General features: G+C 71.8%; 53 protein-coding genes (1 of these 53 cut by a window edge). 37 read left to right on the top strand and 16 right to left on the bottom strand.

The window, feature by feature from the left end; genetic code table 11:
- Nucleotides 1-301: 301 nt before the first annotated feature.
- Nucleotides 302-1,069 carry a precorrin-6A synthase (deacetylating) gene (gene cobF / locus AB0F52_RS42545; protein WP_360183546.1) on the bottom strand — a complete coding sequence of 256 codons (768 nt, stop codon included), beginning with the start codon at nt 1,067-1,069 and terminating at the stop codon, nt 302-304.
- Nucleotides 1,070-1,146: 77 nt separating this feature from the next.
- On the opposite strand from cobF, the gene AB0F52_RS42550 reads away from it, so the two are divergent.
- From AB0F52_RS42550 to AB0F52_RS42560, 3 genes are read left to right on the top strand one after another with little or no spacing between them, the layout of a single operon-like run.
- Nucleotides 1,147-1,353 carry a heavy-metal-associated domain-containing protein gene (locus AB0F52_RS42550; protein ID WP_360183548.1) on the top strand — a complete coding sequence of 69 codons (207 nt, stop codon included), beginning with the start codon at nt 1,147-1,149 and terminating at the stop codon, nt 1,351-1,353.
- The gene (locus AB0F52_RS42555) at nt 1,350-3,449 is read left to right on the top strand and encodes a heavy metal translocating P-type ATPase (protein ID WP_360183550.1); all 2,100 of its coding nucleotides are present in this window, start codon (nt 1,350-1,352) and stop codon (nt 3,447-3,449) included. Before AB0F52_RS42550 ends, AB0F52_RS42555 begins: the two co-directional genes overlap by 4 nt.
- Nucleotides 3,450-3,504: 55 nt before the next feature.
- Nucleotides 3,505-3,786, top strand: a complete 282-nt coding sequence (locus AB0F52_RS42560; RefSeq protein ID WP_013228661.1) for a metal-sensitive transcriptional regulator — start codon at nt 3,505-3,507, stop codon at nt 3,784-3,786.
- A 21-nt stretch (nt 3,787-3,807) separates the two neighbouring features.
- Here the strand turns inward: AB0F52_RS42560 and AB0F52_RS42565 are convergent, their stop codons facing one another.
- The 3 genes from AB0F52_RS42565 to AB0F52_RS42575 form a co-directional block, all read right to left on the bottom strand.
- A complete protein-coding gene (locus AB0F52_RS42565) occupies nt 3,808-4,515 on the bottom strand; it encodes a CPBP family intramembrane glutamic endopeptidase (RefSeq protein WP_360183552.1) in 708 nt (235 codons plus the stop codon).
- Nucleotides 4,516-4,707: 192 nt separating this feature from the next.
- On the bottom strand, nt 4,708-5,643 hold the full coding sequence (locus AB0F52_RS42570; RefSeq protein ID WP_360183554.1) for a M protein: 936 nt from the start codon (nt 5,641-5,643) through the stop codon (nt 4,708-4,710).
- A gap of 120 nt (nt 5,644-5,763) precedes the next feature.
- On the bottom strand, nt 5,764-6,483 hold the full coding sequence (locus tag AB0F52_RS42575) for an MgtC/SapB family protein (protein WP_360183556.1): 720 nt from the start codon (nt 6,481-6,483) through the stop codon (nt 5,764-5,766).
- A gap of 110 nt (nt 6,484-6,593) precedes the next feature.
- Between AB0F52_RS42575 and AB0F52_RS42580 the strand changes: the two genes are divergently transcribed.
- The gene (locus AB0F52_RS42580) at nt 6,594-7,250 is read left to right on the top strand and encodes a maleylpyruvate isomerase family mycothiol-dependent enzyme (RefSeq protein ID WP_360183558.1); all 657 of its coding nucleotides are present in this window, start codon (nt 6,594-6,596) and stop codon (nt 7,248-7,250) included.
- Between the two features lie 407 nt (nt 7,251-7,657).
- Here AB0F52_RS42580 and AB0F52_RS42585 read toward each other — a convergent pair whose 3' ends face one another.
- The 3 genes from AB0F52_RS42585 to AB0F52_RS42595 form a co-directional block, all read right to left on the bottom strand.
- Complete coding sequence (locus AB0F52_RS42585) at nt 7,658-8,986, bottom strand: CopD family protein (protein WP_360183560.1); 1,329 nt, start codon at nt 8,984-8,986, stop codon at nt 7,658-7,660.
- Nucleotides 8,983-9,555, bottom strand: a complete 573-nt coding sequence (locus AB0F52_RS42590; protein WP_360183563.1) for a hypothetical protein — start codon at nt 9,553-9,555, stop codon at nt 8,983-8,985. The genes AB0F52_RS42585 and AB0F52_RS42590 overlap by 4 nt, the downstream gene beginning before the upstream one ends.
- Nucleotides 9,556-9,647: 92 nt before the next feature.
- Nucleotides 9,648-10,337, bottom strand: a complete 690-nt coding sequence (locus tag AB0F52_RS42595) for a winged helix-turn-helix transcriptional regulator (RefSeq protein ID WP_360183565.1) — start codon at nt 10,335-10,337, stop codon at nt 9,648-9,650.
- Nucleotides 10,338-10,573: 236 nt separating this feature from the next.
- Here AB0F52_RS42595 and AB0F52_RS42600 point away from each other — a divergent pair, with 236 nt between their 5' ends.
- The 3 genes from AB0F52_RS42600 to AB0F52_RS42610 all read left to right on the top strand — a co-directional run bounded on the left by AB0F52_RS42600 (nt 10,574) and on the right by AB0F52_RS42610 (nt 15,762).
- On the top strand, nt 10,574-12,871 hold the full coding sequence (locus AB0F52_RS42600) for a TOMM precursor leader peptide-binding protein (protein WP_360183567.1): 2,298 nt from the start codon (nt 10,574-10,576) through the stop codon (nt 12,869-12,871).
- 50 nt (nt 12,872-12,921) lie between these two features.
- Nucleotides 12,922-14,382: a SagB/ThcOx family dehydrogenase gene (locus AB0F52_RS42605; protein WP_360183569.1), complete on the top strand. Its 1,461-nt coding sequence runs from the start codon at nt 12,922-12,924 to the stop codon at nt 14,380-14,382.
- Nucleotides 14,383-14,445: 63 nt separating this feature from the next.
- On the top strand, nt 14,446-15,762 hold the full coding sequence (locus AB0F52_RS42610) for a histidine kinase (protein ID WP_360183571.1): 1,317 nt from the start codon (nt 14,446-14,448) through the stop codon (nt 15,760-15,762).
- On the opposite strand, the gene AB0F52_RS42615 is transcribed toward AB0F52_RS42610, so the two are convergent.
- Both AB0F52_RS42615 and AB0F52_RS42620 read right to left on the bottom strand, forming a co-directional pair.
- Nucleotides 15,704-16,309: a response regulator transcription factor gene (locus AB0F52_RS42615; protein ID WP_103343275.1), complete on the bottom strand. Its 606-nt coding sequence runs from the start codon at nt 16,307-16,309 to the stop codon at nt 15,704-15,706. The two genes, AB0F52_RS42610 and AB0F52_RS42615, sit on opposite strands and share 59 nt — an antisense overlap.
- Before the next feature lie 197 nt (nt 16,310-16,506).
- The gene (locus AB0F52_RS42620; RefSeq protein WP_360183573.1) at nt 16,507-17,253 is read right to left on the bottom strand and encodes an AraC family transcriptional regulator; all 747 of its coding nucleotides are present in this window, start codon (nt 17,251-17,253) and stop codon (nt 16,507-16,509) included.
- A gap of 460 nt (nt 17,254-17,713) precedes the next feature.
- Here AB0F52_RS42620 and AB0F52_RS42625 point away from each other — a divergent pair, with 460 nt between their 5' ends.
- Complete coding sequence (locus tag AB0F52_RS42625; RefSeq protein ID WP_360183575.1) at nt 17,714-17,893, top strand: hypothetical protein; 180 nt, start codon at nt 17,714-17,716, stop codon at nt 17,891-17,893.
- 163 nt (nt 17,894-18,056) lie between these two features.
- On the opposite strand, the gene AB0F52_RS42630 is transcribed toward AB0F52_RS42625, so the two are convergent.
- Nucleotides 18,057-20,399, bottom strand: coding sequence for a histidine kinase (locus AB0F52_RS42630; protein WP_360183577.1), 2,343 nt, complete (start codon nt 20,397-20,399; stop codon nt 18,057-18,059).
- Nucleotides 20,400-20,544: 145 nt separating this feature from the next.
- A complete protein-coding gene (locus AB0F52_RS42635; RefSeq protein ID WP_360183579.1) occupies nt 20,545-21,057 on the bottom strand; it encodes a DUF899 family protein in 513 nt (170 codons plus the stop codon).
- A gap of 149 nt (nt 21,058-21,206) precedes the next feature.
- Between AB0F52_RS42635 and AB0F52_RS42640 the strand changes: the two genes are divergently transcribed.
- A complete protein-coding gene (locus tag AB0F52_RS42640) occupies nt 21,207-21,827 on the top strand; it encodes an L-threonylcarbamoyladenylate synthase (RefSeq protein WP_103343279.1) in 621 nt (206 codons plus the stop codon).
- A gap of 152 nt (nt 21,828-21,979) precedes the next feature.
- Here AB0F52_RS42640 and AB0F52_RS42645 read toward each other — a convergent pair whose 3' ends face one another.
- The gene (locus AB0F52_RS42645) at nt 21,980-22,678 is read right to left on the bottom strand and encodes a maleylpyruvate isomerase family mycothiol-dependent enzyme (protein WP_360183582.1); all 699 of its coding nucleotides are present in this window, start codon (nt 22,676-22,678) and stop codon (nt 21,980-21,982) included.
- 137 nt (nt 22,679-22,815) lie between these two features.
- Between AB0F52_RS42645 and AB0F52_RS42650 the strand changes: the two genes are divergently transcribed.
- Nucleotides 22,816-23,205 carry a YciI family protein gene (locus AB0F52_RS42650; protein ID WP_360183584.1) on the top strand — a complete coding sequence of 130 codons (390 nt, stop codon included), beginning with the start codon at nt 22,816-22,818 and terminating at the stop codon, nt 23,203-23,205.
- Nucleotides 23,202-24,443 carry a DUF6596 domain-containing protein gene (locus tag AB0F52_RS42655; protein WP_360183586.1) on the top strand — a complete coding sequence of 414 codons (1,242 nt, stop codon included), beginning with the start codon at nt 23,202-23,204 and terminating at the stop codon, nt 24,441-24,443. Before AB0F52_RS42650 ends, AB0F52_RS42655 begins: the two co-directional genes overlap by 4 nt.
- 27 nt (nt 24,444-24,470) lie before the next feature.
- On the opposite strand, the gene AB0F52_RS42660 is transcribed toward AB0F52_RS42655, so the two are convergent.
- Both AB0F52_RS42660 and AB0F52_RS42665 read right to left on the bottom strand, forming a co-directional pair.
- Nucleotides 24,471-25,166 carry a winged helix-turn-helix transcriptional regulator gene (locus tag AB0F52_RS42660; RefSeq protein WP_360183588.1) on the bottom strand — a complete coding sequence of 232 codons (696 nt, stop codon included), beginning with the start codon at nt 25,164-25,166 and terminating at the stop codon, nt 24,471-24,473.
- Between the two features lie 47 nt (nt 25,167-25,213).
- Nucleotides 25,214-26,002 carry an AfsR/SARP family transcriptional regulator gene (locus tag AB0F52_RS42665; protein WP_360183590.1) on the bottom strand — a complete coding sequence of 263 codons (789 nt, stop codon included), beginning with the start codon at nt 26,000-26,002 and terminating at the stop codon, nt 25,214-25,216.
- A 541-nt stretch (nt 26,003-26,543) separates the two neighbouring features.
- On the opposite strand from AB0F52_RS42665, the gene AB0F52_RS42670 reads away from it, so the two are divergent.
- The 24 genes from AB0F52_RS42670 to AB0F52_RS42785 all read left to right on the top strand — a co-directional run bounded on the left by AB0F52_RS42670 (nt 26,544) and on the right by AB0F52_RS42785 (nt 53,211).
- Nucleotides 26,544-27,443 carry an AraC family transcriptional regulator gene (locus AB0F52_RS42670; protein ID WP_360183592.1) on the top strand — a complete coding sequence of 300 codons (900 nt, stop codon included), beginning with the start codon at nt 26,544-26,546 and terminating at the stop codon, nt 27,441-27,443.
- 33 nt (nt 27,444-27,476) lie between these two features.
- Nucleotides 27,477-28,472, top strand: coding sequence for a DUF1702 family protein (locus tag AB0F52_RS42675; RefSeq protein WP_360183594.1), 996 nt, complete (start codon nt 27,477-27,479; stop codon nt 28,470-28,472).
- A gap of 106 nt (nt 28,473-28,578) precedes the next feature.
- A complete protein-coding gene (locus AB0F52_RS42680) occupies nt 28,579-29,562 on the top strand; it encodes a DUF1702 family protein (RefSeq protein WP_360183596.1) in 984 nt (327 codons plus the stop codon).
- Nucleotides 29,559-31,532: a VCBS repeat-containing protein gene (locus tag AB0F52_RS42685; RefSeq protein ID WP_360183598.1), complete on the top strand. Its 1,974-nt coding sequence runs from the start codon at nt 29,559-29,561 to the stop codon at nt 31,530-31,532. Before AB0F52_RS42680 ends, AB0F52_RS42685 begins: the two co-directional genes overlap by 4 nt.
- 4 nt (nt 31,533-31,536) lie before the next feature.
- Complete coding sequence (locus AB0F52_RS42690; protein WP_360183600.1) at nt 31,537-32,547, top strand: enediyne biosynthesis protein; 1,011 nt, start codon at nt 31,537-31,539, stop codon at nt 32,545-32,547.
- A complete protein-coding gene (locus AB0F52_RS42695) occupies nt 32,544-33,917 on the top strand; it encodes a cytochrome P450 (protein WP_360183602.1) in 1,374 nt (457 codons plus the stop codon). The genes AB0F52_RS42690 and AB0F52_RS42695 overlap by 4 nt, the downstream gene beginning before the upstream one ends.
- A gap of 33 nt (nt 33,918-33,950) precedes the next feature.
- Nucleotides 33,951-34,520 carry a DUF5987 family protein gene (locus AB0F52_RS42700; protein ID WP_360183604.1) on the top strand — a complete coding sequence of 190 codons (570 nt, stop codon included), beginning with the start codon at nt 33,951-33,953 and terminating at the stop codon, nt 34,518-34,520.
- Nucleotides 34,517-36,169 carry a GMC family oxidoreductase gene (locus AB0F52_RS42705; protein ID WP_103343290.1) on the top strand — a complete coding sequence of 551 codons (1,653 nt, stop codon included), beginning with the start codon at nt 34,517-34,519 and terminating at the stop codon, nt 36,167-36,169. The genes AB0F52_RS42700 and AB0F52_RS42705 overlap by 4 nt, the downstream gene beginning before the upstream one ends.
- A gap of 155 nt (nt 36,170-36,324) precedes the next feature.
- On the top strand, nt 36,325-37,395 hold the full coding sequence (locus tag AB0F52_RS42710; protein WP_360183606.1) for a carboxymuconolactone decarboxylase family protein: 1,071 nt from the start codon (nt 36,325-36,327) through the stop codon (nt 37,393-37,395).
- A gap of 80 nt (nt 37,396-37,475) precedes the next feature.
- Nucleotides 37,476-38,273 (top strand): TIGR03084 family metal-binding protein, encoded by a 798-nt coding sequence (locus tag AB0F52_RS42715; protein ID WP_360183608.1) that lies wholly within the window; start codon nt 37,476-37,478, stop codon nt 38,271-38,273.
- A gap of 251 nt (nt 38,274-38,524) precedes the next feature.
- Nucleotides 38,525-44,350 (top strand): type I polyketide synthase, encoded by a 5,826-nt coding sequence (locus AB0F52_RS42720; protein ID WP_360183610.1) that lies wholly within the window; start codon nt 38,525-38,527, stop codon nt 44,348-44,350.
- Between the two features lie 2 nt (nt 44,351-44,352).
- Complete coding sequence (locus tag AB0F52_RS42725) at nt 44,353-44,805, top strand: acyl-CoA thioesterase (protein WP_360183612.1); 453 nt, start codon at nt 44,353-44,355, stop codon at nt 44,803-44,805.
- Between the two features lies 1 nt (nt 44,806).
- A complete protein-coding gene (locus AB0F52_RS42730) occupies nt 44,807-45,382 on the top strand; it encodes a flavin reductase family protein (RefSeq protein ID WP_360183614.1) in 576 nt (191 codons plus the stop codon).
- 14 nt (nt 45,383-45,396) lie between these two features.
- Nucleotides 45,397-46,458, top strand: coding sequence for an SDR family NAD(P)-dependent oxidoreductase (locus tag AB0F52_RS42735; RefSeq protein WP_360183616.1), 1,062 nt, complete (start codon nt 45,397-45,399; stop codon nt 46,456-46,458).
- A 17-nt stretch (nt 46,459-46,475) separates the two neighbouring features.
- Complete coding sequence (locus AB0F52_RS42740) at nt 46,476-46,679, top strand: DUF6222 family protein (protein ID WP_360183618.1); 204 nt, start codon at nt 46,476-46,478, stop codon at nt 46,677-46,679.
- A gap of 164 nt (nt 46,680-46,843) precedes the next feature.
- A complete protein-coding gene (locus tag AB0F52_RS42745) occupies nt 46,844-48,373 on the top strand; it encodes an acyl-CoA carboxylase subunit beta (protein WP_360183753.1) in 1,530 nt (509 codons plus the stop codon).
- 10 nt (nt 48,374-48,383) lie between these two features.
- On the top strand, nt 48,384-48,587 hold the full coding sequence (locus AB0F52_RS42750; RefSeq protein WP_360183620.1) for an acyl-CoA carboxylase epsilon subunit: 204 nt from the start codon (nt 48,384-48,386) through the stop codon (nt 48,585-48,587).
- 116 nt (nt 48,588-48,703) lie between these two features.
- A complete protein-coding gene (locus tag AB0F52_RS42755; RefSeq protein ID WP_360183622.1) occupies nt 48,704-48,883 on the top strand; it encodes a hypothetical protein in 180 nt (59 codons plus the stop codon).
- 181 nt (nt 48,884-49,064) lie between these two features.
- Entirely contained in the window at nt 49,065-49,373 is a 309-nt protein-coding gene (locus AB0F52_RS42760; RefSeq protein WP_360183624.1) for a DUF6235 family protein, read from the top strand.
- A gap of 241 nt (nt 49,374-49,614) precedes the next feature.
- Nucleotides 49,615-50,094, top strand: a complete 480-nt coding sequence (locus AB0F52_RS42765; protein ID WP_360183755.1) for a DUF6423 family protein — start codon at nt 49,615-49,617, stop codon at nt 50,092-50,094.
- Nucleotides 50,095-50,137: 43 nt separating this feature from the next.
- Complete coding sequence (locus AB0F52_RS42770) at nt 50,138-51,466, top strand: NAD(P)-binding protein (RefSeq protein WP_360183626.1); 1,329 nt, start codon at nt 50,138-50,140, stop codon at nt 51,464-51,466.
- Nucleotides 51,459-51,923, top strand: a complete 465-nt coding sequence (locus tag AB0F52_RS42775) for a DUF6187 family protein (protein ID WP_360183628.1) — start codon at nt 51,459-51,461, stop codon at nt 51,921-51,923. Before AB0F52_RS42770 ends, AB0F52_RS42775 begins: the two co-directional genes overlap by 8 nt.
- The gene (locus AB0F52_RS42780) at nt 51,895-52,443 is read left to right on the top strand and encodes a carboxymuconolactone decarboxylase family protein (protein WP_360183630.1); all 549 of its coding nucleotides are present in this window, start codon (nt 51,895-51,897) and stop codon (nt 52,441-52,443) included. Before AB0F52_RS42775 ends, AB0F52_RS42780 begins: the two co-directional genes overlap by 29 nt.
- Before the next feature lie 162 nt (nt 52,444-52,605).
- Nucleotides 52,606-53,211, top strand: a complete 606-nt coding sequence (locus AB0F52_RS42785) for a response regulator transcription factor (RefSeq protein WP_360183632.1) — start codon at nt 52,606-52,608, stop codon at nt 53,209-53,211.
- A 481-nt stretch (nt 53,212-53,692) separates the two neighbouring features.
- Here the strand turns inward: AB0F52_RS42785 and AB0F52_RS42790 are convergent, their stop codons facing one another.
- Both AB0F52_RS42790 and AB0F52_RS42795 read right to left on the bottom strand, forming a co-directional pair.
- Nucleotides 53,693-54,841 carry an epoxide hydrolase family protein gene (locus tag AB0F52_RS42790; RefSeq protein ID WP_360183634.1) on the bottom strand — a complete coding sequence of 383 codons (1,149 nt, stop codon included), beginning with the start codon at nt 54,839-54,841 and terminating at the stop codon, nt 53,693-53,695.
- A 16-nt stretch (nt 54,842-54,857) separates the two neighbouring features.
- Nucleotides 54,858-55,571 (bottom strand): DUF2306 domain-containing protein, encoded by a 714-nt coding sequence (locus AB0F52_RS42795; protein WP_360183636.1) that lies wholly within the window; start codon nt 55,569-55,571, stop codon nt 54,858-54,860.
- Between the two features lie 244 nt (nt 55,572-55,815).
- Here AB0F52_RS42795 and AB0F52_RS42800 point away from each other — a divergent pair, with 244 nt between their 5' ends.
- Nucleotides 55,816-56,997, top strand: a complete 1,182-nt coding sequence (locus AB0F52_RS42800; protein WP_360183638.1) for an acyl-CoA dehydrogenase family protein — start codon at nt 55,816-55,818, stop codon at nt 56,995-56,997.
- Nucleotides 56,998-57,030: 33 nt separating this feature from the next.
- A protein-coding gene (locus tag AB0F52_RS42805) for an SgcJ/EcaC family oxidoreductase (protein ID WP_360183640.1) crosses the window boundary here: on the top strand, nt 57,031-57,181 show its 5' end (the start). The gene runs 287 nt beyond the window's last position; 151 of the gene's 438 nt are visible here — the first part of the coding sequence; its start codon is at nt 57,031-57,033; its stop codon lies off the right edge, out of view.

Raw genomic sequence — 57,181 nt, forward strand, 5'->3', positions numbered from 1 at the left:
CCCGGAAGCTAAGCCTGACAGCGCCGATGGTACTGCAACCGAAGGGTTGTGGGAGAGTAGGACACCGCCGAACTTAACGTGAAGGAAGGGCCTGGGCCCGGTAGAGACAACGTCTCCCGGCCCAGGCCCTTCTTCTATTCCCCGAGTCCCGGCCCGGCCGGCGCCGTGATGCCCCTCTAATCACGCGAGATGCCCCTCCAATCACGCATGAAGCCTCTCCAGTCACGCGAGAGGGGATCTCGTGTGGATTGAAGGGGCATCTCGCGTGATTGCGGGGGCATCACTCGTGATTGGAGGGGCATCACGGGTTGGGGGCCGGGCGGCGAAGCAGGTACGTGTCCATGATCCAGCCGTGGCGTTCGCGGGCCTCGGCGCGGGTCGAGCGGATGCGGTCCGCGAGCGCGGGGGTGAGCGGGCCCGAGATCAGGATCTCGTCGGGCGTGCCCACGTACGCGCCCCAGAAGATCTCGAGCCCCACGGAAGTGAAGCGGTCGAACGTCGTGTGGGCGTCGAGGAGGACGAAGACGTCGTCGACTCCGTCCGGCCAGCCCGACGCGAGGCGGCGGCCCGTGGTCAGCTGGACCGCGCGGCCGATCTGGTTCATCGTCGTCCGGTGGCGGGCCACCAGTGCCGAGATGCTGCTGATCCCCGGCACCACCTCGTACTCGAACTCGACGTTCCCCCGCGCCAGCACCGCTTCGATCAACGCGATCGTGCTGTCGTACAGCGACGGGTCACCCCACACCAGGAAGGCGCCCACCTCGTCCGGGGCCAGCGACGACAGGATCATCGACTCGTACACCGCCGCCCGGGCCGCGTGCCAGTCGGCCACCGCTGCCCGGTAGTCCGCCGGGGTGCGGTCGCGGGGCGGGTCTTCCGCCAGGACCACCCGGTACTCCCGCGTGACGAACCGGTCGAGGATCTCCTGCCGCAGCCGCACCAGGTCGGCCTTGTCCGAACCCTTGTCGAGGACGAAGAAGACGTCGACGCGGTTGAGGCGGTCGATCGCCTGCACCGTGAGGTGCTCCGGGTCGCCGGCGCCGATCCCGATCGCGTAGAGCTTCCGCATGCCGCGAGTCTGACGGCCCCGATGGAGAACCCCTACCCCCGATGGGTATAAAGGAGGGGGAACGGAAGGAGCGGGAGATGGCCGAAGCGACCTACACCGTCGAGGGCATGACCTGCGGGCACTGCGCCACTTCGGTCCGCGAGGAGGTCTCCGAGCTCGCGGGCGTCCGCCAGGTGGACGTCGACGTCGAGAGCGGACGCGTGACCGTGACCAGCGACACCCCGCTGACCACCGATGCGGTCGCCGCCGCCGTCACCGAGGCCGGCTACCGCGTGATCCCGTGAACCCGGCCGAGGTGACCACCGCGGCCCGCGTCGAGCTCGCCATCGGCGGGATGACGTGCGCGTCCTGCGCCGCCCGCGTCGAGCGCAAGCTCAACAAGGTCGACGGCGTCACCGCGACGGTCAACTACGCCACCGAAAAAGCGCAGGTCAGCTACCCCTCCCGGCTGTCGGTCGACGAGCTCAAGGCTGTCGTCGAGGCCGCCGGCTACTCCGCGCGCCTTCCCGAGCCGGAGGTGCCGGAGACGCCGGAGGAGACGCCGCGCACGCGGTTGCTCGTCTCCGCGGGCCTCACCGTCCCGCTGATCGCGCTCGCGATGCTCCCGGCCTGGCAGTTCGCGGCTTGGCCCTGGGTCTCGCTGGCCCTCGCCGCCCCGGTCGTGACCTGGGGCGCGTGGCCGTTCCACCGCGCCGCCGCGGTCAACCTGCGCCACGCCACCGCCACCATGGACACGCTGATCTCGCTCGGCGTCGTCGCCTCCGTGGCCTGGTCGCTGTACGCGCTCGTCTTCGGCGCCGGTCACCACCACCTGTACTTCGAGGTCGCCGCCGCGATCACCACGTTCATCCTGGCCGGCCGCTACTTCGAGACGCGGTCGAAGCGCCGCGCCGGCGCCGCCCTCCGCGCGCTGATGGACCTCGGCGCGAAGGACGTCACCGTCCTGCGCGACGGCCAAGAGCACCTCGTCCCGACCAAGGACCTGCAGGTCGGCGACGTCTTCGTCGCCCGGCCCGGCGAGAAGATCGCCACCGACGGCGTCATCGCCGAAGGTGGCTCCGCCGTCGACACCAGCATGCTCACCGGGGAGGCCGTGCCGGTCGAGGCCGGGCCGGGCGACGCGGTCACCGGCGCGACCGTCAACGTCGGCGGGCGGCTGCTCGTGCGGGCCACCCGTGTCGGCGCGGACACCCGGCTGGCGCAGATGGCGCGGCTCGTCGAGGCCGCGCAGAACGGCAAGGCCGACGTCCAGCGCCTGGCCGACCGGGTCTCCGCCGTCTTCGTCCCGGCGGTCGTCTTCGCCGCGCTGGCCACGCTCGTCGGCTGGCTGGCGACGGGTGGGGCGCCGGATGCCGCGTTCACCGCGGCCGTCGCCGTGCTGATCATCGCCTGCCCGTGCGCGCTCGGGCTCGCGACGCCGACGGCGTTGCTGGTCGGCACCGGCCGCGGCGCGCAGCTGGGCATCCTCATCAAGGGGCCCGAGGTGCTCGAGTCCACCCGGCGCGTCGACACCGTGGTGCTCGACAAGACCGGCACGGTCACCACCGGCCGGATGGCGCTCGTCGAGGGCGACGGCGAGGTGCTCCGGCTCGCGGGCGCCGTGGAGGCCGCTTCCGAGCACCCGATCGCCCGCGCGATCGCGGCCGCGGCCCGGGAGCGGTTCGGCGGGCTGCCCGCCGTCACGGAGTTCCGCAGCACCGCGGGCCTCGGCGTGACCGGCGTGGTGGAGGGGCACGAGGTCGCCGTCGGGCGCGCGGTGTTCGCCGGCGGCGAACCCGCCGAAACCGAAGGTGCGACCACGGTCCACGTGACCTGGGACGGCGAAGTCCGCGGACGCCTCGTGGTCGCCGACACGATCAAGCCGACGTCCGCCCAGGCGGTCGCCGAGCTGCGGGAACTCGGCCTGACGCCGGTGCTGGTGACCGGGGACAACGCCGGCGCGGCGCGGGCGGTCGCGGCTCAGGCGGGGATCGGCGAGGTCGTCGCCGAGGTGCTGCCCGAGGAGAAGGTCGCCGTCGTCAAGCGGCTGCAGGCCCAGGGGCGCGTGGTGGCGATGGTCGGCGACGGCGTCAACGACGCGGCCGCGCTCGCCCAGGCCGACCTGGGCCTGGCGATGGGCACCGGCACCGACGCGGCGATCGAGGCGAGCGACCTGACGCTGGTGCGGGGCGACCTGCGCGTGGCGGCCGACGCGATCCGGCTGGCCCGGCGCACGTTGGCGACGATCAAGGGGAACCTGTTCTGGGCCTTCGCCTACAACGTGGCGGCGGTGCCGCTCGCGGCGCTCGGCCTGCTCGACCCGATGATCGCGGGCGCGGCGATGGCGTGCTCGTCGGCGTTCGTGGTCAGCAACAGCCTGCGGCTGCGCCGCTTCCGCTGACACCCCGGGAGGGTATAGTCGGGGGAAAGGGTGCGGACGACGGGGACAGGTGGCGATGACGGGTTACGGCGGCGAGCGGGAAGCCTATCTGAAGCGCCTGCGCCGGATCGAGGGCCAGATCCGCGGGTTGCAGCGCATGGTCGAGCAGGACAAGTACTGCATCGACATCCTGACCCAGGTCTCGGCGGCGACGAAGGCCCTGCAGTCGTTCTCGCTGGAACTGCTGGACGAGCACCTCGCGACGTGCGTCGTCCAGGCCGCCGCGGCGGGCGGCGAGGAAGCCGACTTGAAGGTGCGGGAAGCGTCGGACGCGATCGCGCGGCTGGTGCGTTCCTGACTTCCGGGGACTGCGAACGGGTCAGCGGACCAGCACGGCCAGGGTGAGGCCGCCGGCGTTCGTCGTGAAGTGCACGATCACCGACGCGAGCACGCCCCGGCCGAGGTGGCGCCACCAGTGCAGGAAGATCCCGGCGACGCCCGCCGCGGCCATCGCCAGTACCTCCAGCACCACCACCGGCGTCGAGCCGAACACGGCGTGCACGGCGGCGTTGCGGCCGATGGCGAGCGCCGGCAGCGCGTGCCACAGCCCGAACAGCGCGGCCGAGCACAGGATCGGCGGCCAGCGCCACCGCTCGTCCGTCGCGCCGAACAGGCCGGGCAGCACGCCGCGGAAGGCGACCTCTTCGATGAGGACCGTCCCGAACAGGATCCGGCCGCAGGTCAGCCACAGCAGTTGCCCGAGGTCCGGGTCGCCGACGCGGCCGTCCTGGTAGACCGTGCGCAGCGACGGCACGGCCAGCGCGATCCCGAACACGACCGCCACCGAGGCCGCTCCGGCCACGCCGACCAGCGCGGGACGCCGGAGCCTGCCCAGCCCGAGGTCGGTCCACGAGCACCCGGCGGCCCGGCCCAGCGCGACCAGCACGAACGCGGCCACCAGCCCGCACACCGGGTACGCCCAGCCGGGCAGCACGCGGTTGGCCAGGGTGGTCGACGCGGCGAGGATCACGACCGCGGCGACCAGCGCGAACACCCGCCGCGGCGGGAAGGGCACGGCTTCGCTCAAGGGCCCGCTCCGGTGCGCCCGGCCCGGTCACCGCGTGGCCGGCCGGACGTCTCCCCTGCAGTGAATGACTCATTCCTGTCTTCGGAGGACAGGAATGAGTCATTCATGACCGGTCCGGGTGCCTCGTCCGGGGACCGGAAGAAGTCGTTCATGATGCCGTGACCTGCTGTGATGCCGTGGCGCGGGCCGACGTCAACCGACCGCGTCGGTCAGGTCTTCCGCGGGTGACCGTCGCTGGATCGGCACTCTTTTCGACATCGGCAGGGTGGCTTCGGGGTCGAACGAGCCCGGCCGGTCGTCGAGGGCGACCGCCGCTTCGGTCAGAAGGCTGCGGCAGCCGGTCAGGCTCGCCTTCAGCTTGTCGCGGACCTCGGCCAGCGCCGTCACCTCGCCTTGCGCCGCCGCGACCAGCGTTTCTCCTCGCCGGGTGGCGTCGGAGACCAGCTGCCCGGCCTTCTCCCGCGCCGAGGCCAGCTCGCTTTCTGCGGTCGTGACCAGGGCTTCGCCGCGCTGCTTCGCTTCGGTCACCAGCCGGTCGGCCTTCGCCCGGGCGGCCGCTTCCTGCTCGGCCAGCTCGCGCATCGCGCCGGCCCGGCGGACCGTCATGGCGCGGGTGTGGTCCTCTTCCAGCTGGGCCCGGCGGTGCGCCGCCGCCTCGTCGAGCTCACGGCGGCGCTGCTCGGCCGCCCGCATGAATTCCTCGTGCTCGGCGCGCTGCCGCTCGCGCTCGGCTTCCGCCTCGGCGACCAGCCGGCGTTCCTTCTCGGTGAGCCGGACGGCCTCCGCCTCGGCTTCGCGCCGGATCCGCTTCGCCGTTTCCGTTGCGTGCGCGGTGATTTCCGCCGCTTCCTCGCGGGTCAGCTCGATCATCCGGCGCGAGCGCTCCTGCAGGGCGTCCGCGGGGATCGGGGTCATGCTGATCCGGTCGATCTTCACGTGCAGCTCACGGTTCTCCTCCGCGAGGGCCGCTACGCGCCGCCGCGCGGCGTCGCCTTCGGCGGTGAGTCTGCGGATCTCGGCCTCGGCCCAAGCGACGTATTCCGCGACCTGCGCGCGATGAAAACCGCGCCACGCCAGGTCGAATTCAGGCAACGCGAGCGCCACGTCCTCGCCACCGCCGGGGGCCATGCCTCACCTCCGAATTGGATGGTTTCTCCTCGGTCGCGCGTTTTCCTTGCGACACCGGGGCTTTCCGTGTGCTTCCCAGTGTGCCGCAAACCCGCCTCCGCGCGCTGCCCGGGCGGGCGATCATTCGTCGAGCGGTTCCCCGAGACCGGTGGACGTGCTCCGGACCCCGGTCAGCTCGGCCAGCTCAGCGGCGAGGTCGTAGAGGTCGCCGCGGCCGTCCAGGCGCAGCGTCACGACCGCGATCCGTTGCCCCTCCTCGGAAAGGGACTCGTGATCGACCTCGACGTGGTGCACCGCCCACCCGCGCCCGGTGCACACGGCCAGCGCCGCGCGCAGCACGCCGTGGCCGTCGAGGTAGCTCAGCCGGACCACCGGTGGTTCCCGGCGGTGCCGCGCGACGAACCGCTGCAGCGGCGGGAAGCCGCGCGTCACGACGAAGTGCCCGATCGTCGCGCCGGCGGCGAGCACCGGCAGCCCGGCACCGCACGCGGTGCCGACCGCGGCGGTCACCCAGATCGTCGCCGCCGTGGTCAGCCCGCGCACCGCGTCGCGGCGGACGAAGATGAGGCCGCCGCCGATGAAGCCGATGCCGGAGACGATCTGCGCGGCGATCCGCGACGGGTCGAGCGAGACGTGGTCGAAGCCGAGCAGGTCGGCGAAGCCGTACTTCGAGACCAGCATGAACACGGCCGAGCCGACGCCGACCAGGCTGTGCGTCCGCAGGCCGGCGGCCTTCATGCCGGCCTCGCGTTCGAGGCCGATGGCGACGCTCAGCAGGAGCGCGAGCAGGACCGGCGGCAGCAGGCTCCACTGCGCCGGCGTGGACCACAGGGTGGGCAAGACCACGACCTCCCGGGATCTTCCGGTGGCGGCAGGCGGGGAGAACCGCCGGGGCCGTCACCTGGGCATACTGGGGTGGACGCACTGATCGTGCCAGGTGAGGGGGACCCGTGACAGTTCCGGACTTCGTGGGCTACCGGGCCGTGCGGCAGGGCGTCCGCACCCTGCTTGCGCGACGGCCTGAGGAGCACCTCGCCCCGGTCCCGGCGTGTCCGGAGTGGACGGTCACCGACCTGCTCGGCCACCTCATCGCCATCGCCGGCCGGGTGCTGGAGCGCCACGGCGGCAGCCCGGCGGAGCTGTCCGGCGCCGCGGGGGTGCCGGAGCTGCTCGACCACTGGGACGCCATCGGCGAGCAGCTCGACCGGCGGCTCGAAGAGGCGGGCGGCCGCGAGGGCGACGTCATGGTGATGGACGCCTACACCCACGAGCTGGACTTGTGCGCGGCGCTCGGCGTCGCCCCGCCGGCGGAGCACGCGGCCTGGGCGCGGAGCATCGAGGTGCTGGTCAGCGGGCTGTCGGGCTCGATCGAGAGACGCGGATTGCCGCCATTGCGCCTGCGCACGACGGACGGCGCCGAGTGGACGGCGGGCCCGGGCCGGCCATCGGCGTCGGTGACGGCGCCGCGCCACGAGCTGTACCGCGCCCTCGCCGGCCGCCGATCGCCGGCCCAGCTCACGACGCTGGAGTGGAGCGAGGGGCCGGAGCGGTGGCTGCCCGCGTTCACGTGGGGACCGTTCAGCCCGCCGGAGCTCCCTGGCGTGTGACGGGGACGGTTCGGTGGGCGGCTCGGCCGCGCCGGCTCGGCGTGATGCTGGGCCCCCAGGGTTGGCCGACTCCAGCCGCCGGTGGGGTCGCTGGCGTGGGCGGATCGCCGCCGATCGGTCGGGCCCGCCCCGCGCTTGGGCCGCGCGAGGCTGGGCCCCTGGTGGGCTGCTCCAGCGGCCGGTGGCGGCTCGGCGTAGGCGCGATCACGGCCGCCCCGGCCCCCTCCCCGCGCTGGCCGGCGCGAAGCTGAGCCCCGGGTGGGCTGGCTGGCTCCAGGGGGCAGGTGGCGGCTTTGTGTGGGCGAGATAGCTGCCGCCCGGCCCTCCCCGCGCTGGCCGGCGCGAGGCTGAGCAAGGTCTCACCCAGGGACCAGCCCCCGACCAGCCCAGCCACGCGCCCGGACCCCTCAGCCGCTGGGCGGGGTCACCGTAAGGAACGCCGCCAAGGCCAGGACCACCGCGCCGAGCAGCACCTCCGCCGCCACCGTCTGGCGTAGGCGGCGCAACTGCGTCGTTGCCGTCTTCGTGGTTCCTTCGTCCCGCTTCGTCATTCCGTCGCGCACCGCGCGGCGGGAGCGGCTCGCCACCGCCAGCAGCACCGCGAGGCCGGCGATCTTCAGCAGCACCAGCAGGCCGAACCTGGTCGTCCAGAGCGTCGTCAGCGACGGCATGATGCGCAACGCCAGCACGACGCCGCTGAGGGCGATCGCCGTCACCGCTCCGGCCGCCAGGCGGGAAAAGCGGGCCGCCGCCGGGGCCGGGTCCTCGTCCGGGGCCGGGCGGTGCAGGCACAGGGCCAGCTGGGTCAGGCCGCCCACCCAGATGGCGACCGCGCCGAAGTGCACCAGGTCCGCGGACACCGAGATGAACATGATCGGGTCGGCGACCGGGTGGCCGGTGGCCGAGAACGTCAGCAGCACGAGGAAGCCGGTCACCATGGCCAGGTTTTCGCAGCGGGCGCGCAGCCGTTCCGGCAGCTCCGGCCGCAGCAGCCTCGGCAACAGCAGCGCCAGCACCGCCACCGCGGCCAGCCGGAGCAGCAGCAGCTTCCCGTAGGCGACGCGCAGCGTGTCCGCCAGCAATCCCGTGTCGAACACCGCTTCGAGGTTCCGCCCCGTCGCGTACGGCCCTTGCAGCACGAACGCCGCCACGGCGGTCGCCGCGACCAGGCCGGCGCCCCAGTTCAGCAGGCGGCGGGCGCGGGGGTCGGTGCGGGCGGCCGGGCGGCACAGCACCACGAACGCCAGCCCACCCAGCAGCACGACGCCGAGGTAGGCCAGCCAGCGCGCCGCCGTCGACACCACGTCGACCGCCGTGTCGGTGCCCGTCGCCGCCGACACCGCGCCGGCCGACGTCACCAGCGGCCCGGTGCCCACCACGAACGCGAAAGTGCCGCGCACCGGATGCGAGTCGGCCGAGACGAACGCGTATTCGACCAGGTAGCTGCCGTCCGGCACCCCCGGCTTGAGCCGCACCGCGAGCTGCTCGGCGGCTTCGCCGGGCTGGAACACCGGCCCGGCGTCGACCTGCTTGCCGGCGAGGTCGACGACCTTGATCGACCCCGGCTGGATCCCGATGTTCTCCGACAGGGTGACCGACACCAGGGGCGGCGCCGCGCTCAGGCGGGCGCCGTCCCCGGGGGCCGACGAGACGATCTCGACGTGGGCCGAAGCCGGCACGGCGCCGAGCACCAGCCAGCCCAGGAGGAAGGCCAGCAGGGCCAGCGCGCGCTTCACGACGTGGCGAGGGCGGCCTTCGGCAGCCCGCAGACGCAGCCGGTCAGCTCGTGTTCGGCGGCCGAGGCCCGCCGGTGCAGGATCACCGCGACGATCATCGGGATGGTGACGATCGTGTTGTAGAACAGGTGCAGCTCCACCCGTGGCACGAGCAGCTGGATGATGCTGGTGGGCACCTTCTGCCCGGCCAGCCGCCAGCCCGACTGCGCCTGGATGAACAGCAGCAGGTGCTCGATGTGGTGCCAGAACTGGATGGCCAGCGCCAGGTTCCACCACTGCCGTGACCGGCCGGCGAACCCGTGCCGCAGGATCCACAGGAACACCAGCATCACCAGCGCGTAGCCGTAGTGCAGCCATTCCTGCGAGATGAGCCACGGGAACGGCATCCCGAGCACCCCGCGCGCCCGGGCCACCGGCCAGCCGAGCGCGTAGATCTGCACGGCCTGCACGATGTGCTCGGCCCAGTGGGCGATCACCACCGCCATGAACACCGCGAGCGCGCGGTGGTGGTGGCGGCTGTTGAGCCCGGCCAGAAATCCGCCGGGCCGGGTGTTTTCGAAAGTCGTCATGCCGAACCCCAGGGTTGTCGTGATCAGCGTGGCGCCTCGACGATAACGGCGTCGCGCACCGCGGCATTACTCCGAATTGCCCCTTCCGGCGGTCAGAAGAAGGAAATCCCCTCCGCCTGCTCCGGCTTCGGCGGAATCCGGAACAGCTTGGTGAACAGCTCCAGGTGCTCGAACTCCCCTTCGATCCGCAGCCGCCCGGACGCCATCGCCTCGGCCGCCGTCAGCCTGCCGTTGATCAGGTCGATCAGTTCCGGCCCCTGCGGCTGGATCACCAGGTCGGCGGCCGGGTGGTCGCCGGCGCCGACCTTCAGCGCGCCGTCGTCGACCATCGCGTGGATGACCAGTGAGTCGCTGTGGCGCAGCACGTACGTCAAGCTGACGCCCTTCGCGGCTTCCTCCTGGAACGTCGTGTACATCGCCAGGATCGCGGCGTCGGTGGTGAAGACCGCGCCCTCGTCCGGGTACCCGAGCGAGCGCGCGCCCCACAGCGCGAGGTCCAGCAGGATGTGGTCGAGCTCGCTGCCGTACTCGGTCAGCTCGTAGACCAGGCCCGCGTCGAGCTGCGGCAGCACCCGGCGGCGGACCACGCCCGCCCGCTCGAGCTCGTTGAGGCGGGAAGACAGGATGCTGGCCGGGATGCGGGGCAGCCCACGCAGCAGGTCCCGGTACCCTTTCGGGCCGAGGACCAGGTCCCGGATGACGAGCAGCGACCATCGTTCCCCGACGATCTCGAGGGCGCGCGCGAGGCCGCAGAACTGTCCGTAGGTGCGAGTGGTCGTCATACCCGATCCTCACTTGATTCGGTCGAACTTGCCGCCGGGCACTTTGCCCTCGCGAACCAGAGTGACGAACCACCGGTGACGGCGACCAGTGTGCTAAACCCCGTTCGAGCGTGTTTTTTCCACGAATGCCCGTGAACTTCGCATGTCCGGATCGGTGCGCGGAGCACTGGCCGCAGGTCGGCGCGACGGAGAAGAATCCGGGTTCTCCGATCGCGCGCACCGAACGAGGAGTGCAGATGAGCGGATCAGCCGTGCAGCCCGCCCGGAATCGGGCTCGTGCCGGGGAACCGCCGCCGGCGGAGACCCGCGTGCTCGCCTTCAAACGGCACCTGCGCGCCGAGGTGTCCGCCGGCAACGGCGCCTACCTGTTCTCCGAACGGGGTGTCATCGCCATGCGGGGTGCGCGGATCGAATCGCTCGCCCCGCTGCTGGACGGCACCCGCGAGCTCGGCGAGGTGCTCCGCGCCCGGCCGGCCGGGATGACACCGGAGGAAGTGGCGGCGATCGTCGCCCAGCTGGTGGACGAAGGCCTGGTCTCCGTCCGCCCGGTGCCCGGACCCGGCGTCGACGAGCGGGAGCTCGCCTACTGGGACGCGTGCGGCATCGACGCCGCCGGGATCACCTCGCCCGGCGTCCGGCTGGTCGCGGTCGGCGAAGACACCGACCCGGGGCCGGTCGAGCGGGCACTGGCCGACGCCGGCTTGGCGGCCGCGCCCGCCACGGCCGGGGACGCGGACCTGGGCATCGTGCTGTGCACCGACTACCTCGACCCGCGGCTGGCGGAGGTCGACGCCGACCACCGCCGGACCGGGCGGCCGTGGCTGCTGGCCCGGCCGTTCGGCGCGCAGGTGTGGATCGGGCCGGTGCTGCGCCCCGGCGAGCCGGGGTGCTGGCACTGCCTGACCAACCGGCTGTGGGGCCACCGCCACGCCGAGGCGTGCGCGCAGCAGGTGCTCGGCCACGAAGGTCCCGCGCGCCGGCCGACGGCCGCGCTGCCGTCCCTGTCGGCCGCGGCCGCGCACCTGATCGTGCTCGAGGCCAGCAAGTGGCTGGCGGGCTACCGCTACCACGGCCAGCAGTGCGTGTGGGTGCTCGACACCCTGGACATGCAGGGCACGCTGCACGAGCTGCGCCGCCGGCCGCAGTGCCCCGCCTGCGGGGACCCCACGCTGGTCGCGGCGCGCGGGGCCCGGCCGATCCGGCTGGAACCGGCGCGCAAGACGACGGCGACCGGCGGCGGTCACCGCACCTCGACGCCGGGGCAGATCCTCGAGCGGTACGGACACCTGATCAGCCCGATCACCGGCGTCGTCAAGGAGATCCGCCGCGATCCGGCGGCCCCGCCGTACGTCAACGCCTACCGCTCCGGCCAGAGCGTCGCCCGCGGCATCACCGGGGTGGCCGGCATGCGGGCCGGGCTGCACGGGGAGAACGGGGGCAAGGGAACCACCCCGCTCGAGGCCGAGGTCAGCGCCCTGTGCGAGGCGGTGGAGCGCTTCTCCGGCAACTACCAGGGTGACGAGCTGCGGATCCGGGCCCCGTTCGCGGACCTCGAGGAGGCGGTGCACCCCAACGACTGCATGCTGTTCGCCGACCGCCAGTACCACGAGCGCACCGCCTGGAACGCCGGGCACGGCTCGTTCCAGCACGTCCCCACCCGGTTCGACCCGGACGCGGCGATCGACTGGACCCCCGTCTGGTCGCTCTCCGGCGGCCGCCGGCTCCTGCCCACGGCGTACCTGTACTACGGGGTCCCCGCCGAATCCGGTGGCCGCGGCCTGGCCACGGACTCCAACGGGGCCGCGGCGGGCAGCAGCCTCGAAGACGCCGTCCTGCAGGGCACGCTCGAGCTCGTCGAACGGGACGCCGTCGCGCTGTGGTGGTACAACCGCACGCCGGTGCACGGCGTCGACCTCGATTCGTTCGAGGACGGCTGGCTGGCCGAGATGGTCGGTCACTACGCCGGCCTCGGCCGGGAGATGTGGGTCCTGGACGTGACGTCGGACCTCGGCGTGCCGGTGTTCGCCGCGGTCTCGCGCGGCACCGGACGGCCGTACGAGCACATCATGTTCGGGTTCGGCGCCCACCTCGACCCGCGGATCGCCGTGCGTCGCGCGGTGGCGGAGCTGAACCAGATGCTGCCGGACCTGCTGCGGCAGGGACACGGCATCGGTGACCCGGACGCGGCGCGGTGGCTGGAGTACGCGACCGTCGCCAACCAGCCGTACCTGATGCCGGTCGCGGGCGGGCGGACGCGGACCCCGGCCGACTTCCCCTACGTCCACCGGCCGGACGTGCGCGACGACGTCTTCGCGCTGGCCGGGGCGCTGAGCGAGGCAGGCAGCGAACTGCTCGTCCTCGACCAGACCCGTCCCGACGTCGGCCTGCCGGTGGTCAAGGTGCTGGCCCCCGGCCTCCGGCCGTTCTGGGCCCGGTACGCGCCCGGCAGGCTGTTCGACGTCCCGGTGCGGCTCGGCCGGGTGGCGGAGCCGGTGCCCTACGAGCGGCTCAACCCGTTCCCGATGTTCCTCTGACAGCTGCCGGGTCGGGGCGGGCAGTTCCGTCGTTCACCTAGGAGTTCGCCTTGGTTGCCGAGAACTCGCACAAACAGGCCGAAACGGTGTGGCTGTGGTCGTTCACGGAGGACACACTCCTCGAAACGGACGACGAGGGGACGCTGGTCGCCATCACGTGGTGGGGCGAGTACGAGTTCCGCGGCACGGCCACCGGCGTGCAGGAGTCCCTCGCGCGCCTGGCGCTCGGGCCGGTGTCCATGGCGAACCTGGTGGCCGCGGACGGGGCGGGTGCGGAGGCCTGGCGGCTGTCGCTGCGGCGGGTGCTGACCCGGCTGTCCGGTTCGGTCGTGCACTCCCTCGCGCTCAACGACGGCCGCGGGCCGGTGCTGTCGGCGATCCCGGTCGCCCAGTCCCCGGCCTTCCGCGCCGGGCCGCTGCCCGCCGGGCGACGGGTGCGGCTGTCCCGGTTCGCCGCCCTGCGGGCCGATGGTGGGGTCCTGCTGGCCGAATCGCCCGTGGCGCCGTACAAGGTCGCCCTGCTCCGGCCGCCCGCGGTCCTGCTCGCTTCGTCGCTCGCCGCGCCGACGACCGTCGACGGGCTGGCCGCCGTCACCGGCGTGGCCACGGCGGTGGTCGCCGACGTGGTGGAGTTCCTGGTCGCCGCCGGGCTCGTGCTCCTCGCCGACGCCCAGGGCCACTTCACCGAGTACGGCGGTCCCGGCACGGCGGACTGGTCGCACGACGACCTGATGTTCCACGCCCGCAGCCGGACCTGGCAGATGCCGTCGTCGCCGGGGGACGGCGACCGTCCGCCCGGCGCGGAGCCCCCGATGCTCAAACCGGCCGCCGGCGGCCCCGCCGTCCCGCTCCACCGGCCCGAGCCGGCCGCACTGACCGCCGGGGACTCGACGCTGACGGCGCTGCTGGAGACCGACCACGTCTGTCCCGCCGTCAGCGACCGGGGCCTGTCCGCCCGGCAGATCGGCGAGTTCCTGTTCCGCGCCGCACGGGTGCGCTCGATCGGTGCGACCGGCCTCCCCGGCGGCCGCTCGCACCAAGCGACGCAGCGGCCGTACTTCAGCGTGGCCTGCCTGTACGAGCTCGAAATCTACGTCGGCGTCAACCGCTGCGCCGGCCTCGCGCGCGGCATCTACCACTACAACCCGCTGTGGCACACCCTCACGCTGATCAACGACGACACCGTCGTCCTGGACGGCCTCCTGGACATGGCGATGGTCGCCGCGGGCAGCCACCGCCGCCCGGCGGCCCTGCTGACCATGACCGCGCGGATGTCCCGGATCGCCTGGGCGCTCGGTGGCGCGGCCTACGCGACGACGCTGCTGCACCTCGGCGCGTTGCAGCAGGTGTTCTCCTTGGTCGCCAGGGCCATGGGCCTGGCGGCGCACGCCGTGCCCGCGGACTCGGGTGATCGCGTCGACCGGGCGCTCAAGCTGGCGTGGCCGGCGGAGGTCAGCATCGGCGAATGCGTCCTCGACTTCCCGCCCGGCGGACGCGTGAACTCGGCCTGACAGCCGCGGTCCGGCTGTTACCCTGCCATTTCAGGGCACGGCGCTTTTCTGGGGAGGCGGTGCGTGATCGCTGACGCGGTGGTGCGGGGAGCAAGACTGCGGTCGCTGTATCCGGTGCCGTCGAAGAAAGCGGCGCGGTCCCTTCCGGGCACCAGCGCGGAAGGATTGCCGGAAGGGGGCTTCCCGGCCCGCCTGGTCCACATCGTGCACAGCGCACTCTGCCTCGGTATCGGCGTTCTCGCGCTGCTCGGGCCGTTGCGAGAGGCCCCATCGTGGCTGCCGGCCTTCGCGGCGTGCGGCTACGCCGCGGTGCTGGTCGTGGTGCACGTGGCCGGGTTCTGCTACGGCAGGGACCGGTTCCGCGGACCCGCCCTGGCGGCGCAGGGCCTGCTCGGCCTGCTGCCGGTGCTGCAGCTGGGCGCCGCCTGGAGCCCGCTCGCCTGCTTCTTCGCGGGCAGTGTGCTGCTCGCCGCGAGGCCGGCGGTGTCCGTGCCGGTGCTCGTGCTGGTCACGGCCGGGGCCGCCCTCCTGTCCGCGGGAGCGGGCACACCGGTGGTGTCGGTCGCCGACGGCGTCCACGGCGCGGTGCTCACCGCGGTGGCGGCCGGAGTCGTGTTCGGCCTCGCGTGGTTCAGCCGGCTGGCCGCCCGGTACGAGGTCGGCGGGCGCGAGCTGACCTCGCGGGCGATCGCCGAGGAGCGCCTGCGGTTCTCCCAGGACACCCACGACCTGCTGGGGCTGAGCCTGTCCGCGATCACCCTGAAGATCGAGCTGACCCGCCGGCTCGTCGACACCGAGCCGGACCGGGCCAAGGCCGAGCTCGCCGAGCTCGTGACCCTCTCGCGCAAAGCTCTCGCGGACGTGCGCTCGGTCGCGGCCGGGAGCCGGCGGTTTTCCCTGACGGAGGAACGGCAGGCCGCGGCGGCGGTGCTGGAGACCGCCGGCGTGAGCGTGCGCCTCGGCCACAAGCTGCCGCACCTGCCCGAGCCGGTGGCCACGACGTTCGCGTCGATGCTGCGGGAAAGCGCCACCAACGTCGTGCGGCACAGCCGGGCGACGTGGTGCGAGCTCGCCGTCGGCGTGACCAAGGGCGAGGCCTGGCTGCGCGTCACCAACGACGGTGTCGTGCGGGAGGCGGAGCAGAACGACGACGGGGAGGAGCACGGCGCCGGCTTGCGGAACCTGCAGGACCGGGTCGGTGCCCTCGGTGGCACCCTCACCGCCGGGGCCGGCGCCGACGGGACACACGTGCTGAGCGCGGCCGTGCCGCTTCAGCCGTTCCTGCCGCCCCGGCGCGGCGCGCGGCTGGTCCCGGAGCGGCTCAGAGCCATTCGGCTTCCGTGGCGATGCGGATCGCGTGCACGCGGTTCCGGGCGTTGAGCTTCGTGACCGACGCCGCCAGGTAGTTGCGCACCGTGCCCGGGGACAGGAACAGGTCCGCGGCGATGTCGGCGACGTTGCGCCCGCGCGCGGCGAGCGCGAGGATCTCCAGCTCACGCGGCGTGAGCGGGCAGTCGTCGGCCTCCCAGGCCGACAGCGCCAGCTCGCTGTCGATGACCCGCCGGCCGGCCGCGACCGAACGCACCGCGTTGGCGAGCTTGTCCGACGGCGCGTCCTTGAGCAGGAACCCGTTGACCTTGGCGTCGAGCGCGCGGCGGACCGTGCCCGGCCGGCCGAGGCTGGTCAAGATCAGGGTGTGGCACTCGGGAACGTGCTCGTGCAGCTCGGCCGCCGCGGTCAGGCCGTCCTTGCCCGGCAGGTCGATGTCGATGACGGCGACGTCGGGCCGGGTGGACCGGGCGGCGGGCAGGATTTCGTCACCGGAATCGACTTCCGCGACCACCTCGATGTCGGTCTCCAGGCTCAGGAGGGCAACGAGCGCGCCGCGGACCATGTCCATGTCTTCGGCCAGCAGAACCTTAATCACACTGTGTTCCTCGCATCCCCCAGCCGAGCACATTCCCCGCAGGAATGGTACGCCACCTTCCGGCACTTCCGGAGTAATCACCCGATGGGGACAGCTTCGCCCCCGGACGGCATTTCTGCCGTCCCGGGGGCGAAGCCACTCGGTAATCCTTTTCGCCGCGGATCTTCCCGCGGTCGCTCCGCCGGCGGCGGCCCGGTTCAGACCGCGATCGCCCGGTGCGCCGGGGCGAGCGTCAGTTCGGGCAGGGCCAGCAGGACCGGCGGGTCGAAGCGGTGGCGCGGCCGCAGCCCCACGTCGGCCAGGTGCGCGGTCACTTCGGGCTGCACCGTGACCGGTCCGGACAACCCGGTCAGCGCACGGGGACCGCGCTCGTCGAACACGCCGTAGGCGCAGGCGATGACGTACCAGGAGCCCTCCGGAACGCCGGTCAGCGCGTAGTAGCCGACGCCGCCCGGGAGGACGGCGTACCGGGCCGGCGCGCCTTCGGCGATCCGGGCCGGGAACAGCCCGACGAACACCGGGCCGCGCTGCTGGACGGGCGGGAAGGACACCCGCCCGCGCACGGTGCCCGTGCACTCCGGCGTTTCGCCGCGCTCGGGGAGCCGGTCGGGCCGCCCGCGGCGCCGCCGGAACCCCGTCGGGGAAAGGCCGACGCTGCCGCTGAAGCGGGCGCTGAACGTGCCGACGCTGTTGTAGCCGACCTGGTAGCTGATCTCGGTGACGGAGCTCGCCGTCGTGGCGAGCAGCCGCTTGGCCTCGGCCAGCCGCAGTGCCGAAAGGAAGCGGCCCGGGGACAACCCGGTCGCCCGCAGGAAGATTCTCGTGAAGTGGAACTTGCTGAACATCGCGGCGCGCGCGAGATCGTCGACGGTGAGGTGCTCGCCCAGGTTGCCCTGCATGGTCTCGATGGCGCGTGCCACGGCCTGTCGCACGATGTGGTCCATGGTGGCCGCCCTCCGCTGGCCGGGTGCCTGCCGGGCGGGTTCCCTGCGAACGCGACCGACGATGGCAGATTTGGTATGCGAGAACTGTAGGCGCGGAGCCGTCTACTTCTTAAGTGCTCATCGACACCCGTTGGGAATGGCTTTTGCAAGTGCCGGGTATGCGTTTCGCACATGACCGCCGTCGGAGTGTTGAACCGCCGGTGGGCGGGGTATTCGGCCGGCGGGAGCGGTCCGAGTGGTGTGGGGGTTGCTCACGGGATCGGTGACACACGGCTACCGGCCGAGGCGTACCGCCAGTGAGCAGCCGCTCGTATTGGCCCGTTCGGGGGTATGCAAGAAACTGTTCGGCTTAGCGGGAAAGCACGAGGGTCCGGTGATGCGGGCACTGGCTGTCGGGCCCCCGATGAGCGGAATAATTGTTAGCGAGAAAAGAAGTTCGCCAACGACTGGGGAGCACATAATGAGTTCTCGGATTACCACTGACATCCCTGCCCTTTTCGACGGGCTGGGTATCGACATCCGCGATGTCGACGCCGGCCTCGTCATCGAGCGTTTCGAACTGTGGGGTCGTGAGCCCGCGGGGAACGAGGCGCCGATGCGCGGAACCATCTGCCGGATGGACCTCATGGAAGCCGCCTGATCGGCGGCGGGCGATCATCCGGTACGGCGAATTCGCCGCGCCCGGTAACTCGCCCGATCATGAGACGGCATTTCACTCGGCGGTGCCGGTATTGCGGTCCGCCGCGTGGAATGCCGTGGTGTGTCCGGAAATGCCGGGCTTCCCGGAGCGGAAAATCGCCGGCTCAGGCCGGAAGGACCGCGTGCAGGCGAAATCGGCCGTCGGGCTCCACGCCGGCCGTCAATTCGCCGCCGAGGTCGGCCACCCGGTACGACAGGTTGCCGATGCCGCTGCCCGGCGGCCGGCGGCGCGGTGCGGCACCGTCGCCGGCCGCGGGCGGGGCGGCACCGGGGCCGGCCACGCCGTCGTTGACGATCTCCAGGCTGACCACGCCGTCCACGCGGCGCAGCGCGATGTCACAGCTTTCGACCCGGCTGTGCCGGAGGACGTTCGTCACCCCTTCGCGGAGCACGACCGCCAGCACGGTGCGCACGGCCGAGGACAGGTCCTCGGAGATCAGCGTCTCCATGCGGAGCCGGACGTCGGCCGCGGCGAGCACGGACCGCACCGTGCGGGACTCGTTCTCCAGGGACAGTTCGCGGTGGCCGCTGGCGACCGACCGCACGTCCGACAGCGCCTGCCGGGTGAGGCCGAGGATCTCGGTCAGCTCGGTCGCCGCGCGGCCGCGGTCGATCGCGAGCATGCGGGAGGTCAGCTCGCTCTTCAGCGCGATCGCCGAAAGGCTCATCCCGAGCAGGTCGTGCAGGTCGCGCGCGAACCGCAGCCGTTCCTCGGCGAGGGCCGTCTCGGCCAGCCGGCGGCGGGTGTGGTCCAGTTCGGCCACCAGCCGGACCAGCCACAGCAGACCGAACACGGTCAGCCCGGTCATCACCGTGGCCGCCGTGAAGAACACCAGGGACGCGGCCCCGGTGCCGGCCCGGTATTCGATCCACGCGTACGCCGCGGTGTTCAAGGCGAAGAAGCTCCAGCCGGCCACCGGCGGGAGGACCAGCAGGGCCGTGCCGATCAGCAGGCCGGGGATGCTCACCCAGTCCTGCTTCAGCGGCAGCAGCGGCAGGTAGGTCAGGCAGGCCTGGACCAGCAGCATGCCGTACGTCTGGGCCGAGCGCAGCGAGGTCGCCGGCCGGTTGAAGTAGGAGAACTGCAGGGTCAGCAGGGCCACGATGGAGCCGATCACCAGGGCGAGCCGCCAGGGTTCCGTGGTCAGCCGGAGGGCGTGCAGGGTCGCGCCGACGCCCATCAGCGACATGGTCGCCGGCAGCAGCCAGCGGAACAGCGTCGACTGTGGCCGGTCGGTTTCGCCGGGGCCGGTCACCGGCCCGTCCGGCCGGTCCGGGACCGGGAGCTCGACGCGCAGCACGAACCGGCCGTCGGGGCCGGTCTCGGTGGTCGCCGTGCCCCCGAGCTCGGCCACCTCGTCGGGGAGCTTCGAAAGCCGGCTGTCCGGCTCGAGCCCCGCCCCTTCGGCCGCGACGCCGTCGTTGACGATCTGCAGCGTGACCTTGTCGCCGTGCTGGACGATGTCGATCTCGCAGTGTTCGACGTCGCTGTAGCGGAGGACGTTGGTGACGCCCTCGCGCAGCACCCTGGCCAGCGTGGTCCGCGCTTGGACGGGCAGGTCGCCCCAGTCGAGGCGCACCTGGACGTCGATCTCCGAGGCGGCCAGCAGCGACTCGGCGGTCCGGGACTCCTTCTCCAGCGACAGCTCGCGGTACTCGCGGGAGACCGCCCGGACGTCGGAGAGCGTGCGCTGCGCGGTCGCGGTCATCTCGTCCAGTTCGGCCTTGGCCAGGTTCGGAGACTTCCGCAGCAGGTGGTGCACCAGCTCGCCCTTGAGCGCGATCGCGGACAAGCTGAGCCCGAGCAGGTCGTGCAGGTCGCGGGCGAACACCAGCCGCTGCTCGGCGACCGCCCGCCGGGCGAGCTCGGTGCGGGCCCGGTGCAGCTCGTCGACCATCCGCGCCAGCCGGGCGAGCTGGTAGAAGACCAGGCAGTAGAAGATCGAGGCGAGCGTGCTGTAGAGCGCGGTCAGCGGGTTGTTCTCGTAGATGGAGTAGGTCCAGGCGATGCTGAGGCACACCGTGGCGAACGCGGGCCAGGCGTAGCGGGCCGGCAGGACCAGCAGGACCGCGCCGCCGACGAAGTCCGGCATGTCGGCCCACAGCAGGCCGAAGGTGGGGATCGGCGCGTAGGCCAGCAGCACCATGACGCCGAGGAGGACCCGGCTGGTCGTCGAATCCAGCCTGGCCGACGGCCGGCTGAACCAGAGCAGCTGGATCGCCAGCAGTCCGGCGACACCGGCGATCCCGTAGCCGGCGTGGAGCGGGTCGACGGAAGCCGGCAGGAGGTTGGCGAGCCCCACGACGCCGAACCCGGCGACCACCACGACGATGATGCTGGCGGCCAGGAAGGTCGCGGGCCGCCGCCGGTCCGCCTTGGTGGTGCCACGGGGCTCCGCCGTGGCGGAGAGCGCCGCCGCGGGGTGGTGTCCGGCTCCCGGTGACATCTGCTCTGCGATCCTCCGGCGGTCGGCGAAGCACGGATTCGACCGGCCGGACCGGGCTTCCCGCGCCGGCCGGTCGGTGTCATCCCATGGAAACACGCGGGAAGCGCGTTCGCGCGATGGCCGGGCCGGGTGACGCAGCGCCGGTTCAGCGCAGGCGCGGGCCGCCGGCCACGCCCGCGAGGCAGAGAAAATCCAGATATGGCACGGCGACCGAGCCGAGGTGCTGCACGAAACCGCCGTCCATCCGGAAGAAACTCAGCCCGGGCGCGTCTTCCCGGTCGTCGCAGCCGGTCCCGGCGAGGTACCGCGTCGCGGGGAAGTCCGAGCCGAACGCCGTGCTCAGGGCGGAGTACGCCGCCAGGTCCCAGCCGAAGTGGGCGCCGTACTGCGCGAGCTTCGCGTACGGGGCGTGAGAAACCAGCACCAGCCGCGTGCCGGCGGCGTGCATGGCCTCGGCGAGCTCGGCGGGTGCCACAGCGGCGCCCGGACGGGCGCGGTCGGGCACCCGGTGGTGGACGGCGAGCCGCCGGCAGCCGGCGAACAGCCCGGCCAGGTCCACCTCGCCCCCGGGGCCGGCGAAGCGGTAGTCCTCCGCCGGCACGACGCGGGGCCGGGCCAGCGGCGGGCGGGTGCGGTCGGGCAGCGCCAGTCCGTTCACGGTCGCCTCCTCGGAAAGCACAAGGGTCTGTCCGGATTATGCGGTCGCGGCCGGAGCGCCGTCACCGTCCGGGACGGTTCTGAGCACTGTGGAAGACGCGGGCGGGGTCACCGGGCGTCGCGGTCGGACCGAGGCCTAGGCTCGCGGTCATGGCCAGGTACTTCGACGTCCACCCGGACAACCCCCAGCGGCGCACCGTCGGCCAGATCGCGGAGCTGGTGCGCCAGGACGGCCTGATCGCCTATCCGACGGACTCCTGCTACGCGCTGGGCTGCCGGCTCGACAACCCGCAGGGGCTCGACCGGATCCGGGCGATCCGCCGGCTCGACCGGCGGCACCACTTCACCCTCGTCTGCGAGAACTTCGCGCAGCTCGGGCAGTTCGTGCACGTCGACAACGCGGTGTTCCGCGCGATCAAGGCCGCGACCCCGGGCAGCTACACGTTCATCCTGCCGGCGACCAAGGAGGTGCCGCGGCGGCTGATGCACGAGAAGAAGAAGACCGTGGGCGTGCGCATCCCGGAGCACGTCGTCGCCCAGGCCCTGCTCGCGGAGCTCGGCGAGCCGCTCGTGTCGAGCACGCTGCTCCTGCCGGACGTGCCCGAGCCGCTCACCCAGGGGTGGGAGATCAAAGAGGAGCTCGACCACGTCCTCGACGCGGTCGTCGACTCCGGCGACTGCGGCGTCGAGCCCACCACGGTGGTGGACTTCTCGTCGGGGGAAGCCGAGATCGTCCGCCGTGGAGCCGGGGACCCCGCCCGCTTCGAGTGACGCTCCCCGGAACCGGCCCGGTCAGTGCGGACTTCCGGCCGCGGCGACGTAGTGAATGAGTCATTCACCTCGTCCGACGCCATGAATGACTCATTCATGTCGTCGGACCAGCCGCCGCCAGGAGGCTGTCAACGAACCTCGGACGCGCGACACTAGTCCGCTTCGGATGTCCAAAATGGATTGTGCCGCGCCCGCGCCAGTTCCGCCCAGCGGGTGGCCTCGCCCGCGGTGGTGACGGCCAGCCGGGCGGGCGGGCGGCGGCCGGTGAACAGCAGGCAGAAGTCTTCCGCGGGGCCGGTCACCCGGTCCGCCGCGTCGGCCGGGCCGAACTCCCACCGCGTGCCGGACGGCGCCGTGAGCTCGAAGCGGAACGGTGCCGCGGGTGGCGGGCCGTGCCCGGTGTAGGCGTCGTCGCGGGTGCGCACGCCGTAGTAGGCGACGTGGCCGACGCTGTCGTTGCGGGGCAGGCGGACGCCGAGGACGTCGGCGATGTCCTGACCGCGGGCGAACACCGCGGTGAGCAGGGCGGCCGCGAGCACGGACGGCCGCACCGGGCCGCCCGGCCAGTCGATTTCCCCGTCCGCGGCGGCCAGCAGCTCGGTCGCCTTCCGGTGCTCCGAACGCCAGCCCAGGACGGCGTCCCCGAGCGTCCCCGAGGCGGTGATGGACGGGGCCGAGGCGCTGTCCTCGCCTTCGACGCTCAGCACCACCCGCCTGGCCACGACGGTGAGCTCGGCGAGGTGGCCGGTGATCACCCGGCCGTCGGGCAGCAGCACCTTCTCCTCGTGCTCGCGGACGAGCTCCGCGAGGGTGTCCGCCTCGGTACCGAGGTCGGCGTGCACGTCCTGCATGGGGCCTCCCTCCGGACGATGATCGAATGCCCGGATCTCGATGCTCCCGCCGGGGCGCGCCCGGCGACCACTCACAGGTTGCGGTGCCGGATCGGCTATGTTGCCACCAGGGCCAGCCGAACGCGGGGAGCCGTATTTTGAAGTACCTCTTGGCGATGTACATGAACCCGGAAGTTTGGGACGGCTTGTCCGAGCAGGACAAGGACGACGTCATGACCGGCCACGGCGAGTTCATCCGCCGCATCCGCGAGTCCGGCGAGATGATCAGCACCCAGGCGCTCGACGCGCCGGCCAAGAGCGCCGTGGTGCGGGTGAAGAACGGGATGCCGGCGATCACCGACGGCCCGTTCGCCGAGTCGAAGGAGTTCCTCGCGGGCTACTACCTCGTCGAGTGCGCCAGCCAGGAGCGGGCGTACGAGGTGGCCGCGATGATCCCGGACGCGAAGATCGACGGGCTCGGCATCGAGGTCCGCCCGGTGGTGTTCTTCGCCGACTCGGAGACCGAATCCGAGGTCGTCGGCGGGTGAGCGGGCCGGCGGACGTGGGCGAGCTGCTCCGGCCGCTGGTGCCGCGGGTGCTCGGCGTCCTCGTGCGCCGCTACGGCCAGTTCGACGCGTGCGAGGACGCGGTGCAGGAGGCGCTGCTCGCCGCTTCCGAGCAGTGGCCGGGCGAAGGCGTGCCGGACAACCCGCACGGCTGGCTCGTGGCCGTCGCGGCCCGCCGGCTCACCGACCACTGGCGCAGCGAAAGCGCGCGCCGCCGCCGGGAAGAGTCCGTCGCGGCGCGGGAACCCGCGGACGCCGCCGCGGTCGCCGGCCCCGGGGAGCAGCGCGCGCCCGACCGCGACGACACGCTGACGCTGCTGTTCCTGTGCTGCCACCCCGCGGTCTCGCCGCCGTCGCAGGTGGCGCTCACCCTCCGCGCGGTGGGCGGCCTGACGACCGCCCAGGTCGCCAAGGCGTTCCTCGTGCCGGAAGCCACGATGACCCGGCGCATCACGCGCGCCAAGGAAAGCATCGCGGCTGCCGGATCGACGTTCGGCGAACCGGCACCGGCGGAGTACGCCGGGCGGCTGTCGGTCGTGCTCCAGGTGCTCTACCTGATCTTCAACGAGGGGTACACCGCGACGTCCGGGACGGAGCTGCGGGTGCCGGCGCTCGCGCGGGAGGCGATCCGGCTGACCCGGGCGGTGCACGCGCTGCGCCCGGACGACGGCGAGGTGGCCGGGCTGCTCGCGCTCATGCTGCTCACCGACGCCCGCCGGGACGCCCGGGACGGGCCGGACGGGACGCTGGTGCCGCTGGCCGAGCAGGACCGCGGCCGCTGGGACCGCGCGATGGTCGCCGAAGGCGCCGCGCTCATCGGCCGGGTGCTGGGGCGGGGTCCGGTCGGGGCGTACCAGGTCCAGGCGGCGATCGCGGCGCTGCACGACGCGGCGCCGAGCGCGGAGAGCACCGACTGGGTGCAGATCACGCAGCTCTACGAGGTGCTGCAGGAACTCGCGCCCAGTGCCGTGGTCACGTTGAACCAGGCGATCGCGGTGGCCATGGTCGAAGGCCCGGCCCGCGGGCTGGAGCTGCTGGACTCCATCGCGGAGGACGGCCGGATGAAGCAGAGCCACCGCTTCGACGCCGTGCGCGCACACCTGCTGGAGCAGGCCGGCGAGCCCGAAGCCGCCCGCGAGCACTACCGCCGCGCGGCGCGGCGCACGGCGAGCCTGCCCGAGCGGCGGTACCTCGAGGAGCGCGCCGAACACCTCGGCTGAGTCCCCGCCCTGGGGCCAGCGCAGGACTCAGCGCAGGACGATGCCCGCCTCGGGTTCCGGCGCGGTTTTCAGCTGGAACAGCCGGGCGAACAGTTCGAGGTCGCCGAGGTCGCCCTCGATCGAAAGCCGGCCGGAGCGCACCGCTTCCGCCGGGCTCGCCTGGCCGCTCATGAGGTCCAGCAGCGCCGGACCCTGGCCGCACCGGATGACCAGGTCGGCGTCGGCGTGGCGGCCTTCGGACACCTCGAGCGAGCCGTCGTCGACGACGGCCCGCAGGACCATCTTGCCGGGGTAGTGGATCTCGTAGGTGACCCGGAGGCCGGCCGCGGCCTCACCCCGGAACGTCGTGTAGAGCGAGAGGATCGCCGCGTCCAGCGTGACGACGTCGCCGGAGGCGAGCCGGCTGAGCGACCGCGCGCCCCACAGGCCGAGGTCCAGCAGGACCCGGTCGAGCTCGCTCCCGTAATCGGTGAGCTCGTAGACCAGACCGGCGTCGAGGTCGGGGCGGACGCGGCGGCGGACCACCCCGGACGCCTCCAGCTCGTTGAGCCGGGCGGAGAGCATGCTCGGCGGGATCCTGGGCAGGCCCGCCTTCAACTGGGTGTAGCGCTTCGGGCCGAGGACGAGGTCGCGCACGATGAGCAGGGCCCAGCGTTCCCCGACGAGCTCCAGCGCGCGGGCCAGTCCGCAGAACTGACCGTAGGTTCGGGTGGGTAGCGTCACGGTTCCTCACTTCGGGCAGGTGGTCGGTCGGTCCGGGCGGCGAGGCTTCAGCTGTGGTCGCCTTCGGAGATGAGGTCGTGGTGCAGGATCTGCAGATCGGCGCACGGCTCGACGCCGAGCTCTTCGCTGAGCCGCTTCCGCAGCGTGCGGTAGACGAGCATCGCGTCGGACCGGCGGCCGCTGCGGCCCAGTACCCGCATGAGCTGGCCGTGCAGCGCTTCGTCGAGGGGGTTCCCCGCCGTCACCGCGCGCAGTTCCCCGATCAGCTCGCGGTGGTGCCCGCTGGCGATCTCGGCTTCGAAGAGCATGTGCATCGTCGTGCGTCGCTGCTCCAGCAGCTCGACGGTGTACGGGAGGAGCATCGGACCCGAGGGGACGTTGGCCAGCGGCGGCCCGGTCCACACGTCGAGCGCGGAGCGGAACCGCTCCACGGCCGCGGCGTACTGCTCCTCGCGCAGCAGCTCCTGGCCTTCCTGGTGCAGCTGCCCGAACTGGAAGACGTCGACCTGGGCCGGGTCGATCCGCAAGACGTACCCGGGTGCCTTGGTTTCCAGCAACGAGCCGAGGCCGTGCTCGTCGAGGCAGCGGCGCAGGTGGTAGACGTAGGTGTGCATGGTGGTCCGCATGGTGCGCGGCGGCTTGTCGGCCCACAGCTCCTGGGCGATCGCGTCGGCGTGCACCATCTTGCCGGGCCGCAGCACCAGCAAGGCCAGCAGCTGCAGGAGTTTCGGCGTGGTCGGGGCGTAGTCAACGCCGTCGCGCACCAGGGCCAGCGGGCCGAGCACGGTGAACCCGGTGTCGCTCCGGAGCCCTTGCTCGAGACCGTCCGGAACCATGACCGGGCCGTCCGCTAGATTTTTCGTTGAGTACATGTCGGGCGCCTCCAGTAAGACCCGTCGTGTTTCCCAAGCTCCCCAGTGAAGCCGTACCGGCCGCGGGCCTTTCTGTTCTCGACAGTGTCAGACGCGGCGGTGCCCAGCCAGTGACCCGTCCACCAGAGTCGAGATGTGTTTCTCCGGGCGGTCCCGTGCGCCCCGCACTTCCTGCGGGGGGCGCCACGCACGCCCGCCGGCCGGGAACGCCGAGGTAAAACCGCAGGTCCTGATCTTCCCCGTAGCCGTGAGAACGTCGATTGTGGTCGCTCTCACGCGCCGCGCGCACAGGTGCGTCGTACCGCGGTATTCGGCGGTCACGCGGCGGGTATGCGTTTCACACATTGCCGTCCGGGACCTCCGCACAGGGGCCCAGAACGGCCCCGCCGGCCCTCCATCGGAGATCGATCGGACCGCAAGGCACGGCGTCTTACCTGGCTAAGTAGGAAATTGACGTCGTTGCGAATTCGAGGTAGTTCTGATGATCTTGCGATCGGTTGCGTCCATGAGTGCCGAGATCGCGTCGTCGGCAGGTGCGGAGCGAACTGGCCGGGAGGCGGAACCGGCCCGGGGCAAGGCCGTGCCGCCCGCCGTGCTCCGCGCGATCGAACTGATCCTCGAGCGGTACTTCGAGCCCATCACGCTGTCGGCCCTGGCGTCCGAGGTGTACGTCAGCCCGTTCCACTTCTCCCGGATCTTCGCCAAGGCGACGGGGGTGACGCCGGGCCGGTTCCTCACCGCGGTGCGGTTGTTCGAAGCGAAACGGCTGCTCCTGACGACGTCGCTCACGGTGTCGGACATCGTCTGCAGCGTCGGGTACAGCAGCGTGGGCACGTTCACCAGCCGCTTCCTGCGCTCGGTCGGGATGACCCCGACCGCGTACCGGGACCCGGAAGTCGGCGAGCTGCTGGTGGCGCACTCCGCCCACTTCCAGCGGTTGCCGTCGCTGCGGTCCCTGCGCGAGGCCGGCAGCATGCGGCCGTCCCTGCCGGCCGGCGGCGGGCGGCTCACCGTGCGGTTGCGGATGCCGCCGGAGGCCGCGCGGGCCAACGTGCTCGTCGGTGTCTTCGCCGACGCGGTCCCGCAGAGCAGCCCGGTGGCCTTCGGTGGTGTGGCGGACGCGCTGTCCACCGACCTGACCATCGACGGCGTGCCCGAAGGCAGCTGGACGGTGAACGCGGTGGCCGACCACGGCGCGGTCCGCGACGTCCACGCCGGCCCGGCCTTCACCATCGCCTCGGCGCCGGTAACCGTGACGGGGTTCGAACCGGCCGAAGTCACGATGCGGCTGCACCCGCCGTCCCTGACCGACCCGCCGGTCGCCGTCACCTTGGCTTCGCACCAGTCGCCGGCGGGAGAGCGGGTCTTGCCGGCCCAGCGGTCGCACCTGCACGCGGTCGCCTGATCGTCCCGACAACCGACAACCAGAAGGATTCCGATGTCGACTTTCCTGGGTGTCCTGCGCAAGCGCGTACTGGCGCCGCCACTGGCCTCCGTCGGTTTCGCCGAACGCGGCTTCCCGGTCACGCACACCGACGCGACGGCCCGGCTGGAGGCGGTTCCGCAAGCGGTGGTGTGCGGGTTCGAATGGGCCGTCGAAGGCGCCTCGCTGTGGGAGATCGAGCGCCGTCTCGCGCTCGTCGAGCCGGAGCAGCGCGGATTCGCCTACGAGGGCGCGACGATGGGCTACACCATCCTCGACGCCATGCCGGGCGGCGGCCGCGACCGCACCCGGGCGCTGCTGGAAGGGCCGGGGCGCCCGCACATCTTCCTGACCTACATCGGGATCGGCTTCGCGATGGCGCGGCTGCCCCGTCCACTGTGGAAGAACGTCCTGCCCGAGCTGACCGGGGTGGCGCACCACCCCGTGATGAGCTGGCTCGCCGTCGACGGCTACGGCTTCGACCGCGCCTACTTCGACACGGACAAGTGGATCGGCGAGCAGGCGGAGCCGGAGCCCTACCCGTGGGCGGGGCGTCCCGAATATTTCGCCCGGGCCTTCGACCAGGGCGTGGGCCGCGCGCTGTGGTTCATCCACGGCGGGAACCCGGACGCCGTCGCCGCCGCGGTCGGGCGCTTCGCCGAACACCGCCGGGCCGACCTGTGGAGCGGGGTCGGGCTCGCCGCGACGTTCGCCGGCGGGGCCGACCAGCACGGGCTGGGCCGGCTGCGCCAGGGGGCCGGGGAGTACTTCGACGAGCTCGCCCTCGGCGTCGTGTTCGCGGTGAAAGCACGGACGTACGCCGGCCACATCCCCACCCACACCCACCTTGCGGCCGGCGTCCTCACCGACTTGACCGTGCAGGACGCGCAAAACCTCGCCGACAGCACCGAACAGGCCGACGGTGACGACGGGCCGCAGCCGCCCTACGAACTGTGGCGGGAGCGCATCCGCGCGGAGTTCCGCCCCGAAGCCCACCTGCGTGCGAGCTGAACAGCGCTCGCACGCAACCGTGGAGTAGACCGCCGAACAGCGAATCTGTGACGGTAGAAGTGAAGAGCAGAACCAAACCTTATTCGACCCGAAGGGGGAGAGTGCGTTGGGCAATGGTTGGCGCGCGTTCAGACGTCGCATCCTGACACCGGACATCTCGGAGACGTCGCTGGCGAAGCGTGGTTTCCACCGGAAGAGCCCGGCCGCTCAAGAACTGCTCGAGACGGTCGGCGAAAAGTTCCTGCTCGGTTACGCGCACGCGGTCGAGGCCCGCTCGCCCGAGCAGGCCGAGGAATGGCTGGAGCGCATTCCCCCGCAGTTCCGCGGCTTCGCCTACGAAGGTGCCGGAATGGGCTACGGCGTGCTCGACGGGCTGCCCTTCGGCAAGAGCACCAACATCGCCGAGTTCCTGGCCGGCCCGGCCGCGAAGCACGACTACATCGTCTACGTCGGGGTCGGCTGGGCGATGGCCCGCATCCCGCGGTTCACCTGGCCGAAGGCGACGGACTTCGACCCGCTGCTGCGCTGGCTGGTCCTCGACGGCTACGGCTTCCACCAGGCGTACTTCAAGACCGACTCCTACGTCCGGAACCAGTACCAGGAAAAGGATTTCCCCTGGCCGGACCGGCGGTACGACGGCTACGCGCTGCGGGCCATCGACCAGGGCATCGGCCGGGCGCTGTGGTTCGTCTGCGGCACCGACGTCTCGCTGGTGACCAAGACGATCGAGGAGTTCCCCGAGTCGCGCCACGGCGACCTCTACGCCGGGGTGGGGCTGGCCTCGACGTACGCGTGCGGTGTCTCGGCCGACGAGCTGGCGGAACTGGTCGACCGGGCCGGGATCCACCACGGGCAACTGGCGCAGGGAAGCGCTTTTGCCGCCGAAGCCCGCGTGCGTGCGGGCCTGCTGATCCCGGAGACCGAGGTCGCCACCCGCGCGATCTGCGGCCTGCCGGCCGAGCGGGCCGCCGCGATCACGCAGGAGGTCCGCCCGGCCGTCGTCGTCGACGGTGACGACGTCCCGGCGTTCGAGACCTGGCGGCAGCGGATCGCCGAAGAAGTGCTGACCCACGGAGGGAAGAAGAAATGACCACGACCTTCGGCTGGTTGCGCAAGCAGCTGGCGGGCATCGTGGCGCTGGTGCTGATCCTCGGCCTGTTCCTGGTCGCGCGGCTGCCCAGCGTCTCCGCTGCCGAGCAAGACGCGATGGCGAGCAAGTTCCACTTCACCCCGATGTCGATCGCGCTGCCCGCGGCGAAGAAATCGCAGTCGATCCGCACCGTGAACAAGGAGTACGAGAACATCTCGGCCTGGATCTCCTCGGTCGGCGCCGCGATCGCGCTCAACGACATCAGCGGCAGCGGCAAGCCCAACGACATCTGCCTGGTCGACCCGCGCAGCGACCAGGTCGTCATCACACCGACGCCGGACTCGGGCCCGCGCTACGCGCCCTTCGCGCTCGACCCCGCGCCGGCGCTGCCGACGTGGGACTACATGGCGCCGATGGGCTGCGTTCCCGGTGACTTCAACGAAGACGGCCGTACCGACCTGCTGGCCTACTACTGGGGCCGGACCCCGGTCCTGTTCATGCAGAAGGCCACTGCGACCAAGTTCGACGCGTCCGCGTTCACCCCGACCGAGCTGGTGCCCGGCGACCACCGCGGCCCGGACGGCAAGTACAGCGGTCCGCTGTGGAACACCGACTCCGCCACCATCGGCGACTTCGACGGCGACGGGCACACCGACATCTTCATCGGGAACTACTTCCCGGACAGCAAGGTCCTCGACCCGAACGCCGACGGCGGCATCACGATGAACCAGTCGATGTCGCACGCGAAGAACTCGGGCGGCAAGTACATCTACCGCTGGACCGGCGCGACCTCGGGCGCACAGCCGAGCGCGCAGTTCGCCGACGCCTCCCAGGGCATCCCGGACAGCGCGCGCTCGGGCTGGACACTGGCGTCCAGCGCGACCGACATCGACGGCGACAGCCGGCCGGAGCTCTACATCGCCAACGACTTCGGGCACGACCACATGCTGTACAACAAGTCCACGCCGGGCAACGTGAGCTTCGGCGAGGTGACCGGGGTGCGGAGCATCACGGATCCGAAGTCGAAGGTGCTGGGCAACGACTCCTTCAAGGGGATGGGCGTCGACTTCGGCGACCTCAACCACGACGGCCTCTACGACCTGTTCGTCAGCAACATCACCACGTCGTGGGGTATCGAAGAGTCGAACTTCCAGTTCATGAACACCGCGAAGAACGCCGAGGACCTGCGCAAGCAGCTGCACGACGGCGTCGCGCCGTTCCACGACGACAGCGCCGCGAACGGAACGGCGTGGTCCGGCTGGGGCTGGGACGTCAAGATCGAGGACTTCAACAACAGCGGCGAGAACCAGATCGCGCAGGCGACCGGGTTCGTCAAGGGCCAGGTCAACCGCTGGCCGAACCTGCAGGAGCTGGCCACGGCCAACGACGGCCTGCTGTCCAACCCGTTCTGGTGGCCGAACGCGCGCGCCGGTGACGACATCGGTGGTGACCAGACCCTGCACTTCTTCGTGAAGAGCTCGGACGGCCGCTACACCGACCTCGCGCCGCAGCTCGGGCTCGCGGTGCCGGTGCCCACCCGCGGCATCGGTGTCGGCGACACCGACGGTGACGGCCTGCCCGAGTTCGCGGTGGCGCGGCAGTGGGAGGAGCCGATCTTCTACCACAACGACAGCCCGAAACCCGGCAAGTTCCTCCAGCTGAAGCTGACCACCGACGCCCCGGTGGCGCCCGGCCCGCTGCCCGCGGCCGGCCCGCCCGCGATCGGTGCCCAGGCCACGGTCACGACCTCCGACGGCAAGAAGTACCTCGGCCGGGTCGACGGCAGCAGCGGGGAAGGCGGCCGGCGCAGCTTCGACGTCCAGATCGGGCTCGGGCAGAACGTCAGCGGCCCGCTCGACGTGCACCTGCAGTGGCGGGACCGGACCGGGCAGGTCCGTACGCAGGACCTGAAGCTCCAGCCGGGCTGCCACATGTACAAGCTCGGCACCACGGCGATGGAAGAGATGTGACATCATGACCAGCCCGACTCTGACCAAAGTGGACACCGCGCCACCGAAGCGGACGAACAAGGTCGTCACCGCACTGCGCCGCTTCGCCATCTCCATCACGATCTTCAACATCCTGGGCTACACCGTGCTCGGCTTCGAGCAGCCGTGGCTGTACCCGTTCCTCGCGCTGGCGACCGCGTACACCACGGAGATCGCCCTCGAGGTCATCAACGCCCGGGTGACCCACCGCGAGGTGCGGTTCCGGGGCAACGGGTTCAAGGGCCTGGTGGAGTTCCTGTTCCCGGCCCACATCACCGGGCTCGCGCTCAACATGCTCACCTACGTCAACGACCGCTGGCAGGTCATGGTGTTCGGCGTGGTCGTCGCGGTCGGCGCCAAGTGGGTCCTGCAGGCCCCGGTGTACGGCCGGATGCGGCACTACATGAACCCGTCGAACTTCGGCATCACGATCATCCTGCTGGTGTTCCCGTGGGCCAGCATCGCCCCGCCGTACCACTTCAGCGAGAAGGTGGACACCTGGGTCGGCTGGCTGATCGTCGGCATCATCCTGTTCTCGGGGACGATGCTCAACGCGATGCTCACCGGCCGGATGTTCCTGGTCGCGGGCTGGCTGATCTTCTTCGTGGTCCAGGCCGTCCTGCGTGGTGTCATCTGGGGCACCGCCATCCCCGGCGCGCTGGGGATGGCCACCGGGATCGCGTTCGTGCTCTACACGAACTACATGGTCACCGACCCGGGCACGTCGCCGTCCAAACCGGTTTCGCAGTTCGCGTTCGGAGCCGGGGTGGCGCTCACGTACGGCTTCTTCACCGCCGTGCACGTGGCCTACGGGCTGTTCCTGGCGACCGCGACCGTGTGCCTGATCCGCGGCGCCTTCCTGTGGGCGCTGCACTTCTCGAACAAGGCGCGGATCAAGTTCGAGGCCGAGCAGGCCGCGCAGAAGGTCAAGCTCGAACGCGCCCAGCCCGCCGAGCCGGCCGTCGACGAGGAGAAGCCGGGAGCTGTTGCGGCATGACGGGCCCCTCGCACGAAGCCCGGGCGGCGCGCACCGCGCCGCCCGGGCCCCCGCGCCGGGCGACCTTCCGGTTGCTGAAGCAGTTGTTCACCGACCGGCTCGCGCTCATGGGCGACAACGCCGAGGACTACGGCGACGTCGTCCGCATCGCCATCGGACCGAAGGCGATGTACCTCGTCAACCACCCGGACCTGGCGAAGCACGTCCTCGCCGACAACGCCGCGAACTACCACAAGGGCATCGGCCTGCAGGAGGCCCGCCGGGCCCTCGGCGACGGCCTGCTCACCAGCGACGGCGAGACCTGGCGCCGGCAGCGCCGGACCATCCAGCCGGTGTTCCAGCCCAAGCGGATCGCGAGCCAGGCCACGGCCATCGCGTCCGAAGTGGACAGTCTGGTGAAACGGCTGGCCGCGCACGACGGGCCGGTCGAGATCCTGCACGAGATGACCGGGCTGACGCTCGGCGTGCTGGGCAAGACCCTGCTCGACGCCGAGCTCGGCGGCTTCGACACCCTGAGCCACTCGTTCGAGGCCGTGCAGGACCAGGCCATGTTCGAGGCGGTCACGCTGAGCATGGTCCCGCAGTGGGTGCCGCTGAAGAAGCAGCTGGACTTCCGGACCGCGCGCGACGACCTGCGCCGGATCGCCGACCAGCTGGTCGACCAACGGCTCGCGAACCCGGTCGAGAACGGCGAAGACGTGCTGTCGCGGCTGATCGCCACCGGCTCCGGGGACGGCGCCTCGCGGGAACGCATGCGCGACGAGCTGATCACGTTGCTGCTGGCCGGGCACGAGACGACGGCGAGCACGCTCGGCTGGGCGTTCCACCTGATCGACGAGCACCCGGAGGTCGGCGAGCGGCTGCACGCCGAGGCCGTCGAGGTGCTCGGCGACCGGCTGCCCGGGCACGAGGACCTGCGGAAGCTGACGTACACGATGTCGGTCGTCGAAGAGGTCATGCGGCTGTACCCGCCGGTGTGGCTGCTGCCGCGGGTCGCGCAGGCCGACGACGAGATCGGCGGGTACCACGTGCCCGCCGGGTCCGACGTCGTCGTCGTGCCCTACACGCTGCACCGGCACCCGGAGTTCTGGACCGACCCCGAGCGCTTCGACCCGGGCCGGTTCACCGCGGCCGAGCGGCCGCCGCGCTACGCCTACCTCCCGTTCGGCGCCGGGCCGAGGTTCTGCATCGGCAACAGCCTCGGGGTGATGGAGGCGGTGTTCGTGCTGGCGACGGTGGCCCGCGACCTGCGCTTGCGCAAGCTGCCCGGTTACCGCGTCGAGCCCGAAGCCATGCTCTCGCTGCGGGTGCGCGGCGGGCTGCCGATGACCGTGCACGAGCGGGCGGCGGACCTGCGCCGGGCCGCATGACGTCCACTGGAACTGCGATGAGGAGGTAGGCCCGTGCCACCCGAGGCCACCGAAGAAGAACGCGTCATGAACCTGACCCTCGAGGCCTTCGCGGACACGATCGTGCCGGGGGAGAAGCGGTTCCCGGACGACCGCGCAATCGCCGGGGCCGCTCCCGGCCCGGGCTCGGTGGCGGCGGGCGCGCTCGAGCTGCTGAACTTCGACGCGACCGGCGTCACGGCCGGCCTGCCCTACCTCGCGCAGTCGGTCAACGATCACGCGAAGTCCTACGCGGGCGAGGCCGAGGTCGAACTGGACGACGACGTCCCGCCGTTCGTCGCGCTGCCGTACGAGCACCGCCGCGAGCTGGTGCGGCGGCTGACCGCGCCGGGGCACCCGGAGAAGGACGGCTGGGTCAGCCTCGCGCTGTTCTGCAACATGGCCTACGACAGCGCCGCACACCGGCACACCGCCGAGGCCATCCGCGACGGGCACCCGGGCCTGCTGGCCCTCGGGTACACCGCGCCCGACGCCGACGGCTTCTGGCGGTTCCCGCGGTACGGCTACGGCCGGAAGCTGGCCGAAATCCACCCGGACACGACGGAATCGGGGAGTCCCGCATGAGCACGGTCGAGAAGACCGACGTCGTCATCGTCGGCAGCGGATTCGGGGGGTCCATCCCCGCGTACCACCTCGCCGCGGGCGGGGCGAAGGTGACCGTGCTGGAACGCGGGCCGTGGCTGGCCGCGGACGACTACGAGCACGACTACCTGCTCGGTTCGTCCTACACCCGGGTGTTCGACTTCACCGTCGGCGACGGGATGAGCGTGCTCGGCGGCAACTGCGTCGGCGGGGGCAGCGTGGTGTACTTCGCCGCGATGCCGCGGGCGCCGAAGTTCGTCTTCGAGCGGCACGGCAGCATCGGGCACCGCATGTGGCCGCAGGCCATCTCGCGCGACTCGCTCGAGCCGTGGTACGACCGCGTCGACGAGTCGATGCCGGTGTCCACACAGGACTGGAACGACGTCTCCTACGCGGGTGGCCTGTGGGCCGCCGCCTGCAACCACTCCGGGCGCACGGCGAACCCGGCCCCGGTCGCGGTGGACAACGCCAAGTGCGTGAACTGCAACTTCATGATGGCCGGCTGCAAGTTCGACGCGAAGCGGTCGATGCTGACGAACTACCTGCCGGCGGCGTTGGCGCACGGCGCGCAGATCCGGCCGTTGCACGAGGTCCAGCGCCTGGAGCGGACCGAGGACGGCGGCTACCGCGTCCACTTCGACATCGTCGACGACGAGGACTACCGCGTCCACACCGGCAGCGGCGTGCTCGAGGCGAAGGTCGTCATCATCGCCGCGGGCGCCGGGGCCACCCCGGTGATCCTGCAGCGCTCGGAAGCCACGCTCGGGGAGATGCCGCACGGCGTCGGCCGGTACTTCTCCGGCAACGGCGAGCGGCTCAACACCGCGATCATCGACGAGGACCGCGTCCGCGAGGTGCTCGGGCTCTCCCGCGAGGACGGCCCGGTGTACTCGGCCAACCACATCGGCAAGGGCCCGACCGTCGCGAACTGGGACAAGCTCGACGGGTCGCTGCCGGAGTACGAGCGGTACTCGCTGGAGCAGCTGTACTTCCCGCCGGGCCTGGGCACCATTCTCGCCCAGGTGCCCGGCGGCGAGGAGCCGCGCTGGTTCGGGGCGGAGAAGAAGGAAATCCTCAAGCAGTGGGCCAACTGGCTCACGATCTTCCTGATGACCGAGGACGACAACGAAGGCGTCTTCGGCACCCCGCCGCCGACCGGCAACGCCTACCGGATCTCGCAGCAGATGCTCGGCCGCGGTTCGCTGCGCTACGACCCGACGGAGAACACCCGGCACGGCTGGGCGCTGGCGGACGCCGACTGCAAGGCGATCATCGAGAAGGACGGCCTGGCGAAGGTCGCGCCGTGGACCAACGACGTCGTGGGTGCGTACACCGTGCACCCGCTGGCCTCGTGCCGGATCGGGGACGACCCGGCGACGTCCGCGCTGCACCCGAACCACGAGCTGCGCAACCACCCGGGCATCTTCGTCACCGACAGCGCGTCGGTGCCGGGCGCGCTGACCGTGAACCCGGCGATGACCGTCGCGGCGCTCGCCGAGCGCTCGATCCCGGGCATCGTCCGGGCGCTGCAGGACCGCGGCGTCGACGTCAAGTACGGCGCCCCGGCGCCCGACGGCTCGATCACCGGACGGCGTGCGGTGTCCAAACTGGACCTGGTCGCCGGGAACTGAGGTACGGAAACAGCCGGCACACGTGCTGGGGAAGCCGACACGCGTGATGGAGAAGCCGACACGGAGAACGCCGGCCGTGTCGACCCTTCGATCACGTGAGTCGACCCTCCCATCACGGGTGCCGGCGCTCTGATCACGCGGATCCGGGAGGACGAATGGCGCCGGGAATGGTGCGGGTCGCGTTGCGGCGGACGCTGCGGGAGGTCAAGTACGTCGAGGCCGTGCGGCCGCGGCGGGCGCGCGGGCTCGTGAAGGACGTTTACCGGCAGGTCGAGCGGGACTTCGGGATGCTCGCCCCGCCGATCGCGCTGCACTCGGCTTCGCCGGACGCGCTCGCCGCGGCGTGGCTGATGCTGCGGGAGTCGCTGGTCGCGGGCGGAGCGGCTCGCCGGGCCGACAAGGAGGTCGTCGCGGCCGCGGTGTCGGCGGCGAACTCGTGCCCGTACTGCGTCGAGGTGCACGCGATGGCGCTCGGCTCCCTGGGCGATCCGGACGCGGCGGCCGCCATCGAAGCGGACACCGTCACGGCGATCCGGGACCGGGACACGCGCGAGCTCGCGGCGTGGGCGCGGGGTGAGGGCCCGCTGCCCGCGGACGTCTCCGCGCCCGCCGCGGCCGAGCTGGCCGCCGTGGCCGTGACGTTCCACTACCTCAACCGCATGGTGAACGTGTTCCTCGGCCCGTCGCCGCTGCCGGCCTCCGTGCCGCCGTCGGCGCGGGCGAAAGCCAAGGCGGTACTGGGTTTCCTGCTCAAGCCGGGGGAGGCGCCGCCGCCCGGCGAGTCACTCGAGCTGCTGCCCGCCGCTTCCGCCGACAGCCCGGACCGGGCGTCGCCGGGCAGTGTGCTGGGCGAGGCTTTCGCGCGCGCCTCGGCGGCGATCGGGGCGGCGGGCGAACGCTCGGTGCCGGCCGGCGTGCGGGACCTCGTCCGTCGGGAAATCAAGGCCTGGGACGGAAAACCGCCCGGGCTGAGCCGGGCCTGGACCGAACCGGTGCTCGCCGAACTCCCCGCCGCCGACCGGCCGGCGGGCCGGCTCGCCCTGCTCGCCGCCCAGGCGCCGTACCAGGTCGACGCCGCCGACGTCGCGGCGTTCCGTCCGGATGGGACGGACGATCGCGCGCTGGTGGAGCTGGTGTCGTGGGCGAGTCTCACCGCGGCCGTGGCGGCCGGTGACCGGCTGCCGGTCCGCCCGCCAAGAGAAGACCCCGCCGTCCGGCGGGGGTGATGATCGGAAGGTCAGATCGCCCGCACGCAGCCGATCTGCGGGCCCACGAGAAGACGACGTATCGGGGAGAGGACAGACAGGTGAAGGACACCACTGGCGTGATCGCGGATCTGACCGCGGAGGCCGCCGAAGTCGACGCACTCGTCGCCGGCCTGAGCGAAGAGGAGTGGGACACGCCCACCCCGGCGCCGGGCTGGCACGTCCGGCACCAGATCGGGCACCTCGCGTTCATCTTCCGGATCGCCGGCCTGTCGGCGGCGCAGCCGGACGCCTTCGTCGAGATGGCCAAGGCTTCCGCCGCGGTCGGGTTCGAGAAAGCGGTCGAAGGCGCGCTGCAGGAATACATCCACGACCCGGCGGAGGTGCTCCTGGGTCGCTGGCGGGCCGAGCGCGACACGGCGATCAAGGCCCTCGCGGCCGTGCCCGGCGACCAGCTGGTGCCGTGGCTGGTCAACCCGCTGCCGCCGTACGTGCTGGCGTGCGCCGGGATGATGGAGGTGTTCGGGCACGGCCAGGACATCGCCGACGCGCTGGGTGTCCGTCCCGAGCGGACGGACCGGATCAAGCACCTGGCCGGGTTCGCCGTGCGGGTCCGGGACTTCGGCTACGAGGCGCGGAACCTGACGCCGCCGGAGGAGGAGTTCCGGTTCGAGCTCACCGCCCCTTCGGGCGCGGAGTGGACGTTCGGGCCCGCGGACGCGACCCAGCGGATCATCGGCAGTGCCGAGGACTTCTGCCTGCTCGTCACCCGGCGGCGGCACCGCTTCGACCTCGACCTGCACGCGACGGGCACGCTGGCCGACCAGTGGCTCGACATCGCCCAGGCCTATCGCGGAGCGGCGGGCGAGGGACGCCGTCCCGGCCAGTTCGATGCCTGATCCATTGTGGACAATGCGGATCCTTGTCCGGTCGTGCTGTTGATCCGGCCACCGGCAGGAACAGAAGAAGACGGTCCGCATCGCCCGGGGATGCTGGACTGAACGGCCCGGCAGCCCGGGCCACCGGGCAGCGGCGGCGCCGCCAGACGGAGACAGGCCGGCGGCGGGACCTCGGGTCCCGCGCCGGCGGACAGCGGGGACCCGAAAGTTCCCGTGATACGGGGCTCGAGAGCCAGTGGGAGTGCGGTGGCATGAGCGTAGAGCGGATTTCGATCGTCGGTATCGGCCTCCGATATCCCGACGCGAGTTCTCCGGAGGACCTCTGGGAGAACGTCCTGGCCGGGCGCCGGGCGTTCCGCAGGCTGCCGGATGAACGGATGAACCGGGCGGACTACTACTCGTCCGACCCCAAGGCGCCCGACCGCTTCTACGCGCAGAAAGCTGCCGTGCTGCGGGACTACGAGTTCGACCGGGTGGCGCACAAGGTCGCCGGCAGCACCTTCCGGGCGACCGACACGACACACTGGCTCGCCCTCGATGTCGCGGCGCAGGCCCTGGCCGACGCCGGGTTCGCCGAGGGCGAAGGCGCCCCGCGGCAGAGCACCGGTGTCGTCATCGGCAACAGCCTGACCGGGGAGTTCTCCCGTGCGAACATCATGCGGCTGCGCTGGCCGTACGTCCGCCGCACGATCGCCGCGGCGCTGACCGAGCGCGGCTGGGAGGACGACGAGACCGCAGACTTCCTGCGGCAGCTCGAGGTCCAGTACAAGGAGCCGTTCCCCGAGATCAACGAGGACAGCCTCGCCGGCGGCCTGGCGAACACCATCGCCGGCCGCGTGTGCAACCACTTCGACTTCGCCGGCGGCGGGTACACCGTCGACGGCGCCTGCTCGTCTTCGCTGCTTTCGGTGGTGACCGCGGCCAACGCGCTAGTCCAGGGCGACCTCGACCTCGCCGTCGCCGGCGGTGTCGACCTTTCGATCGACCCGTTCGAGGTGATCGGGTTCGCGAAGACCGGCGCGCTGGCCAAGACCGAAATGAAAGTCTACGACGCCGGCTCCAACGGCTTCTGGCCCGGCGAGGGCTCGGGCATGCTGGTCCTGATGCGCGAGAGCGACGCGCTGGAGCAGGGCAAGCGGATCTACGCGTCGATCGGCGGCTGGGGCGTCTCCTCCGACGGCAAGGGCGGCATCACGCGGCCCGAGGCGGCCGGGCACCGGCTGGCGCTCAAGCGCGCCTACGACCGCGCCGGCTACGGCGTCGAGACCGTCTCCTACTTCGAGGGCCACGGCACCGGCACCGCGCTGGGCGACGCCACCGAGATCGAAGCGCTGTCCACCGCCCGCCGGGACGCCGACCCGCTGGCCGCGCAGGCCGCGCTGTCGACGATCAAGGGCAATATCGGGCACACCAAGGCCGCGGCCGGGGTGGCCGGCCTCATCAAGGCGACGCTGGCGGTGTACCACCAGGTCATCCCGCCGGCCACCGGGCACTTCGAGCCGCACGAGTCGCTCACCGGGTCCTCGGCCCGGATGTACGTCCCGGGTTCCGCGGTGCTGTGGCCGGAAGACCAGCCGGTCCGCGCCGGGGTGTCCGCGATGGGCTTCGGCGGGATCAACTCGCACATCACGGTCACCGAGGCGCCGACCGCGTCCCGCCGCCGCGAACTCGACGAGCGGGCTCGCGCACTGGTCGCCGGCCGTCAGGACGCCGAGCTGCTGCTGTTCGACGCCGACGACGTCGCGACCCTGCGCGGGAGCATCGTCGCGACGCTGGAAATCGTGCCGAAGCTGTCGTTCGCCGAGCTGACCGACCTCGCCGGCTCGCTGGCCGGGGAGCTGTCGGGCAAGCCGGTGCGCGCCGCGGTCGTCGCGGGCAACCCGGAGCAGGCCGAGCGGAAGCTGACCAAGCTCCTCGAAGAGCTCGAGTCGGGCGACGCGGTCTTCGACGGTAACGACGGCATCTTCGCGAGCAGCCGCACCTCCGCACCGAAGATCGGCTACCTGTTCCCGGGCCAGGGGTCCGGACAGGGCGGGGACAGCGCGCTGCGCCGCCGGTTCACCGTGGCCGACGAGATCCACCACGTCGCCGCGCTGCCGGTCACCGGCGACCAGATCGCCACCGAGGTGGCCCAGCCCCGGATCGTCACCGGCTCGCTGGCCGGGCTGCGCGTGCTGCGCTCGTTCGGCATCGAGGCGTCGACCGCCACCGGGCACAGCCTCGGCGAGCTGACCGCGCTGCACTGGGCCGGCGCGCTCGACGAGCGGTCGCTGATCGACCTGGCGAAGATCCGCGGCAAGGTGATGGCCACGACGGCGGGCGAGGGCACCGGCGCGATGGCCGGGATCGTCGCTTCACCCGGCCGCGTCGAAGCACTGGGCCTCGGCGACGACGTCGTCATCGCCGGGTACAACGCGCCCGGGCAGACCGTGATCTCCGGGCCCGCCGAGGCGATCGACCGCATCGTCGAGCAGGCCAAGACCCAGGGCGTCGGTGCGACCCGGCTCAAGGTCTCGCACGCCTTCCACTCGCCGGCCGTCGAACCGGCCGCGAACGCGATGACCGAGCGGCTGGGCGAGTTCGACTTCTCCCGGCTGGAACGACCGGTCGTGTCCACCGTCAGCGGTGACGTCCTGCACGCCGCGGAGAACCTGCCGGAGCTGCTGCGCGAACAGATCGTGCTGCCGGTCCGCTTCCGCGAGGCCGCCGCGAAGGTCGCCGAGCGCAGCGACCTGGTGGTCGAGGTCGGCCCCGGCCGGGTGCTGAGCGGCCTGTTCGAGGAGACCGTGCCGGAAACGCCGGTACTGGCGATCGACACGGACAACGCGTCGCTGGCCGGCCTGCTCGGGGTCCTCGGCGCGGCCTACGCCCTCGGCGCGCGGGTTTCCCTGGACGCCCTGTTCACGGACCGCGTCATCCGGCCGCTGCCGGTCGACGGTGAATTCCGCTTCCTCGCCAGCCCGTGCGAAGCCGCCCCCTCGATCGACAGCGAACTCGCTGCCGAGCTGGCGGCGGAAAACGCGCAGGACGCCGAGGACGGCTCCGCGACCGAAGGCGACGGCAGCTCGACGCTGGACCTGCTGCGCAAGCTCGCCGCCGAGCACGTCGAGCTGCCGCTGGAGACGGTCACCGCCGACACGCACCCGCTCGACGACCTGCACCTGTCGTCGATCACGGTCGGGCAGCTGGTCAACGACGTCACCCGGGCGCTGGGCCGGCCCGCGCTGGAGGGGATGCCGAACTTCGCGACGGTCTGCCTCGGCGAGCTCGCCGAGATGATCGACGAGCTGGCGGAGACGGAGAAGCCGAGCGATTCCTCCGGCTCGGAAGAGGCCCCGGGCGTCGGGCCGTGGGTCCGGCCGTTCGCGGTCGAGCACGTGCCGGCACCGCGGCCGGCCGCGGACCGCACCCCCGGGGACGCCCACGACGAATGGCAGGCCTTCTCGACGCCGGGGCACCCGCTGTCCGAGCCGCTGAAGGCCGCGCTCGCCGCGGCCGGCACCGGCGACGGCGTGCTGCTCTGCCTGCCGGCGGACTGCGACTCCGAGCACGTGGGCCTGTTCCTCGAGGCCGCCCGTGCCGTCATGGCCGCCCCCAACGGCACGCGGTTCGTGGTCGTGCACCACGGCTACGGCGCCGCCGGCCTGGCCAGGACGTTGCGGCTCGAGGACCCCTCGGCCAAGACGACGATCGTGGACCTCGCCGACCCGGCTCCGTCCGGTGGGGACGCGGTTTCCGAAGCCGTCCGCACCGTGGTGGCCGAGGTCGCCGCGACCACGGACTTCACCGAAGCCCACTACAGCGCCGACGGAAAGCGCACGGTGCCGCGGCTGTCCGCGCTGCCCGCGCCGGAAGCCGGGCCGATCCGCGACTCGCTGGACGCCTCCGACGTCCTGCTCGTCACCGGCGGCGGCAAGGGCATCACGGCGGAGAGCGCGCTGGCGCTGGCCGAGGACTCCGGCGCCAGGCTGGCCCTGCTCGGGCGCAGCGACCCGGAGTCCGACACCGAGCTGGCGGAGAACCTCGACCGGATGGAGGCGGCGGGCATCCGCTACCGCTACGAGCGCGCCGACGTCACCGACGCGGCGCAGGTCGCGGAGGCGGTCGCCCGGATCGACGCCGACCTCGGCCCGGTCACCGCGGTGCTGCACGGCGCGGGCCGCAACGAACCGGCTGCCCTCTTCAGCCTGACCGAGGACACCTTCCGCAAGACCCTCGCGCCGAAGATCGACGGCCTCAAGGCGGTGCTCGCCGCGGTGGACCCCGACCGGATCAAGCTCCTGGTCACCTTCGGCAGCATCATCGGCCGGGCGGGCCTGCGCGGTGAAGCGCACTACGCCACGGCCAACGACTGGATGACCGAGCTGACCGTGCGCTTCGGCCAGGAACACCCCCAGGCGCGGGCGATCGCGCTGGAGTGGTCGGTCTGGTCGGGCACCGGCATGGGCGAGAAGCTCGGCGTCGTGTCCGCCCTGATGCGCGACGGCATCACGCCGATCCCGACCGAGGAGGGCATCACCATCCTCCGCCAGGTGCTGGCCGACCCGGCCACACCGCCGGTGCTGGTGGTCTGCGGCCGCACGTCGGGACTGGTCACGCTGCCGATCCAGCGGCGCGAGCTGCCGCTGACCCGGTTCGTCGACCGCGCGGTCGTGCACTACCCGGGTGTCGAGCTGATCACCGAGGCCGACCTCTCCGACGGCAGCGACCCGTACCTGACCGACCACCTGCTCGACGGGAAGCTGCTGTTCCCGGCGGTGCTCGGCATGGAGGCCATGACGCAGGCCGCGGCGGCGACGCTGAACCGCACCGGCACCCCGGTGCTCTCCGACGTCGAGTTCCTCCGGCCGATCATCGTCTCGCCCGGCGGGTCGACCACGATCCGGCTGGCCACGCTGGCCCGGGACGCGGACACCGTGGACGTCGTCATCCGCAGTGACGAGACCGGCTTCAGCGCCGACCACTTCCGGGCGCGGCTGAGCTTCGCGCGGCCGGAGGAGCTCGGTGAGCGGGCCGCTCGTGACGTCGCGCTTCCGCCGGTCCCGGTGGAGCCGATCAGCGAGCTGTACGGCTCGGTCCTGTTCCAGGGCAAGCGGTTCCAGCGCGTCCTCGGCTACCGGCGGGCGAGCGCCCGGCACGCCGTCGCCGAGATCGCGACGACCGCGAACGTCAGCTGGTTCGCGCCGTTCCTGCCCCAGGAGCAGTTGCTGGCCGACCCCGGCACCCGGGACGCGATGATGCACGCGATCCAGTGCTGCGTCCCGGACGCGACGCTGCTGCCGCAGGGCATCGAGAAGCTGTACCTGGCCGAACCCGGCCGCCAGCACGACGAATTCGTCCTGCTGGACGCGAAGGAACGCTCCCAGGACGGCGACAGCTACGTCTACGACCTCGACGTGCGCAACCCGGACGGGACGCTGGTCGAGCGGTGGGAAGGGCTGCAGCTGCGCGCGGTCCGCAAGCGCGACGGCGCCGGGCCGTGGGTCCCGTCGATGCTCGGGTCCCACGTGGAGCGTGCCTGCGAGCGGCTGCTCGGCGGGACGCGGTCGGTGGTCCTCGAGCCCGACCCGGCAGGCCGGCCGGCGGAGGGCGTCGCCGAACGCCGGGCGCAGACCGCGCTGGCCGCGGGCCGCGCGGTCGACCACCCGGTCGAGGTCCGCTACCGCCCCGACGGCAAGCCGGAGTGCGACGAGGGGAACGTCACCGCGTCGCACACCTCGCAGCTGACCCTCGTGGTCGCCGGCGCCGACCAGGTCGCCTGCGACATCGAGACGGCGGTCGAACGCACCGAAGAGGACTGGGCCGGGTTGCTGGGCGAAGAGCTCATCGCCCTCGGCCGGCTGCTGGCCGCGGACACCGGCGAGCCGATCAGCGTGGCCAACACGCGGGTCTGGAGTGCGGTGGAGTGCGTCCGCAAGACCGGCTCGATGACCCAGGCACTGACCGTGCGCCAGGTCGACGCCGACGGGTGGGCACTGCTCGCCTGCGGCAACGCCCTGATCGCCACCTGGTCGACCACCGTCAACGACCGGACCGACCCGATCGTGTTCGCCGTGCTCCACGCGGAGGGGAACTGAAGATGACCGGTTACTACGAGATCCGCCACACGGTCGGCTTCGAAGAGACCAACCTGGTGGGCAACGTCTACTACGTGAACTACGTGCGCTGGCAGGGCCGGTGCCGCGAGATGTTCCTGAAGGACAAGGCACCCGCGGTGCTCGAAGAGGTCCGGCACGACCTCAAGCTGTTCACCCTCAAGGTGGAATGCGAGTTCTTCGCCGAGATCACGGCGTTCGACGAGCTGTCCATCCGGATGCGGCTGGAGGAGCAGACCTCGACGCAGATCCAGTTCGCGTTCGACTACGTCCACCTCACCGAAGACGGCGAGGAGCGGCTGGTGGCGAGGGGACGGCAACGCATCGCCTGCATGCGCGGCCCCAACACGAACACCGTGCCGTCGCGGGTCCCCGAGCAGCTGCAGGAGGCGCTGGAGCCCTACTCGACGGCGGCGGTCAACGGCAAGGGAGTCTGACGTGGGCCACGAAACGGAGGCCGCCGAACGGGCCCACGTGCTGAAGCGGGTGCCGACGTCCTCGTCGCGCCGCGGGATCTCGGCCCAGTCCGGGCTGCGCCAGGCCTTGGGGCAGTTCGCGACCGGGGTGACCGTGCTGACGGCGGGCGGCGAGGACGCGCACGGGATGACCGCGAACGCGTTCACGTCGGTGTCGCTCGAACCGCCGATGGTGCTGTGCTGCGTGTCGAAGGCGGCCCGGATGCACGCCTCGATCGTCACGGCGGGCTCGTTCGGGGTGAACATCCTGGCCGCCGAGCAGGAGGACGTCTCGAAGTACTTCGCCGACTGGCGGCGTCCCGGCGGGATGGCGCAGTTCGAAGCGGTCGGGTACACGACGGGCCGGAAAACGGGGTCGCCCCTGCTCACCGGCGCACTGGCGTGGCTGGAGTGCGAGCTGGCCGAGGTGCTGGAAGGCGGTGACCACTCGATCTTCCTCGGGCAGGTCGTCGCCACCAGCCGCGGCACCGGCGAGCAGGCGCTCGTCTTCTACGGCGGCGGTTACCACCGGATCGACGGCCACGCCCGCGCGGCCTGAGGGGAGTGAAGGTCATGCTGATCGCGGTCACCGGCGGCACCGGCTTCCTCGGTGCCCACACGGTCGCGGCGCTGCTGCGGCGGGGGCACCGGGTCCGGCTGCTCGCCCGGGACGCGAGCGGCGTGGCCCGCGCACTGGCGCAGCTGGGTGCCGATTCGTCCACTGTGGACGTCCAGGTCGGCGACGTCACGGACCCCGCGGTGGCCGGTCGGCTGGTGGCCGGAGCGGACGCACTGCTGCACGCGGCGGGCGTCTACACCTTCGACAGCAGGCGGAAGGCCGAGCTGTGGCGGGTGAACGCCGAAGGCACCGAGGTCGTCCTCGGCGCCGCCCGGCGGGCGGGGACCGGCCGGATCGTGCACGTCTCGACGGTCGGGGCGCTCTACCCGACGGACCGGCCGACGATCGGGCCGGCGAGCCCGGTCGGCGAGCCGCGGGAGCCCTACCTCGCGTCCAAGGCCGCGGCCGAGCGGATCGCGCGGCAGCACCGGGCCGATGGCGCGCCCGTCACCATCACCTACCCGCCGGCGTTGCTCGGGCCCCACGACCCGCACCTCGGCGACCAGAACGCACGGCTGCGGGACCTGCTGCGCGGGCTGATGCCGATCTGGCCGTCCGGTGGCCTGCCCATCGGCGACGTCCGGGACTCCGCCGAGCTGCACGCGAGGCTGCTCGGGGAGCCCGCGGCGGCCGCGCCCGCGGCGTTCGGGCCGGGCCGCTTCCTGACCACGCGCGAGTACCTCGCCACGGTGCGGTCGGCGACCGGGCGGCGCCTGCCGGCGGTCTTCCTGCCGCCGGCGGCGATGGCGCCGGTCGGGCGGCTGGCCGACCTGGTGCAGCGCGCCTGGCCGTGGCACATCCCGGCCGAGTACGGCGCGATCTACGTCTGCGCCACCGCCGTCCCCGTCGACGGGGACGCACCCACCGGAGGCGTCCGGGCGCGGCCCGCCGGCGACACCGTGCGCGACACGGTGGCCTGGCTGCACGCCACCGGACGGCTCACCGCGCGGCAGGCGGGTGCCGCCGCGCGGCCGGAAACCGCGGCGCGGATCCCCGCGCAACCGCGAACGCAGTGACGGAAGGAGTTCCCGCGATGACCGCGAACAGCGAAGCCACCGGTGCCTTCGGAGTCGTCCGGCCGATGCCCGGCCCCGTGCCGAGCGAGCCGCCGGCCGAGGTGCCGATCCGCCCGGTGCCCCGGCTCGGCCGCGGCATCGTGTGGTCCGACATCGTCGCCGAGATCGCCCGGGACGTCGCCAAGGACGCCGACGAACCCGGGATGAGGGATGCCGCGTGAGCGGAGCCCGGGATTCCGGAGCGCGCCGGGCGGACGTGCCGCCGGCGGACGGGCCGGTCCGGCCCGTCCGCCGCCGGGCGGAGGGGCCGCCGGCCGGGTCCGGCGACGCCAAGGTGATCGAGTTCGCCAGGGCGGCCGAGCAGGCCCCACCCGGCCCGCCGACCATGCGCGTGCTCCGGCAGCGGCGCGACGAGCTGCGCGCGCGGATCGTCGGCGGCCGGCCCGACGGGGTCCACCGGCAGCACTCCCTCGGCAAGCTCACCGCCCGTGAGCGGCTCGCCCTGCTGCTCGACGACGACTCCTTCGTCGAACTCGAGCCCTACCGCCGCCAGGCCGGCGCCGCGGCGGCCCGGCCGCACACCGACGGCGTGGTCGCCGGGTCCGGCACCATCGACGGGCGCCGGGTGTTCGTCTACGCGCAGGACTTCACGCTCTTCGGGGGCTCGCTCGGCGAAGCGCACGCGGCGAAGATCCACAAGGTGCTCGACCTCGCGGTGGCCGCCGGCGCGCCGGTGATCGGGCTCAACGACAGCGGCGGCGCGCGGATCCAGGAAGGCGTGCTGGCGCTGAACGGCTACGGCGGGATCTTCCGCCGCCAGGTCGACGCGTCCGGGGTGATTCCGCAGATCAGCGTGATCGTCGGGCCGTGCGCCGGTGGCGCGGCGTACTCGCCGGCCCTGGCGGACTTCACGTTCATGGTCCGCGACACCGCGCGGATGTACCTCACCGGGCCGGACGTCGTGGCCGCGGTGAGCGGGGAGCAGGTGAGCCACGAGGACCTCGGCGGTGCCGACGTGCACGGCGTGCACTCCGGTGTCGCCACCGTCGTGCACGACGACGAGGAGACGTGCCTCGAGGACGTCCGGTACCTCGTCTCCCTGCTGCCGTCGAACTACCTCGAGCCGGCACCGGCGGCGGCGCCGACCGGCGCGAAGGACGACCACCGGCCGAAGCTGGCCGAGCTCGTCCCGGTCGAGCCCAACCAGCCGTACGACATGCGGGACGTGTTCGCCGAACTGGCCGACGAGGGCGAGTTCTTCGAGCTGCACGAGGGCTGGGCCAAAAACGTGCTGTGCGCCCTGACGCGGATCGACGGCCGGGTCGTCGGCCTGGTCGGCAACCAGCCGGTGGTGTTCGCCGGGGTGCTCGACGGGCCGGCGTCGCAGAAGGCCGCCCGGTTCGTGCGGTTCTGCGACGCGTTCGGCATCCCGCTGGTGAGCCTGGTCGACGTGCCCGGGTTCCTGCCCGGCGTGGAGCAGGAGCGCGGCGGGATCATCCGCCAGGGCGCGCAGCTGCTGCACGCCTACTGCGAGGCGACGGTGCCCCGGATCCAGGTCGTCCTGCGCAAGGCCTACGGCGGGGCCTACATCGTGATGGACTCGCGCTCGATCGGCTGCGACCTGTCGCTGGCCTGGCCGACCAACCAGATCGCGGTGATGGGTGCCGAGGGCGCGGTGAACGTGCTGCACCGGCGGGAGCTGGCGGACGCGGACGACCCGGACGCGGTGCGCGCCGAGCTCGTCGCCGAGTACACCGAGGAGTTCCTGCACCCGCAGTACGCCGCCGAACGCGGGCTGGTCGACGACATCGTCGATCCCGCGGAGACCCGGGCCGCCCTGGCCCGCGGCCTGGAGATGCTGCAGGACAAGCGCAAGCCGGGACCGGCTCGCAAACACGGCAACCAGCCGATCTGAGGGAGGGGCGATGGCGGAACTGCGAGTGCTGCGCGGCGAGCCGTCCGCCGAGGAGCTGGCGGCGCTGGTGGTGGTCCTGCGGGCCGTGCTGGGCCGCGCCGGGCCGGCGGACCCGCCCGGGCCGGCGGACCCGCCTCCGCGGGGCTGGGCCGGCCGGGCGGCCGAGGTCCCCGGCCGCCCGGGTGCGTGGCGGCGGTCCGGCCTGCCGGGGTGAGCGGGCCGCGGCCGCCCGTGACCTGCCCCATCACCGCCGGACCGCCGTCCGGCCGGTCCTCGAGCCCCCGCGGGCATGGCGGGGAGTCGCAACCACTGGGAAACGGAGGAAACGCCATGGCAGCAGCAGGATCATCCAGCGCACGGCGCCGGGCGGAAGCGGGACCGGCCGGCGCGAAACGCCGGGCGGAAGCACACGGGCGGGCGGCGGAGGGTCGTGGCCGGCCCCGGGCGGCCCGGCGGGCCCCCGCGGTACGCGAATACCTGCGCGAGCACATCGTGCTCGGGTACAACTGACGGCTCCGGGCGGGCACCGCGCGTGCCCGCCCGCGCCGGACCGCACGTACGGAGATGTCCGGCCCGCCGGGCCGGCGGGACACTTGAGCTTCTCGGGGCCGGCGTGTCGGCAGACCGCCGGCGGGGCCAGGCCCGCCGGGATGCCGGACACCCGGCGGACGTTCGGTTGGGAGGCCGGAGGATGGCGATGCGCCTCCAGCTCACCGCGGGCGTGAACGTGCTCGACGAATGGGCCGAGACGGCGTCACAGACGGAGCTGAACCTTGTCTACGAAGCGTTGTTCGCCATCGCGGACGGTTCCGCTTTTCTCGTGTACGACGTTTTCGGCGACCCTCGTAATCCGGGAAATTTCGTTATTCTGGTGAAGCCGCAGCTGGTGCTCAAGGTCATGGTCCAGCGCGCGGAATCGGCATTCTCGATTTGTTACGTCGGTGCGCACGAGGACGACGCCCAGGCGTCCACCCGGACGAAGCGCCGCAACCGGGAGTGACCGCCGGACCAGCCACTGTGGGCCGAATGGGCCAACGGGTCCGCCCCGCGCCCACCCATGACGAATACCGGTGCCGACCATGCATTTCTCACCTTGACAGCGTCTCTCGTGGTGTGTAAGCCTTTGTGCGTTCGTGAATCGAAACGTTATTCATGGGGGATAGCGAGGAGGCTCCAGCGTGTCTTCGCCTGAATTGCCAGGACTCGACGTTTCCAGCCGGGTACGTGCCCGGGACATCCAGATGACCGGCGTCGCCGATGTCGCCCGCCGGGTGCTCATGATCACCGGTGCGATCGACACGACCGACCACGACGTCTCGGTCAGCGTTTCCCTGCCCGCGGCGGGACGCTGGCAGGTCATCAAGTCCGAGACCAACCTCACCGACCAGACGTGGGTGGCGATGCAGGCGGTCCTCGACGAGGACTCCGTGTTCCTCGACGACGAGCCGCTGATGTCGCCCCAGTTCGCGAAGAGCTTCATGACGCCGGACCAGCGGCGCCTCACCTTCTACGACGGCGAGGTCCGGCCCGGCGAGGCCGTGCTCAAGACGTATTCGATGGAAGCCGGCGGCGACAAGCCGACCTACTTCTACTCGCGCTACAGCCCGATCGCGACCGACAGCACCGAGCAGTCCAGCCAGACCCTCGAGGAACTGGTCACCAACGGGATGAGCCAGCGGCCGGTCATCGAGCTGATCGTGCCCGTCACGGTGCTCGGCTGAACCGCGCCCGCGTGGTGCCGGTGGCCGGAGGACGGGGGAGTACGTGATCACGTTCGTGCCCGGACCCCACCTGCTGGACTCACCGCGGGGCCGGCCTTGGCCACGGCTGCCCGCGCCGCCGGTCACGACGTCGGCCACGACACCCCGCGCCACCGCCGACGTCGTGGTCGTCGGGGCCGGGCCCGCCGGGCTCGCGGTCGCGTCGGCGTTGTGGCACCACGGTGTCGACGACGTCGTGGTCGTCGACCGCGACGGCCGGCCGTGCGGCCGGTTCTTCGACCGGATCGACCGGCTCGGGCAACGGGTGCTGCGCTCGCCCTACGAGCACCACCCCGGTGTGGAGGGCTACCGCGACTGCGAGCTGCTCGACTTCGCCCGGCTGCACTGGGCGCGCCTGACCGCCGTCGAACGGCGTGAGATCCGGATGGCGCAGGCCGGCCACCGGTCGGTGGTCCCGGTCGACGTGTTCGAGGCTTACTGCGCGCACCTGGTGGCGAGCCACCACGTCGCGGAGAAGACCTGGCGCGGCTCGGTCCGCGAAGTCCTGCCGACCGCCGACGCGGTGACCGTCCGCGCCGACCGGTTCACCGTCACCGCGGCCCACGCCGTGCTCTGCCTCGGCGAGGAACGACAGGACGCCCCGCCCTCGTGGTGGGGCGGCGGGCGGCCGCCGGCCGGCGTGTCGTACTGGGACGAGCCGGTGCCGGCGGGCGAGCGGCGGATCGTCGTCGGAGCCGGGCTCACCGCGGCGCACCTGATCAGCGGTGCGCTGGACGCGGGCCGCGAGGTGCACTGGGTGATCCGCGGGTCCGGCGAGCGCTACCAGTGCGCCGACGTCAATTCGTCGTTCTTCCGGCCCGAGGGCCGGAAGAGGTTCGACAGCGTCGGCTGGGCCGACCGGCTCGGCCTGATGGCCCGGTTCCGCCGCGCGTCGGTCATGTTCGAGTTCCGCCCCCGGTTCGAGCGCGCCGAGGCCGCCGGGCAGCTCGTCGTGCACCGCGGGCAGGCCGTCGAACGGATCACCACCGGGACCGGCGGCACGGTGGCCGTGCGGCTCGGCGGCGGCCGGGCCGCCACCGGCGACCACGTGGTGCTCGCGCTGGGCACCACGCCGTCGATCGGCACCGGGCTGCTGCCGGACGAGGTGGTCGGCGCGCGCGACGGCTGGCCGGCGCTGGACGAACGGACCATGGCCTTCGAGCGGGCCCCGCGCGTTTCGGTGATCGGCGCGGCCGCGGGGATGGTCCTCGGCCCGGCGGCCCGGAACATCGACGGGCACCGGGTCGCGACGGCCCGGGTCGCCGCCGCCGTCGCGGCCGCGGTCCGCGCCGACCGGCCCGCCGCCGTGCACCGGGAGGCCGTCGGTGTCTGAATACGCGGACAGCCGGTTCGCCCTGCCCGGAGTCGACGCCCCGGCGGGCACCGAGGTCGGGGTCATCCTGCTCGGCCTCGAGGCCGACCGGCTGCTCGCCGGCCTCGGCCTGGCCCGGCTGGCCGACGATCCCGCGCTGGTCACCCAGGCGGTCGACCAGGCCCGCCACGGCGTCGCCGGCTTCACCCTGTCCGGGCTGGTCGCCGGGGGCGCCGAGCACTGGCGCTCGCTGCGGCGGGCGCTCGAATTCCCGCCTCGCCCGAACCCCGGGTCGCACCGGCAGGAGTGGACGCGAGCCGCCGAGCGGGTCGCCGCCGCGCTCCCGGACGCCGGCCCGGCCACGATCGCCTACCTGACCGCCTGCGCGCTGCGCCGCGGTGACGTCGACGAGCTCGCCGACGCACCGATCGAGACGGAGGATCCCTTCGATGTCCTACCTGAAGTCCCTGCCGGCTGAGACGACCCTGCTCCAGGTCTTCCGCGCCTACCCCGGCCCGGCGAAGCACCTGCTGGCCTTCCACGAGGAAGTGTTGCGCGGCGAGTCGCCGTTCACCCCGGGCGAACGGGAGCTGATCGCGGCCTACGTGTCTGGGCTGAACAGCTGCGACTACTGCCACGGGATCCACACCGTGACCGCCGAGGCGTTCGGGGTCCCGGAAGGCCTGCTCTCCGCGGCCGTCGCGGATCTGGCTTCGTCCCCCGTGGACGCCCGGATCAAGCCGGTGCTGGCCTACGTCGGCAAGCTGACCCGTACCCCGGCCCGGATGACCGAGGCCGACGCCGAAGCGGTGTTCGCGGCCGGGTGGGACGAGCGTGCGCTGCACGACGCCGTGCTGGTCTGCGCGTTGTTCAACTTCATGAACCGGATGGTCGAGGGAGTCGGCATCCGAGCGGACGCGGCATATGCGGCCGAATCGGGGAAACGGCTGAAGGAAGTCGGGTACGCAGGTCTCGCGGGGCTGCTCGCCGAAGCTTGATCCTCTGCCGGCACAACGAAAACGGGAGCCGGTTCCGTCCACACAGCGCACCTGAAATGTAACGCGCTGTGGCAATTTGGACCGGAATTCCCGAAGGTGCGGCGGAAAACCCCTGCCGGTGTTTAACTTATATCAGCGGGTGCGGTGAATGGGGGAGCGCAGGTGATCAAGGTCATCCTCGCCGAGGACATGAATATCGTCCGTGGGGCACTTGTCGCGTTGCTGCGTCTCGAACCCGATATCGAGATCGTCGCGGAGGTCGCCTCCGGCGACGAAATACTGCCGGCCGCCAGGGAGACCGGCGCCGAGGTCGCGATCATCGACATCGACCTGCCGGGCAAGGACGGCCTGACCGCGGCCGGCGAACTGCACGAGCAACTGCCCGGCTGCCGCACGTTGATCCTCACCAGCCTCGGCAGGCCGGGCACGCTGCGCCGGGCCCTGGCCGCGAAGGTCGGCGGGTTCCTGCTCAAGGACGCGCCGCCGGACAGGCTCGCCAACGCCGTCCGCGGGGTGGCCGCGGGGCGCCGCATGGTCGACGGCGACCTCGCGCTCGCGGCGTGGGACGCGGCCGACTGCCCGCTCACCGAACGCGAGATCGACGTGCTGCGGCTGACCGCCGAAGGGTACGAGACGGTCGAAGTCGCGGTGCGGCTGTACCTTTCGGCCGGTACGGTTCGCAACTACCTGACCACGGTGGTCGCGAAGCTCAACGCACGCAACCGGGTCGACGCGATCAGGATCGCGAAGGACTCCGGCTGGCTTTGACCGGCGCCAGCGCGTTTGCCTCGCGGCGACCCGCATTGTTTGACCGCGTGGGCGGAGCACGACGCGGCGGCGTTCGACGCGATCAACTCGTAGATCAGTGCCGGCGGTGTGCTGCGGGACGGCGAAACCGAGGTCTCCGACCGGGAGGCGATCCACGCTTCCTGGCTGGTCGTGCTGGACGGGGATGACCGCTTACCAGAACAGTCCCACGAACAAGTGAATCAACGGTTGCACACCGGCGCGGTGCTCGCCCCGGCACTACCAGTTGGCGCGGAGCCTCGGCTGTCCCGGCGAGCTGCCCTCGCCCGCCGGCTGTCACGCCTGGAGGGCCGGGCCACGTCGGTGACGCCACCGGCGACGACTGGCCGCCGGTAGGCCCCCCATCCTCACGGCACACACAGCCCGGATCCATCGATCGGTTGGGCCGCACCGGCCCAACCGATCGGTGGATCGACGAAACAGCGTCCCTTCGACGACGCGGTCAACGGACCGTCGCGAAGAACTTCCTGATGTCGGCCACCAGCAGCTCCGGTTGCTCCATCGCGGCGAAGTGGCCACCGCGGTTCATCTCGGTCCAGTGCGTGATGCTCGGCAGGTCGCGTTCCGCGAGGCGGCGGATCGCCGGGAACACGTCCTCCGGGAACACCGCCACCCCGACGGGAACATCGGTCGGCTGGACGGGTTGTGCCCGTTCCTCCGCGCCCTCGTAGTAGAAGTTGGCCGCCGAGCCGGCCGTGTTGGTGAGCCAATAGATCATCACGTTGGTCAGCAGCTGGTCGCGGTCGACGGCGTCCTCCGGCACGTCGGCCGCGTCCGCCCACTCCCGGAACTTCTCCACGATCCATGCCAGCTGCCCGACCGGCGAGTCGGTCAGCCCGTACGTGACCGTCTGCGGCCGCGTCGACTGCAGCCGCATGTACGGCGACAGCTCGGTGTCGAACCGCTGCAGTGCCGCCAGCCGCCCCTTGTCCACTTCGGACAACTCGGCCAGCTCGTCCGGGTCACCGGACGGCACGGTCACCAGCATGTTGACGTGCACGCCGACCACGTGCGCCGGATCGACGCGGCTGGCCTCGAGCGACACCGGGGAACCGGCGTCGCCGCCCTGCGTGCCGTACCGGTCGTACCCGAGTCGGTGCATGAGCTCCCGCCACGCGTGCGCGATCCGGTGCACCGTCCATCCGGTCTTCGTGGTGGGACCGGAGAAGCCGAACCCGGGCAACGACGGGACCACCACGTGGAACGCGTCGGCCGCGGACCCGCCGTGCGCCACCGGGTCGGTCAGCGGGCCGATGACGTTCAGGAACTCGGCGATCGAGCCGGGCCAGCCGTGGGTCAACAGCAGGGGCAGCGCGTTCTCCTCCGGCGATCGGACGTGCAGGAAGTGGATGTTGTCGCCGTCGATCTCGGTGACGTACTGGGGAAAGGCATTGAGCTGCCGCTCGGCGGCCCGCCAGTCGTAGGTGTCACGCCAGTAGGCGACCAGTTCCTTGAGATAGCCGACCGGCACGCCGCGGCTCCAGCCGACGCCGGACAGCTCGGACGGCCAGCGCACCGCGTCGAGGCGCCTGTGCAGGTCGTCCAGTTCGGACTGCGGGACGTCCACGCGGAACGAATCCATCGGTGCCATTGATGCCGTGCCTCCTCTAAACCTTTCGCGTTGCCAGTGGTCGAGTCTTGGTCCGCTCCAGCCACCAGTACGCGATCGTCAGATTGATCACGAACCCGATCCAGGTGGCGGTCTCCAGCACCAGCGGCATGGAGATCATGTCGTAGCCGGGCACCACCCGCAGGGTGAGCAAGATGACCCGCCCCCACACGATCTGCATGCACAGCGCGAAACTGAAGATCATCCAACGCCGATGCTCCACCCAGTTGCGCCGCCGCGCCATCACGAACCCGGTGACCGTGCAGCCGAGCCACAGCAGCGCCGCGATCGCGTTGCCCGGCGGCCCAGCCGAGAACGGCACGATGAACAGCGCCAGGATCCCCGACGGGATCACCCCACCGAACACGTACACGCGGCCTATGGTGCGGTGCAACGCGGGACGGCGTACCCGCAACCGCGGCCAGATCTGAAACGGCACAGTGGCCAGCGCGACCGTCCCAAAGAGAATGTGGGCTTCCAGCAGGGCGAAGTGCCACGGCACATCCCGGCGCAGGCCGGGAATTCGGGCCTGTGCCGGGTCGAAGCTCAGATACGGCGGCAGCGAGTAGGCGATGAACGCGATCGAGATCAGCGCCGCCGGCGCCACCCAGGTGCGCCGGTACCAGGGCCTGCCCGGTCCGCGCCTTGGCCCAGGAGGTTTCTCCGGCTCCGGTTCTGGGACCCGGTCCAGGACATCGGAATGCTGTGTCAAGGTGTGCTCCTCAGGCTCGACGGAAAACGCGTGGCCTCGGTGGTAGACCGGTTATCGAGCGCGCCCAGGAACTCGTACGACCATCATCGTCTCAGCGGGCCTGGGCCCCTGGCAAGGCTCTGGACTGCACGAATTCCTCGCAATTCAGAAGATGCGACCCGTCGTACGCCCGTGCGAACGTCGACTGGAGCTTCGGTGGCCGACCCGCGCAGGAAACAAGCGCATGACATCTCTAGGAGGTTTTGTGTCGACCAACCAGATTCCGACGCGAGAACAGCTCGTTCGGCGCGCGGCAGAGCTGGTGCCCACGCTGCGCAAGCACGCACCGTGGGCGGAGGAGAACCGGCGCCTGCACGACGACGCGGTAGCAGCGCTCAAGGACGCCGGCATGTTCCGGCTGCGCAGCCCGAAGCGCTACGGCGGCTACGAGGCCGACACCCGCACGCTCGTCGAAGTCGCGTCCGAGCTCGGCCGCGCGGACGGGTCGGCGTCGTGGGTGACCTCCGTGTACTGGATCCCCACCTGGATGGCCTGCCAGTTCCCGGACAGCGTCCAGGACGAGATCTTCTCGAAGGACGACGCCACCGTGTGCGGCACGCTCAGCCCGAGCGCGATGGCCAAGCCGGTCGACGGTGGCGTGGTCGTGACCGGCAAGTGGGGCTTCATCAGCGGCGCGCTGCACTCCGACTGGCAGGAGATCATCGCGATCCTCACGCCGAAGGACGGCGAACCGTACCCGATCATGGGGCTGGTCCCGCTGTCGGACCTGCTGATCGTCGACGACTGGCACGTGGTGGGCCTGAAAGGTTCCGGCAGCGTCAGCACGGTCGCGCAGGACGTCTTCATCCCGCAGGAACGGATCATGCCATTGCCGGTGCCACTGGCCGGCGACTCGATGTCCGAGACCAACGGGGACGCCGCGATCTACCGGCCGCCGCTGTTGCCGGTCGCGTGCGCCTCGTCGGTCGGCACGGCCATCGGGCTCGCGAGGGCCGCACGCGAGGTGTTCTTCAAGCGCCTGCCCGACCGCAAGATCACCTATACGGAGTACGCGAAGCAGCAGGACGCGCCGATCACGCACCTGCAGGTCGCCGACGCCTCGCAGAAGATCGAGCGGGCCGAGTGGCACGCGCACCGGCTCGCCGGCCTCGTCGACGCCAAGGGCGAGGAGGGATCGCAGTGGAAGCTCGAGGAGCGCGCCCAGTGCCGCGGTGATCTCGGCGCCGTGTGCCGGCTCGCCAAGGAGGCCGTGGACATCTTCCGGATGGCGAGCGGCGGGTCGTCGGTGTACACCGACGTGCCGATGCACCGCATCGCGGCCGACATCCAAGCCATCAACCTGCACGCGCTCATGAACCCGAACACCAACGCGGAGCTGTACGGCCGCGTGCTGTGCGGCCTCCAGCCCAACACGCTCTACATCTGACCGGGACCACCACCCGAGATTGAGAGGAAAGGCATGACCACCACCCCCGAGACGACCGCCGCTGACCAGGCCGCCGTCGCGGCACTCACCCAGCGCGTCATCGCCGCCTGGGCCTACGCGGACGCGGACAGCTTCGCCGACACCTTCACCGAGGACGGCACGATGACGCTGCCCGGTCTGTACA

It is taken from the genome of Amycolatopsis sp. NPDC024027, assembly GCF_040638975.1.
GTDB lineage: Bacteria > Actinomycetota > Actinomycetes > Mycobacteriales > Pseudonocardiaceae > Amycolatopsis.

Bases quoted from the DNA above. Each gene is read 5' to 3' on its own strand.
- cobF (WP_360183546.1), bottom strand. From the start codon at position 1,069: ATGCGGAAGCTCTACGCGATCGGGATCGGCGCCGGCGACCCGGAGCAC.
- AB0F52_RS42550 (WP_360183548.1), top strand. From the start codon at position 1,147: ATGGCCGAAGCGACCTACACCGTCGAGGGCATGACCTGCGGGCACTGC.
- AB0F52_RS42560 (WP_013228661.1), top strand. From the start codon at position 3,505: ATGACGGGTTACGGCGGCGAGCGGGAAGCCTATCTGAAGCGCCTGCGC.
- AB0F52_RS42570 (WP_360183554.1), bottom strand. From the start codon at position 5,643: ATGGCCCCCGGCGGTGGCGAGGACGTGGCGCTCGCGTTGCCTGAATTC.
- AB0F52_RS42590 (WP_360183563.1), bottom strand. From the start codon at position 9,555: ATGACGACTTTCGAAAACACCCGGCCCGGCGGATTTCTGGCCGGGCTC.
- AB0F52_RS42595 (WP_360183565.1), bottom strand. From the start codon at position 10,337: ATGACGACCACTCGCACCTACGGACAGTTCTGCGGCCTCGCGCGCGCC.
- AB0F52_RS42600 (WP_360183567.1), top strand. From the start codon at position 10,574: ATGAGCGGATCAGCCGTGCAGCCCGCCCGGAATCGGGCTCGTGCCGGG.
- AB0F52_RS42620 (WP_360183573.1), bottom strand. From the start codon at position 17,253: ATGGACCACATCGTGCGACAGGCCGTGGCACGCGCCATCGAGACCATG.
- AB0F52_RS42625 (WP_360183575.1), top strand. From the start codon at position 17,714: ATGAGTTCTCGGATTACCACTGACATCCCTGCCCTTTTCGACGGGCTG.
- AB0F52_RS42630 (WP_360183577.1), bottom strand. From the start codon at position 20,399: ATGTCACCGGGAGCCGGACACCACCCCGCGGCGGCGCTCTCCGCCACG.
- AB0F52_RS42640 (WP_103343279.1), top strand. From the start codon at position 21,207: ATGGCCAGGTACTTCGACGTCCACCCGGACAACCCCCAGCGGCGCACC.
- AB0F52_RS42645 (WP_360183582.1), bottom strand. From the start codon at position 22,678: ATGCAGGACGTGCACGCCGACCTCGGTACCGAGGCGGACACCCTCGCG.
- AB0F52_RS42665 (WP_360183590.1), bottom strand. From the start codon at position 26,002: ATGGTTCCGGACGGTCTCGAGCAAGGGCTCCGGAGCGACACCGGGTTC.
- AB0F52_RS42670 (WP_360183592.1), top strand. From the start codon at position 26,544: ATGAGTGCCGAGATCGCGTCGTCGGCAGGTGCGGAGCGAACTGGCCGG.
- AB0F52_RS42675 (WP_360183594.1), top strand. From the start codon at position 27,477: ATGTCGACTTTCCTGGGTGTCCTGCGCAAGCGCGTACTGGCGCCGCCA.
- AB0F52_RS42685 (WP_360183598.1), top strand. From the start codon at position 29,559: ATGACCACGACCTTCGGCTGGTTGCGCAAGCAGCTGGCGGGCATCGTG.
- AB0F52_RS42690 (WP_360183600.1), top strand. From the start codon at position 31,537: ATGACCAGCCCGACTCTGACCAAAGTGGACACCGCGCCACCGAAGCGG.
- AB0F52_RS42695 (WP_360183602.1), top strand. From the start codon at position 32,544: ATGACGGGCCCCTCGCACGAAGCCCGGGCGGCGCGCACCGCGCCGCCC.
- AB0F52_RS42705 (WP_103343290.1), top strand. From the start codon at position 34,517: ATGAGCACGGTCGAGAAGACCGACGTCGTCATCGTCGGCAGCGGATTC.
- AB0F52_RS42710 (WP_360183606.1), top strand. From the start codon at position 36,325: ATGGCGCCGGGAATGGTGCGGGTCGCGTTGCGGCGGACGCTGCGGGAG.
- AB0F52_RS42720 (WP_360183610.1), top strand. From the start codon at position 38,525: ATGAGCGTAGAGCGGATTTCGATCGTCGGTATCGGCCTCCGATATCCC.
- AB0F52_RS42725 (WP_360183612.1), top strand. From the start codon at position 44,353: ATGACCGGTTACTACGAGATCCGCCACACGGTCGGCTTCGAAGAGACC.
- AB0F52_RS42735 (WP_360183616.1), top strand. From the start codon at position 45,397: ATGCTGATCGCGGTCACCGGCGGCACCGGCTTCCTCGGTGCCCACACG.
- AB0F52_RS42740 (WP_360183618.1), top strand. From the start codon at position 46,476: ATGACCGCGAACAGCGAAGCCACCGGTGCCTTCGGAGTCGTCCGGCCG.
- AB0F52_RS42745 (WP_360183753.1), top strand. From the start codon at position 46,844: ATGCGCGTGCTCCGGCAGCGGCGCGACGAGCTGCGCGCGCGGATCGTC.
- AB0F52_RS42750 (WP_360183620.1), top strand. From the start codon at position 48,384: ATGGCGGAACTGCGAGTGCTGCGCGGCGAGCCGTCCGCCGAGGAGCTG.
- AB0F52_RS42755 (WP_360183622.1), top strand. From the start codon at position 48,704: ATGGCAGCAGCAGGATCATCCAGCGCACGGCGCCGGGCGGAAGCGGGA.
- AB0F52_RS42760 (WP_360183624.1), top strand. From the start codon at position 49,065: ATGGCGATGCGCCTCCAGCTCACCGCGGGCGTGAACGTGCTCGACGAA.
- AB0F52_RS42765 (WP_360183755.1), top strand. From the start codon at position 49,615: ATGACCGGCGTCGCCGATGTCGCCCGCCGGGTGCTCATGATCACCGGT.
- AB0F52_RS42780 (WP_360183630.1), top strand. From the start codon at position 51,895: ATGTCCTACCTGAAGTCCCTGCCGGCTGAGACGACCCTGCTCCAGGTC.
- AB0F52_RS42790 (WP_360183634.1), bottom strand. From the start codon at position 54,841: ATGGCACCGATGGATTCGTTCCGCGTGGACGTCCCGCAGTCCGAACTG.